This window comes from Nocardioides sp. Z40_12 (assembly GCF_058215795.1).
In genome coordinates this window covers 1-55,098 of the sequence record NZ_JBZAJA010000002.1, presented here as the reverse complement: position 1 = coordinate 55,098, position 55,098 = coordinate 1, and the positions used below count along the sequence as shown (strand labels likewise).

Sequence of the window (55,098 nt, the reverse complement as noted above, 5' to 3'; positions counted from 1 at the left end):
AGCTGTGCCCACTCCTCACCGCTCAGGTCGATCTCGGCGCCGAAGAGCGGCATCTGGGCGGTCCCCAGGTCGAGCCAGGCGGCCACGTCGCGCAGCGACTCGACCAGGCTGAAGACCACGTTCATCACGATGGGCAGGCCGAAGAAGGTCACGATGGCCGCAGGCGTGTTGAGCCAGAGCAGGCCGTACGCCAGCCCCTGGAGGATGGTGACCAGCTGGAGGAGGAGGAACGGCAGGGTGTCGCTCCACCCGAAGTCTTCGAAGCCGGCCTCCGCGCCCCCCAGCAGGGTGGCCAGCGCGGCCAGCACCATGGCCGCGACGAACGCCCCGACGCCGAAGATCATCGCGGCGACCGTCTTGGCGCCGATCACCCGGGACCGCGACGGCTCCAGCGCGAAGGTGACCATCGCGGTGCGCTGGCTCCACTCGCTGGTGACCAGCAGGATGCCCAGCACCGGCAGCAGCAGGCCCTGGGGGGTGGCTGCCGCGGCGACGAAGTTGCCGAAGACCCGGTCGTCGGCGTCGGAAACCAGGAAGACGATCACCATCACGAGCGCCGTGATGGCCACGATCGCCCCGACCAGCCAGAGACCGGCGCGGGTGTCCCAGGACTTGCGCAGCTCGACCTGGACCAGGCGGGTGAAGGGGACCGCGGGGGTCTCGCTGATGTCCAGCGTGCGCGGGTGCAGGTGGTCGGTGGTGCTCATGCGTTCGCTCCTGTGTCGGTTCCGGCGACCTGGTCGCGCTGGGTCTCGCCGGTGAGCTCGAGGAAGATGTCCTCCAGCGAGCCGCCCCCGCGCCGCAGGTCGGTGAGGACCACGCCTGCCTCGAGGGCGATGCGCCCCACGTCGACCGGCTCCGCGTCGACCCGCAGGCCGTCGCCCGCCGGCGAGACCTCGAGGCCCTTGCCGCGCAGCGCGTCGGCGAGCGCTCCGTTGTCGAGCGAGACGACGAGGGTGGCGCTGCCGCGGCCGGCCAGCAGCGAGCTCTTGTCGCCCTGGGCCAGGATCTTGCCGCGGCCGATGAGGACCAGCTCGTCGGCGACCATCTCGACCTCGTTGAGCAGGTGGCTGGAGAGCAGCACGGTGCCCCCACGCTCGGCGTAGCCGCGCAGCAGGTCCCGCATCCAGCGGATGCCCGCCGGGTCGAGGCCGTTCGCGGGCTCGTCGAGGATCAGCACCGAGGGGTCGCCCAGCAGGGCGTGGGCGATGCCCAGGCGCTGCTTCATCCCCAGCGAGTAGTCGCGCAGGCGGCGACCGGACTCGCTGGGCGAGAGCGAGACCATCTTCAGCATCTCCTCGACCCGGGAGTCGGGCAGCCCCATCGTGGTGGCGCCCAGGTGCAGGATCTCCCGCCCGGTGCGGCCGCCGTGCTGGGCGCCGGCGTCCAGCAGGACGCCCACGTGCCGGCCGGGGTTGGGGATGTCGCGGTAGTCGTGCCCGCCGATGCTCACCCGTCCGCTCGTGGCGGAGGTGAGCCCCACCATCACCCGCATCGTGGTGGTCTTGCCGGCGCCGTTGGGCCCCAGGAACCCGGTCACCCGGCCGGGCTCGCAGGTGAAGCTCACGTCGTCGACGGCGAGGAAGTCGCCGTACCTTCTGGTCAGTCCCTGCACTTCGATCATGGTGGACAGCCTGCCCTAGGTGTCCACCGGATTCCCGCTCCGGGGGGGATGGCGCGTCCGGACGGGCCTAGGCCCGAAGCTCGACGACCTGCCCGGGGCGGGCCAGCTCCGAGGGGCCGGTGAAGACCTCCCGGGCCTCCCCCAGCACCACCTGGGGGTCGTGCCACGGCGGGACGTGGGTCAGCAGCAGCCGACCGGCCCCCGCCTTCGCGGCGAGCAGCCCGCAGTCCCGACCGGTCAGGTGCAGGTCGGGCGGGTTGTCGCGCCCCTCCTCGAACGAGGCCTCCGCGAGCAGCAGGTCGGCCCCCTGGGCCGCCCGGGCCAGCGGCTCGCACGGCCCGGTGTCACCGGTGTAGGTGATCGTCGCCCCGTCGCCGCTGACCCGCAGCGCGTAGGCCGTCACCGGGTGGACGACCCGCACCGCCTCGATCTCGAAGGGCCCGAACCGGAACGACTCGTCCCACTCGCGGAAGTCGAACTCCTCGGTCATCCCCGGCTCCAAGGGCAGGTCGTAGGCACGAGCCATCCGGTCGGCCGTGCCCCGGGGGCCCCAGACCGGGATCCGCGGCTGGGCCCCGGCGGGGTGGTACCTGCGCAGCACGTGGTAGCCGCACAGGTCCAGGCAGTGGTCGGCGTGCAGGTGGGTCAGGAGCACCGCGTCGATGGCCAGCGGGTCCGCGTAGCGGTGGAGCGCACCGAGGGCGCCGTTGCCCAGGTCCAGCAGCACCCGCCAGGTCCGTCCGTCGTGCTCGGCCTCCACGAGGTAGCAGCTGGCCGGCGAGTCGGGGCCGGGATAGGAGCCGGAGCACCCCACAACGGTGAGCCTCATGCCATCCCTCCGACGAACTGGTGCGCGGTCCGCAGCTCCGGACCGAGGAAGCGACGTCCGATGCTCTCGAACTCCGAGGTGGCCCCGGTGGTCAGGAAGGTGTACGTCGCCTCCCCACCCTCCCGCATCAGGCCCGCGGTGGCCAGCATCCGGTAGACGTCCTTGGCGCACTCCTCGGCCGAGCTGACCAGGGTGACCTGGCCGCCCATCACGTAGGAGATGACTCCGGTCAGCAGCGGGTAGTGGGTGCACCCCAGGACCAGCGTGTCGACCCCCTCGGAGACCAGCGGGTCGAGGTAGCCGTGGACGACGGAGAGCAGCTCGTCGCCGCCGGTGACCCCCGCCTCCACGAAGTCGACCAGCGCCGGGCAGGCACGGACGTGCAGGTCGATGTGGGGTGCGGCGGCGAAGGCGTCCTCGTAGGCCATGGACTCGGCCGTCGCGCGCGTGCAGATGACCCCGATCCGGCCGGTCCGGCTGGCCGCGACCGCGCGGCGGGTGGCCGGGTAGATCACCTCGACCACCGGGACGTCGTAGCGCTCACGCGCGTCGCGCAGCATCGCGGCGCTGGCCGAGTTGCAGGCGATGACCAGCGCCTTCACCCCGAGCCCCACGAGGTGGTCGAGGCACTCCAGCGCGTACTCGCGCACCTCGCCGATCGGCTTGGCGCCGTAGGGCTGGCGGGCCGTGTCGCCGAAGTAGACGATCGACTCGTGGGGCAGCTGATCGATGACCGAGCGGGCCACGGTCAGGCCGCCGAACCCCGAGTCGAAGATGCCGATCGGGGCGTCGGTCACCCCGGGCGCTGTTGAAGACACAGTCGGCAAGGCTAGATGCTTGAGGTCCCCGGGTCACCCGACCGCGATCCACGTCACCCATCGCCTGGGTCACACTCCGCCCGGGCCGCGTCGCTGCCCGGCTCGTGCGCTCCCACGGGATACCGTCACGAGTGTGACCTCCGCCTCCCGCCGCACGCCCGGGCGCCGCACGGCCGGACGCCGCACGGCCGGACGCCGCACGCCCGGCCGATCCCTCGCGCGGACGGTCCCGCCCGCGTGCCGCCGCGTGCCGGCGCTCGTGGCCGTCGTCGTGGCTACCGTGCTGGCCGGCGCCGGGGCGGTGCCGGCGGCCCCGGTGGTCCCGGCGTCTCCGGCCGTGTCGGCGGTCCCGGCGGTCCCGGGGCTCCCGGGGCTCTCGGGGCTCTCGGGGGGAGCCACCGCACTGGCCCCCTTCCCCGGCACCGAGGCGACGCCGCCGTCGGCGCGCTACGGCGCCGTCGCCTCGGTGCTGGCGGTCTCGGTCGACGGCCTCAACCCCCGCGCCCTGAGCCGTCTCGGGCGCCGCGGCGCCCCGAACCTCCACCGGCTCCTCGACGAGGGCGCCTCCACGCTCAACGCCCGCACCCAGGTGGAGATGACGCTCACCCTGCCCAACCACACCGGCATGGTCACGGGTCGGCGGATCTCCGCCCGCTCCGGCGGGCACGGTGTCACCTGGAACGACGACCGGCGGCACCCCAGGACCGTCCAGCGAGCCGCCGGACGGCGGATCGAGTCCGTCTTCACCGCCGTCTCCGACGCCGGCGGGTCGACCGCGCTCTTCGCCAGCAAGACCAAGTTCTCGCTGTGGAAGCGCTCCTGGTCCGACGACCTCGACCGCGTGGAGATCGAGCTCGACAACGGTGCGCTGGTGAGGTCGTTGCTGGCCGACATCCGCGCCGGGGACCGCGCGTTCCGCTTCCTCCACCTCTCCGCGCCCGACTCGGCCGGCCACCGCCACGGCTTCATGGGGCGCGCCTACCTCGGGGCCGTGCGCAAGGTAGACCGGCTCCTCGGGCGGGTGCTCCGGGCCGTGGACCGGGGCCCGGCCGGGACGGAGGCGGTGCCGACCGCCGTGGTGCTGACCGCCGACCACGGGGGCGATGGCGCGGGTCACTCCCGCCCCGACGACCTCACCAACTACCGGGTGCCCTTCGTGGTCCGGGCCCCCGGCGTGAGCCCGGGCGCCGACCTCTACGAGCTCAACCCCGGCTATGCCGACCCCGGTCGCCGACGGCCCGACTACGCGGCGTCCCGGCCGCCGGTGCGCAACGGGATGCTCGCCAACGTCGCCCTCGGCCTGCTCGGCCTGTCCCCGGTCCCGGGCAGCCAGCTGGGCGTGGACCCACCCCTGCTGCTCACCGGCCCCTGAGTCCGCGCCTGCGACTCGTCGCTCCCCGAGCCGCTACCACTCCGCCGGCGTGGGCCAGGGGTTGAACCGGCACCCGCCGGTCCCCTTCGACTGCTGCATCATCACCGGGGCCGGCCGTCCCGGTGACGAGCAGCCGCGGTGGCCGTGTCCCAGCCAGTGGCCGGTCTCGTGGTTGACCACCATGTGGCGGTAGTCGCGCAGGCTCCGGCGAGCGGCGTTCCAGGCCGGTGAGGCGCCCCGCCACCGCGCCTGGTTGATCACCACGTAGCGACCCGCCCGACAGCTCCACGTGCTGCTGCAGACCGGGGCGAACCTGGGCACCCAGGAGGCCTCGGCGAGCACCAGGCTGAGCTGGCCCCCGCTGGGCACCCGGCGCAGCTCCACCCCGGCGGCGCGCCAGCCCCGCGGGTCGTCGAAGGTCTGCTGGGCCAGCCGCGCGAAGGCGGCCACGTCGGAGACGTCTCCGCGCGTCTCCACCTGGTAGGTGACCACCCGCCGGACCGGCACCCGGTGCCGCACCGGCGCGGTGGGACGGGAGCGGGCGATCCCGACCGGCAGGCCCTTCACCCGGACCCGCACCTCGACGCGGAGGCGCGCCCCCACGTCGGCGGGGCGGATCCGGTAGCGCCGGTCACGGGCTCCGGGGATCGGCACCCCGTCGCGCAGCCAGCGGTACCGGGTGACCTGGCGCCGAGGGGTCCAACGGCCGGGGTGGGCCCGGAGGGTACGGGTCCAGCGGGCCTCCCCCCGCACCTCCGGCGCCCGCGTCGCCTCGGGGGTCGTCGGGGGCTCGGGCACGGGCGTCGGCAAGGGCGTCGGCAAGGGCGTCGGCAGGGGCGTCGGCAGGGGCGTCGGCACCGGCCCGGGAGCCGGCGTCGGGTCCGGCACCGGCTGGGGAACGGCGCCGGCCGGTCCCGCGGCCAGGAACGCGAGCAGGAGGAGCGGTGCGACCAGGGCGGGCAGCAGCGCGCGGCCGGCCGCGGCCGGGCGGGGCGGGAGCCAGGACCACATGGGACCCCACCCTAGAGCCCGGGCTAGGCCCAGAGCTGCCCCTCGAGACGGTCCTCCGCCTCGTCGACCGTGCCCTCGTAGGCACCCGTGGAGAGGTACTTCCATCCCCCGTCGGCGACCACGAAGGCGATGTCGGCGCTCTCCCCGGCCTTGACCGCCTTGGCGGCCTGGCCGAGGGCGGCGTGCAGGATCGCCCCGGTGGAGACGCCGGCGAAGATGCCCTCGAGCTCGAGCAGGTCGCGGACCCGGCGCACCGCGTCGCGCGGACCGACGCTGAACCGGGAGTCGATCAGGGACGCGTCGTAGAGCTCGGGGACGAACCCCTCGTCGAGGTTGCGCAGGCCGTAGACGAGCTCGCCGTAGCGGGGCTCGGCGGCGACGATGCGCACCTCGGGCTTGGCCCGGCGGAAGAACCGGGAGACCCCCATCAGCGTGCCGGTGGTGCCCAGGCCGGCGACGAAGTGGGTGATCTCCGGGAGGTCGGCGAGGAGCTCGGGGCCCGTCCCCTCCTCGTGCGCCAGGGCGTTCCCGGGGTTGCCGTACTGGTAGAGCATGACCCAGTCCGGGTGCTCGGCGGCGAGCCCCTTGGCCACCCGGACCGCCTCGTTGGACCCGCCCGCGGCCGGCGAGGAGACGATCTCGGCCCCCCACATCCGCAGCAGCTGGCGGCGCTCGGAGGAGGTGTTCTCCGGCATCACGCAGACGATCCGGTAGCCCTTGAGCTTGGCGGCCATCGCCAGCGAGATGCCGGTGTTGCCGCTGGTCGGCTCCAGGATCGTGCAGCCGGGGCGCAGCGTGCCGTCGGCCTCGGCGATCTCGATCATCTTCAGCGCCGGACGGTCCTTGATGGAGCCGGTCGGGTTGCGGTCCTCCAGCTTGGCCCACAGCCGCACCTCGGGACTCGGGGAGAGCCGGGGCAGGCCGACCAGGGGCGTGCCACCCACCGAGGCGAGCAAGTTGTCGTGGCGCATGGTCACCAGCCTTTCACGAGGCCTCCGGCAGGCACGAGCGGGCCGCGGGCCGCTCAGCGCAGGAACTGCTCGGGGTCGAAGTCGTCGAGCGAGATGATCCGGACCCGCGGGAGCGGGACGTTGAAGGCCGCCACGTCGTCCTCTAGGTCGTGCAGCTCCAGGCCGAGCGCGTCGAAGCGGGAGCTGGCGTACTCGCGGAGCGCCGCGACCGCGACCCGGCGCCGGCCGCCGAGGAGGGCGGCGAGGTGGTCGGCGAAGTCGGCGTCATGGCTGACCAGCAGGACGTCGTCGTCCCGGTCGACCAGCGCGGCGAGGGTGCGCTGGATACCGATGTCGACGACCTTCTCGTCGGCCCGGCCGGCCAGCGGGATCGGCCGGTAACCCATCGCCAGCAGCGCCTGGACGAAGGTCTGCGGGAACTGCCCGCTGGTGGCGTTGAGGAAGAACAGGCCGACGACCGGCTGGTCCCACAGCTCCTCGGCGTAGTCGGTGACGCGCTCCCAGCGGGGGCGCTCCTCGGGGAGGGGACGCCGGCCCAGCAGCGAGTTGCCGAGGGTGGCGTCGATGTTCTCCCCGTCGACGAGGACGAAGGTGCGCCGACCGGTCACGGCGCGCTCAGCCGCCGGCGACGGCCGGCAGCACGACGACCTGGTCGCCGTCGCTGAGCCCGGCCTCCAGGCCACCGATGAAGCGGACGTCCTCGTCGTTGACGTAGACGTTGACGAAGCGGCGCAGGTCGCCGCCGTCGAGCAGTCGCTCGGCGAGGCCGGGGTACTTGGCCTCGAGGTCGTCGATGAGCGCGGCGAGGGTCGCACCCTCTCCCGTCACGGCCTTCTCGCCGTCGGTGTAGGTGCGCAGGATGGTGGGGATCCGGACCTCGATGGCCATCAGTCGTTGCTCCTCGGTGTGGGTGAGTCCGCGTCGACGAGGACGACCTCTTCCTCGGTCACCTCGCCGTCCACGATTCTGTAGGACCTGAACTCCACGGAGCCGTCGTTATTCCCCCCGGCGCCGTCGAAGCAGTCGCGGGTGCTGACCAGGACGTAGTGGGCGCCCGGCTCGCTGGCCAGGCCGACGTCGGTGCGGCTGGGGTAGGCCTCGGTGGCGGTGTGGGAGTGGTAGACCACGACCGGCTCCTCGTCGTTGTCCCACATCTCCTTGTAGAGCGCGAGCAGCTCGGTGGAGTCGAACTCGTAGAACGTCGGGCTGCTGGCGGCGTTGACCATCTCCACGAGCCGCAGCGGGGTGTCGCTGCCCTCGGGGCCGGCCACGATGCCGCAGGCCTCGTCAGGGTGGTCGCGCTTGGCGTGGGCGACGATGGCGTCGTGGATCGCCCGACTGATGGTCAACACGTCCCGAATCCTAAGACGGCCGTGGTCGGGGCGGGCCGCCGCGTCTCACCGGCAGGCGTGCGGGCCGCGACGAGATCGGCCGTACCACTGCCCAGGACGGGGCCCGACGGGTTAGCGTCTGCGCGTGCCCGCTGAGAAGTCGCGTCGTCGGACCCGACGCCCCACCCTGTCCCCGTTCTCCTCCGCCGTGACGGCGGCGCTCGTCGCGCTCGCGCTGCTGGTGCCCACCACGCTGCTGGGGCAGGCCTCCGCCGCCCCGACACCCGCCGGCCCGTCCCCCGCCCTCGCGGAGCGAGCGGCGGCGCCGGCCGGCGTCGTCGCGGCCCGGCGGGCGCGGATCAAGGTGAAGGCCCCCAGCACGGTCGAGACGGGCGGCCGCTTCGCCGTCCGCGGCCGGGTCAAGGCCGGCTCCGGCAAGCGCGTGGTCACCCTCACCGAGAAGCGGGGCAAGCGCTGGAAGAAGGTCGGCCGCGACCGGAGCAACCGCAAGGGCGTCTTCAAGATCCGGGTCAAGGCCGGGTCGCAGGAGAAGCGCCGCAAGTTCCGCGTCCAGGCACGTGCCGGAAAGCGCGTGGTCGCCACCAGCCGCTTCAAGGTCAAGGTCGAGACCCCGCGGGCGCCCACCGTGGTGGCCGCCACCTGGTCGGCGGTGACGGCACCGCTCGACTCGCCCGTCACCGTGAGCGGCACCGTGAGCGCCGTCGACGCGGCGGGCCGCCCGGCCCACCTGCAGATCGAGCTGCCCACCGGCTGGCGCGACGTGACCAGCGTCCCGGTCAACCCTGACGGCACCTTCGCGCTCACCGTCCCCACCGACTGGCTCAGCTCCCTGCCCATGCGGATCCACGTGCCGGCGAGCGCGGCGAGCGCCGAGGGCGTCTCCGCCTCCTCGCTCCTGACCGTCACCCCGACCTGGGCGCCGCCCGGCTCCCCCACCGACTGGACAGAGCTCGGCCCCAGCAACCCGCTGCGCTACGACCCGTGCCAGGTGATCACCTACCGCACCAACCTGGAGCAGGCGCCCCCCAGCGCCGCCGCCGCGATCCCCGAGGCACTGCGCCGGGTCACCCTGGCGACCGGCCTGCGCTTCCAGGACGTCGGCGCCACGTCCGCGATCTTCGACGGCAAGGGCGCGCACGCGGCCTACCCCGGCGACGCCACGCTCATCATCGGGTTCGGCACCTCCGCCCAGACCAACGCGCCCTTCGGCCCCACCAGCCCCACCATCGGCTGGGGTGGCTCCGCCGACGGTCGCCCCGCCCGCAGCAAGGTGCTCGGCGACGTCTGGCAGATCGTCAAGGGCGGGGCCGTCCTCAAGGCCGACCACCCCTGGGCCGAGGCCGAGCTGCTCGAGACGCTGATCCACGAGGTCGGCCACGCCGTGGGACTGGGCCACGCACTCGCGCCCGAGCAGGTGATGTATCCGGTCTCCGAGGGCAACAACCTGCTCTGGGGCGCCGGTGACCTCACCGGCCTCAGGTCGGCGGGCCTGGCGTCCGGGTGCCTGACCCCGGTCGGCGCCGGCGGTGACGGGCGCACCGACCAGGACCGGTTCCCCGGCGTGGTCGCGCTGCCCTGAGGCACCCCCGGCAGCCGGGGCTCGTCCCCGGCCGGCCGGCTCGGACCCCGGCTCGGATCCTTGACCCTGGTGGCCGCTCTCAGCTGAGAGCGGCCACCAGGGTCTCCTGCAGGTAGCCCACCCACTCGTAGATGTCGTGCGCCTGGGCCCGCGGGTCCTCCTCCGGGAGGGACGCCCAGTACTCCTCGTCGTCCTCCTCGACCTCCAGCCGGGTGGCGAGGGCGAGGCGGATGTCGTTGAGCGCCCGGAGCCAGTCCTGCGCCTCCGCGGGCTCGAGCTCGACGTCGATCATCAGCCCGTCGTCGTCCAGCTCGGGCGGCAGCCCCGCCTCCTCGAGCGCCTCGATGACGACGATCGCCGTCCGCGCCTTGCCGTCGCGCAGGGCTCCCTCGGTGTAGCGGCGGAACTCCGCGGCCGCCTCGTCGTCGTCGCGGTAGGCGGTCGGGAAGAGCCGCAGCAGCACCGGGTCCTCCGGCTCGGCGGTGGGCCCGGAGAAGTCGAGCATCGCCTCCAGGGGGTCCACCTCGCTGGACGGCACCGCGCGCTCGTTGCGCAGCAGCTCGACCACCTGGGAGGCGAGCGAGCGGAGCAGGTCGGCCTCGAACCCGGTGAAGTTGGCGATCGTCCGCCCGCTGCGCCGGTGCCGGGCGAAGCCGGTCACGAGGCCCGCTCCATCGTCGCCCACAGCCCGAACTCGTGCATCGCCTGCACGTCTCGCTCCATCTCCTCGCGGGATCCGGTGCTGACCGCGGAGCGACCCTCCTCGTGGACCTCCATCATCAGCCGCTCGGCCTTCTTCTTGTCGTAGCCGAAGTAGGTGCGGAAGACGTAGGTCACGTAGGACATCAGGTTGACCGGGTCGTTCCACACGATCGTCACCCAGGGCCGGTCCAGGAAGGTCGACTCGTCCGGGTTCAGGTCGGGTTCCACCTCGACGGGGCTCGCAGCAGACACGCCCTCATCGTGGCACAGTGTCCGGCGTGAGCCACCCGACCCCCGCGGACCTCTCCTCCACCGCCCTGCTGACCGACCACTACGAGCTGACCATGCTCCAGGCGGCCCTGGCCTCCGGCACCGCCGAGCGCCGGTCGGTCTTCGAGCTCTTCGGCCGCAGGCTCCCCGAGGGGCGGCGCTACGGGGTCGTCGCGGGCGTGGGCCGGGCCCTCGACCTCATCGAGAGGTTCCGCTTCGACGACACCGTGCTGGGCTACCTCGACGAGAACCGGGTCGTCGACGAGCAGACGCTGGCCTGGCTCGCCGACTTCGAGTTCACCGGCGACGTCTGGGGCTACCAGGAGGGCGAGGTCTACTTCCCCTACTCCCCGCTGGTGGTGGTGGAGTCCAGCTTCGCCGAAGCGGTCGTCCTGGAGACGATGCTCCTCTCGGTCTACAACCACGACTCCGCCATCGCCTCCGCCGCCTCCAGGATGACCTGGGCCGCCCAGGGCCGGCCGTGCATCGAGATGGGCTCGCGGCGCACCCACGAGGAGGCCGCCGTCGCGGCCGCGCGGGCCGCCTACGTGGCGGGCTTCGAGAGCACCTCCAACCTGGCGGCCGGCCAGCGTCACCGGATCCCGACCACCGGCACCTCGGCCCACAGCTTCACCCTCCTGCACGACACCGAGGCGCAGGCGTTCCGCGCCCAGGTGACGTCGCTGGGCGTGGGCACGACCCTGCTGGTCGACACCTACGACATCGCCGAGGCGGTCCGCCTCGGCGTCGAGGTGGCCGGGCCCACGCTGGGCGCCGTCCGCCTCGACTCCGGCGACCTCGGCCTGCTGGCCCACCAGGTCCGCCACCAGCTGGACGCCCTGGGTGCCACCGGGACCCGCATCGTGGTGACCAGCGACCTCGACGAGTTCGCGATCGCCGCGCTCGCCGCCGCACCGGTCGACGGGTACGGCGTCGGCACCCAGCTGGTGACCGGGTCCGGGCACCCGACCAGCGGCTTCGTCTACAAGCTGGTCAGCCGGGCCGACGAGACGGGGGCGATGGTGCCGGTGGCCAAGCGGAGCAAGGACAAGGCCTCGGTCGGCGGCCGGAAGTTCGCGCTGCGTCGCCGCCGTCCCGACGGGACCGCGCAGGCGGAGGTGGTCGGGATCGGCAGCCTCCCCGTCGACGACGGCGACGACCGGGCGCTGCTGGTGCCGCTGGTGCGCGACGGCGAGGTGGTGGGCCGCGAGCCCCTCGCCGCGGCCCGCCGCCGTCACCTGGCCAGTCGCGAGGAGCTGCCGCTGCCCGCCCGCCAGCTGAGCAAGGGCCAGCCGGCGATCGAGACGATCCACCTGGACGCCTGAGGGCTCCCGCTCCCGGCGGTCCGGGCGGGCTAGCCTCGGTCCATGACTCGCGCACTCATCGTCGTGGACGTGCAGAACGACTTCTGCGAGGGCGGCTCGCTGCCGGTGGCCGGCGGTGCCCGGGTGGCCACCGAGATCGCCGCGCTGCTCGCTCGGTGGCAGACGGGGCGCGCCGGGCAGCCGGGGCAGCCCGGCGAGAGGGAGCAGGCGGAGGACTACTCCCACGCGGTGGCCACCAAGGACCACCACATCGATCCGGGCGCGCACTGGTCGGCCGAGCCCGACTTCGTGGACTCCTGGCCCGTGCACTGCGAGGTGGGCACCGACGGCGAGGCCTTCCACCCCAACCTCGACCCGCAGCCCTTCGACGCGGTCTTCCTCAAGGGCGAGCACGCCGCGGCCTACTCGGGCTTCGAGGGGGCGACCGCGCAGGGGGTCGCGCTGGCGCAGTGGCTGCGCGAGCGCGGCGTCGAGGAGGTCGACGTCTGCGGGATCGCCACCGACCACTGCGTGCGGGCCACCGCCCTGGACGCGGTCGCCGAGGGCTTCGCCACCCGGGTGCTCGTCGACCTCTGCGCCGGGGTGGCCCCCGACACCACGCAGGCGGCGCTGACGGCGCTCGAGGCCGCCGGGGTCCGCCTTGCCTGACCTCGAGGTCTCCTGCCACGCGGGGGTGCTGCGGGTGGTGATGGACCGTCCGGAGGTGCGCAACGCGCTGACCGCCGGGATGGTCGAGGACCTGACCGGCCTGCTCGAGGGCCTGCCCGCACGCGACGACGTGCGCGTGGTCTTGCTCGGCGGCCGCGGCGGCGCGTTCAGCTCGGGGGCCGACCTGTCGGACCAGGCCGGCCGGCCCGCTCAGGAGGGCCTCGACGTCAGCGCGATGGACCGGGCCAACCGCCTGGTCCGCGCGGTCGTGCGCGCCGACCAGCCGGTGGTGGCGGCCGTCGACGGGGTGGCCGCCGGGTTCGGCTGCTCCCTCGCGCTCGCCTGCGACCTGGTGGTGGCCAGCCCCCGCGCGTCGTTCCTGCTCGCCTTCGCCCGGGTCGGCCTGATGCCGGACGGCGGCGCCACCGCCTCCGTGGCCGCGGCCGTGGGCCGCGCCCGCGCGATGCGGATGGCGCTGCTGGGCGACGCGCTCTCGGGCCACGAGGCCTACGAGGCCGGGCTGGTCTCCCACCTGGCCGCGGGCGAGGGGAGCGACGGGTTCGAGGCACAGGTGGAGGAGCTGGTCCGGCGGCTGGCGGCCGGACCCCCGCTCGCCCACACCGCCACGAAGAGGGCGGTCAACGCCGCCACCCTCGACCTGCTGGAGCCGGCCCTGGAGACCGAACGGCGCAACCAGTCGCTGCTGCTGCGCACCGCGGACGCCGCGGAGGGCGTGCTGGCCTTCATCGAGCGGCGCCGCCCGCACTTCCGCGGGCGCTGATCAGCGGGTCCGGACCACGCAGGTCTCGGACCACGTCTCGTGGAGGCCGCGTCGGTTGTTGCCCTCCAGCACGCCGTAGCCGGCGATGCACAGCCAGGCGAAGCCGCCCATCGTGTCGAGACCGGGCAGCGCCGCACCCGCGAAGATCACCGAGCCGCACGCGGTGCGCAGCACGAGCTGGGCCCGGGTGAGCCGCGTGTGCTCGAGCCACGGCCGGACGCCGATGCCCATCGCCTGCTGGCCCACGGTCGCGCCCTGCCGGGACAGGAGGGTGAGGTGGTAGACCCAGAAGACCAGCAACGGCATGAGGCCGGTGGCCCACTCCAGCACGGCGCTGGGATCCCCGTCGCCGCGGTGGAGCGCGGCGGAGGTGAGCCCCTCCAGCGGCAGGGCGATCAGGGCGACCAGGACCATGTCGAGGAAGAACGCCGCGATCCTCGGCCCGAACGGGGCCAGCGCCACGCCGTACGGGGTCACCGCCTCCGTCCGGGGACGCTGCGGGACCGGCGGGGCCGGGGGCGGCGGCTCCGGCACCGCCGGCATCACCGGGCTGTGGACCGCGGGTCCCCCGGGCGCGGGCGGCGTGAAGCGGTCGTGCACGTCGTCGGGCATCGAGAGCCGGGTGTGGGCCGTCCACTGCACGCCGTTCCACCACCGCTCGGCTGCCGGGTGCGGCACCTCCGGGTCGGCGTACCAACCCTCCGGGGTCTCGCCGGGGATCATCGGCACCACCTCTGCGCCAGGGTCCGGACGACGGTCACGTTACGGGCGGTTCCGACGCCGAGCCGCTCCATCGCCTTGCTGCCGGCCAGGCGGGACTCGTGGAACCCCTTCTGCAGCAACAGGTGCGCGGCCCGGTCGCCGACCACCAGCAGCTCGCCGTCCACCGATCTTTCCTGCAGGGCGGCCACGGCCTCGGGCGTCGGGGGCTCCTTCAGCAACGTGATGTAGTGGGAGGCGGGCTCGCCCAGCTCCTCCCACAGCTCGTCCGCCCGGGCGGCCACCGCGACCAGCTCGGCGGGCCGCAGGACGATGGTCGGGACCTCGAAGCCCCGGTCCGCGGCGAACGCCGCCTCCAGGTCGCGGGAGACCGCGGCGGCCGAGCGGCGCGGGGAGGTGAGCAGCACGTTCCCGGTGTTGAGGTGGGTCCGCACCCCGGTGGCCCCGGTCGCCTCCACGGCAGCCTGCAGCTCGGCCTTGGGGAACTTCCGCAGCGGCCCGAGGTTGATGGCGCGGAGGAACGCGACGTACGTGCTCACCCAGGCATTCTGGCCGAACCGGCGCCACACCGGGCGCGAGCCGAGGAGACGTGGGACACGTTCGAGGCGATAGCGTGACGGGATGACCCTTCGCGCCCTCGCCTCCAGCGCCGGTCTCGTGGCCGCCGCCCTCGTCCTGAGCAGCTGTGCCACCGACACCGAGACCACCACCACCGAGTCGGGTGTCGAGCTCGTGAAGGACGGCGTCCTCACGATCTGCACCCACCTGCCCTACGAGCCGTTCGAGTTCACCGAGGGCGGCGAGGTCGTCGGCTTCGACGTCGACGTGCTCAAGATCGCCGCCGAGGCCGAGGGCCTGGACACCGACGTCGTCGACATCGGCTGGGAGGCCATCGTCTCGGGCGAGGCCCTCAACACCGGTCAGTGCGACGTGGCGGCCGGCGCCATGTCGATCACCGACGAGCGCGAGGCCGTGATGGACTTCTCCGACTCCTACTTCGAGGCCAAGCAGGCCCTGATGATGAAGACCGGGGCGGGCTACGAGTCGCTCGACGACCTCGCCGGCAAGAAGATCGCGGTCCAGGACGCCACCACCGGCGCCGACTTCGCCCGGGACAACGCCCCGGAGGACGCGGAGATCATCTCCTTCGAGGACTCCGCGCTGATGCAGCAGGCGGTCAAGACCGGCCGCGCCGACGCCGGGGTCAACGACAACGGCCTGCTCAACTACTTCGCCAGCCAGAACCCCGACGTCGAGGTCGGCGCCGAGTTCGAGACCGGGGACGTCTACGGCTTCTCGGTGAAGAAGGACGGCAACGACGAGCTGCTCGAGGTCATCAACGACGCCATCGCCAGCGACGACTACGACACAGCGCACGAGAAGTGGTTCGGCACCTCCGCCGGGTGACGAGCACCCCCCTCCCGAACCGCCGCCAAGGAGGATGACCATGGCGAGTCCCCGTCAGCGCGCTGCCAGATGGCGTGCGGTCCAGTACGCCGTCCTCGTCGTCGCCGTCGTGGTCGTCGCGCTGGTGACCGACTGGACGCAGCTCCAGCGGGCGTTCTTCAGCTGGGAGGTGGTCAAGGACCAGTTCCCGCGGGTGCTGACGATCGCGCTCAAGAACACGATCATCTACACCGCCTGCGGCTTCGCCTTCGGCCTGGCCCTCGGGCTGGTGCTCGCCCTCATGCGGCTCTCCAGCGTGGGGCCCTACCGGTGGCTCGCCACCGGCGTGATCGAGCTCTTCCGCGGACTCCCGGCCCTGGTCGTCTTCATCGCCCTGGGCTACGGCATCCCGCTGGCCTTCCCGGGCTACGCCATCCCCTTCGGCAACCTCGGGACGGTCACCACGGCCCTGGGCCTGGTCGGCGGCGCCTACATGGCAGAGACCATCCGGGCGGGGATCCAGGCCGTCCCGAAGGGACAGATGGAGGCGGCCCGCTCGCTGGGGATGTCGCACTCCCGGGCGATGGTCAGCGTGGTGGTGCCGCAGGCGTTCCGGATCATCCTGCCGCCCCTCACCAACGAGCTGATCCTGCTCACCAAGGACTCCTCGCTCATCTACATCCTGGGGCTGTCGCTGACGAGCTACGAGCTGACCAAGTTCGGTCGCGAGGGGATGAACACCGCCGCGAACCTGACCCCCATCATCGTGATCGGCTTCTGCTACCTGCTGATCACGGTGCCGCTGTCGATCGTCGTACGCCGCCTCGAGAGCCGTGCGGAGAGGGCCCGCTGATGACCACCGACGAGACCACCCCCACCAGCCACGAGGGCGCTGCCGGCCGGGCCGCCGACCGCGGCGCGGCCGCGATCGACGTCCAGGACCTGCACAAGTCCTTCGGGAGCAACGAGGTCCTCAAGGGCATCGACTTCCACGTGGCCCACGGTGAGGTGGTCTGCGTGATCGGGCCGTCAGGGTCGGGCAAGTCGACCCTGCTGCGCTGCGTCAACATGCTGGAGACCCCGACCAGCGGCCGGATCTTCGTCGAGGGCGAGGAGATCACCGACCCCGACGCCGACGTCGACAAGCTCCGCTCGCGGATCGGGATGGTCTTCCAGTCGTTCAACCTGTTCCCGCACATGACGGTGCTGCGCAACCTGACGATCGCCCAGGAGAAGGTCGCGGGCCGCAAGAAGGCGGAGGCGGTCGAGATCGCCCGTGCCAACCTCGCCAAGGTCGGGCTGGCCGACCGGGAGAAGGCCTACCCGGCACACCTCTCGGGCGGGCAGCAGCAGCGGGTGGCGATCGCCCGGGCGCTCTCCATGCAGCCGGACATGATGCTCTTCGACGAGCCGACCTCCGCGCTCGACCCCGAGCTGGTCGGCGACGTCCTGCAGGTCATGAAGGACCTCGCTGCCGAGGGCATGACCATGATGGTGGTCACCCACGAGATGGGGTTCGCCCGCGAGGTGGGCGACAACCTGGTCTTCATGGACGACGGCGTCATCGTGGAGGAGGGCGACCCGGCAGCGGTGCTGGCCGACCCGCACCACGAGCGCACCCGGGCTTTCCTCTCCAAGGTCCTCTGACCACCCTGGCCAGGGCGCTCAGCCGAACCAGTCCAGGGCGGTCCGGGTGACCGCGGCGGTGAGGTCGGTGATCACCGGCGACTCCAGCCGCCAGTGCTGCCAGAAGAGCGGCACGTCCACGTGCCGGCCCGGGGCCAGCTCGACCAGCCGCCCGCCGGCAAGGTCGCGGGCCGCGTGACTCTCCAGGACCATCCCCCACCCCATCCCCCGGCGGACCGCGGACTCGAACTCGTTGACCGAGGGGACGTAGGTCACCGGTGGTGTCAGCCGCCGCCGGGTGAGCCGGCGGAGGAAGTCGTGCTGCAGGGTGTCGGTGCGGTCGAAGGCGATCATCGGCGCCCGCTCCAGCGCCGCCGTGGTCGTGCCGTCGGGCAGGTGGTCGCGCACCCAGCCCGGGGTGGCCGCGGCGAGGTAGCGCATCCTGCCGAGCTGGACCACCCGGCACCCCGGGACGGGCCGGGGGTCGGAGGTGACCGCGGCCATCACGTCGCCGCGCCGCAGCCGCTCGGCGGTGCGGGTCTGGTCCTCGCGGACCAGCTCGAAGGTGACCCGGTGCCGGGACTGCACCTGGACCAGTGCGTCGATCAGCCACGTGTGCAGCGCGTCGGCGTTGACCGCGAGCGGCACCGCGGCGTACGGCGCGTCCTCGTCGTCGTCGACCTCGGTCAGCTCGGCGACCGCCTCCCGCTCGAGCAGCTCGGTCTGTGCGGCCAGCCGGACCAGCACCTGGCCGGCCTCGGTGGTCTCGAGCGGCTTGACCCGGTGCAGCAGCACCCGGCCCACGCGCGCCTCGAGCGCCTTGATCCGTTGACTGACCGCCGACGGGGTGACGTGCAGCTCGCGAGCCGCCGCCTCGAAGGTGCCGAGCCGCACCGCGACTGCCAGAGTGCGAAGTGCGACGGGGTCCAGCTGGGTGAGTTCTTTCACACCAGAGATTCTAATGATTCCCCAGAATAGTTTGCTGGTCTTAATGACGGCGAGTCCCTAGCGTTCTCTGCTGTGTGGAACGTCGTCCTCGCCGGTCTCGTCACCGGCCTCGCCCTCATCGTCGCCATCGGCGCCCAGAACGCCTTCGTCCTCCGCCAGGGGATCCGGGGCGAACACGTGCTCCCGATCGTGGTCACCTGCCTGGTCTCCGACGTCGTCGCGATGACCGCCGGCGTCGCCGGGCTGGGCGTCGTGCTCGAGCGGTGGCCGGGCGTGCTGCCGCTCGCCCAGGTGCTCGGCGGCGTCTACCTGATCGGCTTCGGCCTGCACGCCGCGATGCGCGCCTGGCGGCCCAAGGGCCTGGACTCCGAGACCGGCTCCACGATGACCTGGCAGCGGGCGGTGCTCACCACGCTGGCGCTGACCTGGCTCAACCCGCACTTCTACCTCGACGCCGTGCTGATGCTCGGCACCGTGGCCAACAGCTTCGGCGCCGACCGCTGGTGGTTCCTGCTCGGCACCGTGCTCGCGAGCACCACCTGGTTCTTCGCGCTCGGCTACGGCGCCCGCCTGCTCCGCGGCCTCTTCGCCCGCCCCTCGGCCTGGCGGGTCCTGGACTCCGCGATCGCCGTGGTGATGGGGGCGCTCGGCGTGGGACTCATCCTGCACTGACCCACCGCACCCCCGCCTCACGCCGGCCTCGCACCCGCCTCGCACCCGCCTCGCACCGGCGTACGTCATCACCAGCGGTCGCTGACGCGACCGTCCGCGATGACGTCTTCCCGAGCCGCCCGCGGACGTCATCACCAGCGGTGGCGCCCGCCACCAGCTGTGATGACGTCCGGGGCGAGCCGCCGGGGCCGGCAGGGGGTCAGGCCGGTGGGGCGGGCCTCAGAGGTTGCCGCGGGCGTCCTGCTCGCGCTCGATCGCCTCGAAGAGCGCCTTGAAGTTGCCCTTGCCGAAGCCGAGCGACCCGTGGCGCTCGATGAACTCGTAGAAGACCGTCGGGCGGTCGCCGACCGGCTTGGTGAAGATCTGCAGCAGGTAGCCGTCCTCGTCGCGGTCGACCAGGATGCCGCGTCGCTTCAGCTCCTCGATCGGCACCCGCACCTCGCCGATGCGGGCCCGGAGCTCGGGGTCGTCGTAGTAGGAGTCGGGCGTGGTCAGGAACTCGACGCCGTTGTCGCGCAGCAGGTCGACGGTGCGCAGGATGTCCCCGGTCGCCAGCGCGATGTGCTGGCAGCCCGCGCCGTCGTAGAACTCCAGGTACTCGTCGATCTGCGACTTCTTCTTCGCGACCGCCGGCTCGTTGAGCGGGAACTTCACCCGGTGGTTGCCGCTCGCCACCACCTTCGACATCAGCGCGGAGTAGTCGGTGGCGATGTCGTCGCCGATGAACTCGGCCATGTTGGTGAAGCCCAGCACCTTGTTGTAGAACGCCACCCACTCGTCCATCCGGCCGAGCTCGACGTTGCCGACGCAGTGGTCGACGGCCTGGAAGAGCCGGCGCGGGTGCCCCTCCCGGCGTACGACGGTCGACGACCTGGCCACGTAGCCCGGCAGGTAGGGCCCCCGGTAGCGGCTCCGGTCGACCAGGGTATGGCGGGTCTCGCCGTACGTCGCGACGGCCGCCGTCCGCACCGTGCCGTGCTCGTCGGAGACGTCGTGCGGCTCCACCAGGATCCTCGCCCCCGCCGCCCGGGCGTGCGCGATGCACTTGTCGACGTCGGGGACCTCGAGCGCGAGGTCGACCACGCCGTCGCCGTGCCGGCGGTGGTGGTCGAGCAAGGGGCTGTCGGGCGTCACCCCGCCGGTCAGCACGAAGCGGGCCGAGCCCGACCGCAGCACGTAGGACTTGGCGTCCCGGCGCCCGGTCTCGGGTCCCTGGTAGGCCTCGAGCTCCATGCCGAAGGCCAGCTGGTAGAAGCCGGCCGCCTGGGTGGCGTTGCCGACCACGAAGACGATCGCATCCATCGCGGTGACCGGGAACGGGTCGCTGGAGGCGTCGTACTCCACCAGCCCGACGAGCTCGCGCAGCTGCTCCAGGGTCAGGTCGGCGCGCAGCTCCTCGGCGGTCAGGGCGGCGCCGGTGGAGGGGCGGCCGGCAGCGGGCACGTCGGCGGAGATCTGTGTCATGGGTCACAGAGTGTCCATGCCGGACAGCATGTGCAATCGTGGCCCGACACACCGGACAACCTGTACACCCGGGAGCCGCTGCATGGACCACTTGGACGTCACGCTGCTCGACCTCTTCTGCCACGAGCCGCGGATCGGCGTCCTGGAGGCCTCCCGGCGGCTCGGGGTCGCCCGGGGCACCGTCCAGGCCCGGCTCGACCGGCTGGCCGCCTCGGGGGTGATCGTCGACTGGGCGCCGCAGCTCTCCCCCGAGGCGCTGGGCTACCCGGTGACGGCGTTCCTGACCCTGGAGATCCGGCAGGGATCCGGGCACGACGCGGTCGCCCGCCACCTGGCCGCGGTCCCGGAGGTGCTCGAGGTGCACACCATCACCGGCGCCGGAGACATGTGGGCCCGGGTCGTCGCCCGCTCCAACGCCGACCTGCAACGGGTGATCGACCTGGTGCTCGACGACCCCGCCATCGTGCGCAGCTCGACCGTCATCGCGCTGGCCGAGCAGGTGGCCCACCGGGTGCTCCCCCTGGCCCACGACGCCGTCAGCGCAGGCGCCGAGCCACCTCGTCGGCGGCGGCCACCACCCGCGGAGCCACGACCGACTCGTCGACCGGCTGCCCCAGGGTGACGATGCCCACCGAGGCATCGAGGCCCTGGACGCCGCGCACCGGCGCGGAGAGGCCGTGCGCGCCGGACTGGAGCTCACCCTGGGTCGCCACGTAGCCGGCCTGGGACGACGTCCGCGCCATCAGGATGGCCTTGCCCGCGGCACCCTGGCTGAGCGGGTGCCGGGCGCCGACGCGGTAGGCGACGTGGAAGTCGGTCCAGGACGGCTCGACCACGGCCAGCGCCAGCGCCTCGTCGCCGTCGGCCACGGTGAGGTGGGCGGTGCACCCCACGGTCTCGGCCAGCTGGCGCAGCACCGGGACGGCGAGGTCGCGCACCACCGGCTGGACCGCCGATGCGAGGTGGAGCACCCCCAGGCCCACCTGGAGCCGCCCCTGGGGGCCCCGCCGGACCAGGCCGTGCTGCTCGAGGGTGGAGACGAGCCGGTAGACGACCGTGCGGTTGACCCCGAGCCGGGTGCCGAGCTCGGTGACGGTGAGCCCGTCGGGCTCCCCCGCCAGCGTGACGAGCACCCGGATCCCCCTGTCGAGGGTCTGCGAGGTCTCGGCCGCCATGCTTGGCAGTGTAGGGGCTCAGGAGCTCTTGCGGACCGCCCAGTCGCGGAGGGCGTCGATGCGCGCGTGCAGCTGCTCGGCGGTCGCCACGGCGGCCGCCGGACCGCCGCACTGCTTGCGCAGCGCCGCGTGGGTGACGCCGTGCGGCTGGCCCGTGCGGTGGAACCACGCGGCGACCAGGCCGTTGAGCTCGCGGCGCAGCACGCCCAGCTGCTCGTGGGTCGAGAGGGCGGCGACCGGGTCGTCGGCCGCGGCCGGACCGCGGCCCGGCGCGGCCGCCTTCTGCCGCGCCGCCCGCTCGCTCTGCCGCGAGTGCAGGAGCTCGCGCACCTGGTCGGGCTCCAGCAGCCCGGGGATGCCGAGGAAGTCCATCTCCTCCTCGGAGCCCACGTGCACCTCGCCGGAGTGGCCGAACTCGCCGCCGTCGTAGAGCACCCGGTCGAAGGAGGCGGTGGAGGCCATCGCCTCGAAGGAGCCCTCCAGCTCGTCGGAGGCACCCTCGCCCTGCTGGGCCTGGGCGAGCAGGGCGTCCTCGGCGGCGAAGATGTCGCCCTCGTCGGTGACCTTGCGCCCCAGCACGTGGTCGCGCTCGACCTCCATCTCGGAGGCGAAGCCCAGCAGGTTGGGGACCGACGGCAGGAAGACCGAGGCCGTCTCGCCCCGCCTGCGGGCCCGCACGAAACGGCCCACCGCCTGGGCGAAGAAGAGAGGCGTGGAGGTGCGGGTGGCCCAGACGCCGACCGCGAGCCGCGGCACGTCGACCCCCTCCGAGACCATCCGGACCGCGACCATCCACCGGTCCTCGGACTCGGTGAACTTGGCGATCTTCTTCGACGAGGCCTTCTCGTCCGAGAGCACCACCGTGGGCCCCTCCCCCGTGATGCCGCGCAGGATCTTGGCGTAGGCGCGCGCCGAGTCCTGGTCCGAGGCGATCACCAGGCCGCCGGCGTCGGGCATGTGGCGGCGTACCTCCGAGAGGCGCTTGTCGGCCGCGGCCAGCACCGACGGCATCCACGAGCCCGTCGGGTCCAGCGCGGTGCGCAGCGCCTGGGCGTGCATGTCCTTGGTCAGCGGCTCGCCGAGCCGCGCGGTGATCTCGTCGCCCATCCGGGTGCGCCACTGCATCTCGCCGGAGTAGGCCATGAAGAGCACCGGACGCACCACGTGGTCGGCCAGGGCCTGGGCGTAGCCGTAGGTGTAGTCGGCCACCGAGCGCGGGATCCCGTCGGGACCCGGCGCGTAGGTGACGAACGGGATCGGGTTGACGTCGGAGCGGAACGGCGTACCGGTGAGCGCGAGCCGGCGGGTCGCCGGCTCGAACGCCTCGCGCACCCCCTCGCCCCAGGCCAGGGCGTCACCGGCGTGGTGCACCTCGTCGAGGATCACCAGGGTCTTGGTCCGCTCGGTGCGGATCCGCATCGCCAGGGGGTTGACCGCGACGCCGGCGTAGGTGACCGCGATGCCGAGGTAGTCCTTCGACGTCTTCCCCTTGCCCGCGGCGTACGTCGGGTCGATCGGGATCCCGGCGCGCTCGGCGGCCTCGGCCCACTGCACCTTGAGGTGCTCGGTGGGCGCCACGATGGTCACCCGCTCGACGATCCGGCGCCCCAGGAGCTCAGCGGCGACCGTGAGCGCGAAGGTCGTCTTGCCGGCCCCCGGCGTCGCCACGGCCAGGAAGTCGCGCGGCTGCTCGTCGAAGTACTTCGCCATCGCCGCCGACTGCCACGCGCGCAGCGAGGGCGCGGTTCCCCACGCGGCGCGCTCGGGCCAGGCCGGGGAGAGCGCGGGAGTGACGGGGGCCAGGTCTGCCCGGTCGCTCACGCGTCGTTGCCCCCGGCACCGGAGTCTCCGCCCGGCTTTCCGCCACCGGGCTTGAGGGACTCCCAGATCTCCTTGCACTCCGGGCAGACCGGGTACTTCTCGGGGGCGCGGCTGGGCACCCAGACCTTGCCGCACAGGGCGATCACCGGGGTGCCCATCACCATCGCCTCGGTGAGCTTGTCCTTGGGCACGTAGTGCGAGAACCGCTCGTGGTCCCCGTCATCGGTGGGGACGGTGCGGGTGTCCTCGATCGTCGAGGCTCCGGGCGAGAATCCGATCTGGGTCATGGTGCAGCCAGTCTAGGTCAGTTCAGCCCAGGATCGGCAGGGCGCGTGGAGTGCCACGCCGCCTCTCCTGGCTGACGGCGCAGGACCTCGCGCCACAACCCGGAGGGGTCGCGCCGGAAGACGTCGCCGGCCACGCTCGGCACCACGTACCAGTCGCCGCGCTCGACCTCACCCTCGAGCTGCTCGGCTCCCCAGCCGGCATACCCGGCGAAGACCCGCAGCCCGGCCAGGCTGCCCGCCACGAGCTCGACGGGGGCGTCGAGGTCGACCATCCCGACCACCCCGGCCTCGGTGCTCCAGATCGGGCGGAAGCCCACCGGCTCCTCCTGGCCCGCCGTGATCAGCGCCACCGCCAGCGCCCCCTCCACGCCCACCGGGCCACCGTGGAAGAGCACCTCCGGCTCGCCGACCACGTCGCCCCACGGCTCGAGCACCTCGGCGACCAGCACCGGCGAGGGCCGGTTGAGCACCACGCCGAGCGCCCCGGAGTCGTCGACGTCGAGGAGCAGCACCACGGTGTCGGCGAAGTTGGGGTCGGTCATCCCGGGGGTCGCCACCAGCAGGCAGCCCGCTCGTAGCGTCGTGCCCTGCTCCGCGTCCCGTCCGGTTCCCGAGTCCATGGATCCATCATCGGGCAGGCGGGAGATGTAAGACAGCCCCGACCCGGCGCACAGGGAGGGAGGGAGTGCGGTCTTCCTGGGAGGGAGGGAACCGCGTCGCGCAGCAGGTCGGGGCTGTCTGGCTCATGGGGAGGGACCTAAGTCCTGAGCACGTCTAGAACGTTACGTGACCATACCGACGGTATGCAAGCGTGCCACGGGTGACTCTGCGCACACCCGCCGCCACGCGACCCAGCGCCTCTAGACTGCCCGGATGACCGAGCTCAAGGCGCCCCGCGGCGGGACACGGCAGGACTACTCGTCCTCGACCCGTCGCGACCTCCTCGAGGCAGCCGAGCGGCTGTTCACCGAGCAGGGGTACGCCGCCACCTCGCTCGACTCGATCGTGGCCGGGGCGCACGTCACCAAGGGTGCGCTCTACCACCACTTCAGCAGCAAGCAGGGGGTCTTCGAGGCCGTCTTCGAGCAGATCGACCACCGCTCCGCCGGGGCGATCGAGGAGACCCTCTCGGCGCACGACGACCCGTGGCGGCAGGCGACGAGCGGTCTGAGCGCGTTCCTGGAGGTGGTCCGCGAGCCCGGCTACCGCCGGATCGTGGCCCAGGACGGTCCCGCGGTGCTGGGGCACGCACCGTTCCGCGCCGAGGAGTCCCGGCCCACCTTCGCGCTGGTCCACCGCGTCCTGGCAGGCATCCTCGTCTCCGGCGGCTGGGAGGTCGACCACGAGGTGGTCCTCACCTTCAGCCGGGTCTTCTACGGGGCCCTCAACACCGCCGGTACGGCGGTGGCCGCCAGCCGCGACCCCGACGCCGAGTGCGCTCGCGTCGAGCAGGTGATCGGGCTGATGCTGGCCGGGATCCGCCAGCTGGTCGACTCCGGCGCCAGCCTGGAGGAGGTCACCGCGCGGGCACTCCCCCCCGAGGCCCGCTGAGCGCGGCCGCCTGTCGGGCGGCTACTTCGCGACGGTCACCGAGCCGGTGTCCTGGGGGACCAGCTCGACCCAGGTGCGCCCGGCGGGCACGGCCAGCTCCTCGCCGTTCTTGGTCTCGAGCCGCAGCTGCCCGCGCAGGCCGCTCTTCGACCAGGTGGCCTTGACCGCCCGGCCGCCGTGGAAGAGCTGCGCCGGGCCGGAGCCCTCGAAGATGGTCTCGGGCACGAAGCTGCCGGCGGGGTCGCGGTAGCCGGCGTCGCCGACCCGGACCCGCAGCACCAGCACGGTGTCGGCGAGGAACTCGTCGCCCTGGCCCATGAAGCTGTTGACGTTGCGGTACTTGCCCTCGGCGAACTGCCAGCTGGTGGTGTGCCGGCCGAAGCCGGCCGAGAGCGTGGAGACCTTCTGTCCCTTGGGCAGGTCGGCGGCGTCGCCGAAGGTGAAGTAGTCGGCCGGCCGGGTCGCCTTCTGCTTCGCGGTCTCCGCGACCTCGCGCGGCCGGGCCATCAGGTTGTAGGGGGCGTAGCGGCTCGACTCGCGGAAGAAGCCCCGGGCCCCCTCCTCGAAGTAGGTGATCCCCGCGCCGTGGATCCGGTCCTTGGTGATCTGGGCCGCGCCGCTGGTGATGACGTCGGCGTCCACCGGCGTGACGATGCCGATGTCGCTGGCCCGCATCGAGCGGACCGGGCCGACCACCTCGGGCAGCCGGCTGTAGAAGAAGGCCGCGAGCCGGGTGGTGCCGCCCTCGACCAGCTCCTCGACCACCATGTCGGCCGCCCCCAGGCCCAGCTGCGGCGCCGCGCTCGCGGTGTTGTCGATCTTGGTCACCATCACCGGGTGGCTCAGGTCGGCCGACTTCCCCGCGGGCAGCTCCAGGCCGGTGAGCGGCCAGGTCTGCGGCGCGGCGGGCGCCTCGGCCGTCTCGCTCGGCCCCGGGTCCTGCGAGGCGCTCTGGGAGGTTCCGTCGTCGCCGCCGCTGCACCCCGCGAGGAGCAGGGCGGAGGTCAGGACGGCGGCGGTGAGAGCGACGGGACGGCGCACGGGTACTCCGATCAGATCAGGAAAGACAAGTGTGCGGGTGCATCTTCCCTCGGCGCAGGAGGCGCGCGGAGGGAAGGGCACCCGCACACAGGGTGGCGCCGGGTCAGCGCACGGTGCCGGCGAACCAGCTCGAGGTCCACGGGCGGGCGACCGCGACCGGACGGCCGGGACGCGAGGCGTGCACCATCAGCGGGGCGCCGTCGGCGGCGCGGCCGGCGAAGATGCCGACGTGGTAGACGCCACCGCCGTTGGCGAAGAACATCAGGTCGCCGGGGCGCATGGCCTCCTTGGAGATCCGTCGGGTGTGCGCGGCCTGCGCCGACGACGTCCGGGGCATCCCGGTCAGGCCGGCCCGGTGGTAGGCGTACTGCACGAGTCCGGAGCAGTCGAAGGCGTTGGGGCCGGTGGCGCCGTAGGCGTAGGCGTCCCCGCGCTGCGCCATCGCGATCGCCTTGGCCGTGCCGATCCGGCCGACCGTGGAGCTGCGGGCCTTGCGGGCCCGGATCGCGGCCTTGCGGGCCCGCTGCCGGGCCTCGCGCCGGGCCTCGCGCCGGGCCTTGCGCCGGGCCTTCTGCCGGGCCTTGCGCTTGGCCTTCTGCTTCGCCTTCTTCTCGGCCTTCTTGGCCTTCCGCTCGGCGGCCTCGTCGGCAGCCTGCTGGGCGGCGGGGTCGACGACCGGGACGTCGGCGACCGGCATCACGGTGCCGGCGGTGGTGGCCGTGGTCGTGCCGGCGGTCGTGCCGGCGGTGGTGCCGGCCGGGGCCGCGTGGGCCGGAGTGGCGGCGGGAGCGGCGATTCCGAGACCGCCGAGCAGGCCCAGGGTGAGGGTGGTGACGATGGTGCGGCGCGCGCCGGGGCGCACACCAGCGATGCGAGAAGTCGCAGGCATGGAGATGTGTTCCTTTCCCACGCCTGTGAGGTGAGCTGTCGGGTTGGAGCTGGAAAGTGCTCTGCCACCTGGACGGTGACTTCACCCCGAGCCGCGTGATGCGGCGAAGAACCTGTGGGTCCCCCACTCCTGCCCGTGTTTCATGTGGTGCGGTGCCTCCGACCGGACGGGCAGGACTCGGCGTACCCGGTGGTGGCTGTTGACTTGTTCGTCGAGTGCTCTCGACCCCCGCAGGTTAGGCACATGACCACTGGTCAACACAAGACGGGGAGACCCGCCCACGCTCAGCGCGTGAGGCAGATCTCCCCGTGGGAAGTCGGTGTGTGACTCAGCTGACGAGCTTGGCGCCTCCGTCGACGACGAGCGTCTGACCGGTGATGTAGGACGCCTCGTCGCTGCACAGGAACGCCGCCGCGGCCGCGATGTCCTCCGGGAAGCCGACCCGGCGGACCGGGTTGTTCTTCGCGTTGAGCTCGCGGAACTCCTCCACGCCCAGGCCCAGCCGGGCGGCGGTGGCGTCGGTCATCTCGGTGGCGATGAAGCCGGGCGCGATGGCGTTGGCGTTGATGCCGAAGGGGCCCAGCTCGATGCCCAGGGTCCGGGTGAAGCCCTGGACCCCCATCTTGGCGGCGGAGTAGTTCGCCTGGCCGCGGTTGCCGTAGGCGGAGACGCTGGAGAGGTTCAGGATCTTGCCGTACTTCTGCTCCACGAAGTGCTTCTGAGCGGCCTTGGTCATCAGGAACGCGCCCTTGAGGTGCACGTTCATGACCAGGTCCCAGTCCTGCTCGGTCATCTTGAAGAGCAGGTTGTCGCGGGTGATGCCCGCGTTGTTGACGAGGATGTGGATCCCGCCGAGCTCGGTGACCACCCGCTCGACCGCGGCGTCGACGGAGGCGGCGTCGCTGACGTCGCAGCCGATCCCGGTCGCCGTCGCCTGCCCGACGGTCTCCAGCCGGCCGGCCGCCTCGGCCGCGGCGGACTCGTCGAGGTCGATGATGGCGACGCTCGCACCCTCGGCGGCGAAGCGCTGGGCGGTGCCGAACCCGATGCCTCGGGCGGCTCCGGTGATGACTGCGACGCGACCGTCGAATCGACCCATGACAGGTGTCCTCCTCTGGGTGTGCGAGGCCGGTCCCCGCTCCGGGGCGACACTCTAGGCGCAGCCGACGCCCGTCGCGCCGGGCGGGCCGCCCAGTCCTCGCCGTCGCCTCGCCGTCGCCGCGCCGTCGCCTCGCCATCGCCCGACCCGGTCCGGGGCGCGTTCTTCCGGCTCGAGCAGGTACGACGGGCGAGCGGGGTGCGGGTGGGTCAGAGCACCGCGCGGAGCCGGGCGCCGTACTCGCCGCGCTCGACCTCGTCGGCGTACGTCGTGCGGGGCCAGAAGAAGCCGCGGAGCCCGTCGCCCTTGGTGCGGGGCACGACGTGCAGGTGCAGGTGCGCCACCGACTGGCTGACCACGTTGTTGAGCGCCACGAACGACCCCTGGGCGCCGAGCCCCTCGACCACGGCGGTGGCCAGCCGCTGGGCCTGGGCCAGGAAGCCGTCGCGCAGGTCCGCCGGGAGGTCGGGCAGGGTCACCACGTGGGAGCGGGGCACCAGCAGGGTGTGCCCCTTGAAGACGGGCCGCACGTCGAGGAAACCGACGAAGTCGTCGGTCTCCAGCACCACCTCGGCGCCCTCCTGACCTGCGGCGATGGCGCAGAAGAGGCAGCCGGCGGAGGGATCGCGCGGGCTCACTCGCACACCCCGTCGCAGGCCTCGCCACGCAGCAGCCGGGCGAGCCGTCGCGGCGCGCCCGCGACGACGTCGAAGTGGTGGTTGTCGTTGCGCCCGTAGGTCCACCGGAACCCGTGGCGACGCATCAGGGCGACCACGGCGTGGTCCGGGCCGCGCCACGCGTATCGGGGGTGGCTCCGCGACTGCCACCAGGGGCTGGGCACCAGACCGTGCCGGCTGCGGTACGGGTTCTCCCAGGGGTTGATGTCCACCGAGCGGCCCCAGGCGTGCGGCGAGCGGACCGCCGGGTTGCCCACCACCTGACGGCAGTTGAACGCCGAGCTGTTGCCGGCCGCCATCGAGGCGTAGTCGTCGGCGCCGCGCAGCCGCGCCGACCAGCCGAACCGGTCGACGCGGTACAGGGAGCGGATCGGGAACCGCCGGTCGTGGAGCTCGGTGAAGGCACCGACCACGTTCCCGGTCACGGCGGCGGCGACCACCAGCTCGCCGCGCCGCCGGTAGCCGTCGAAGTCGTAGTAGTTGACCTGCACCAGCCGCAGGTCGCTGCGGCCCACGGGGCAGCCGGGGCGCCACGAGCGACCGCGCATCCGGCCCCACACGGCGTCGGGGATCTCCAGGACCACGGCGTCGGCCCCGGTGCCCACGGCCCGCTGCTGCGGCGGCAGGGTGATCCGCGGGCGGGGGGCGCCCGACGGCAGCCGCACCTTCACCCCGGGCGGGACGTTGCGCACCGTGTGCTCCCGGCTGCGGCCACCCGTCACCCAGGGCAGGTCGGCGGCGACGAGCCGGTAGCGGAAGGTGGCGCGCGGGGTCAGCGTCACTTCGACCGTGCCGTCGACCCCGGTGGACGACAGCTCCTGGGTGCGCCACGGGCGAGGCGACCTCTGGCCGGCCCTCACCCTCTCCCCCGGGCGCCGCACGAGCTTGCGCTGCAGCTCCACGGGCCCGGCCACCGGCTCGCCGGCGCGGGTCGTCCACGAGGCGGTCAGGGTGAGGCTGCGCTCGTCGACGACGCGTCCGGGGCCGGTGAGCCGCAGACGCCCCTCCCGCGTGGCCAGGGCCAGCTGGTGGGGGGCCGTGGCGGCCGGCACCCAGACCCCGTCGGCGATCCGCTCGACGACCACGCCGAGACCGGGCAGCGGCCCCGAGGGCGCCCCCAGCGCCGGCGGCGACAGGGTCACGCAGAGGACGATCCCGAGAAGAAGCACCAGCAGCCGACGCACGCCCCCGACTCTCGCACGCGCCGCCCGACGGGTCGGCACGGACACCCCGCCGCGACCACGCCGGAAGCGACCCACGACGTGACACCATGCCCTCCACCCGGCGGCACGGGACTGCCGCCCGAGCGAGCGAGAGGCCTCATGGACCAGGAAGCCCCCACCGTCGGACCCGGCCCCGCCCCGGCGCCCGACCACGCCCCGGCCGCGCCGCCGCTGGCCGACTGCGAGCACTGGTTCCTGCGCCACGGGCTCCCCTACTTCGTCGACGACGTCCGAGCCCGCGTCGAGCGCGGCCTGCGCCGCCCGAGGTTGGTGACGGTGGCGACGCTGGCGCTGGTGCTGTCGGCGGCGGTCTTCGCCGTCGCGGTCGCCGCGTCGGACAGGTACGTCGCCGGGGCGGCCGCGCTGACCACGGCCGGCGTGGTGGTCGCGGGCTACTCCCTGGCCACGCTCCGCGTCTGGCTGTGGCTGCGCTGGGCGGCCGGCAAGACCTTCTCCTCGCTCGGGCTGATGGTGCCGCTCGTCGCCCGGGCCCTGCCGATGCTGATGCTCTTCATCACCTTCCTCTTCATCAACGCCGAGGTCTGGCAGGTCGCGGCCCGCCTCTCCGGCGGCGTGATGTGGGCCGCGGTCCTGGGCTTCGCGGCTGCCGCGGTGGGCTTCCTGCTCTTCAAGCTGCCCGAGGAGGTCGACCAGCTCACCGCGCACCTCGACCGGGGGTCGATCCGCCAGGCCTGCGCGGGGACGCCGTTCGCCCGGTGGGCCGAGCGCGAGGGGGTGGTCGCGGTGCCGCCCCCGAGCCGGCTCGAGCGGGCCAACCTGGTCCTGGTGCTGCTCGCCTCCCAGGCGGTCCAGGTGCTGCTGCTCAGCGTCGCGGTCTTCGTCTTCTTCCTCGGCTTCGGCCTGGTGGCGATCCCCGACGAGGTGGTGACCAGCTGGGTCGGCGTCGCCCCGACGGCAGCCGTCGCGTCGCTGTCGTGGGAGCTGATCCGGGTCTCGGTGTTCCTGGCCGCCTTCTCCGGGCTCTACTTCGCCGTGTACGCCGTCACCGACGAGACCTACCGCCGCCAGTTCTTCACAGGCATCACCGACGACCTGGAGAAGGCCGTCGCGACGCGCTGCGCCTACCGGGTCGCCCGCGACGGCTGAGGCCCGGCGCCCCGCCGCGACCATCCCGTCTGACCCGCCTGCCGCCTCGGCCCGGGTGTGTCGCTCGTCGCACCTCGCGGCCCTTGCACACCGGCGGTGCGGCACGAACGATGGCCCGATGCTCCTCGACGTGCTCCCTGCCGACCCCGCGACCCTGACCTCGCGGCTGCTCACCGCGGACGACTGGCCCCTGCTGCGCGAGATCCGGCTGCAGGCGCTGGCCGACTCCCCGGACTCGTTCCAGGCGAGCCTGGAGGAGTCGGAGCAGTTCCCGGAGTCGGTCTGGCGCGACCTCGCGGCCGGCGCGGGCCCGACGCTGCTCATCCTCGATCGGGGGCGCCCGGTGGCCATGGGCGGCGCACTGGCCTATCCGCAGTCGCGGACGGCGTGGCTGTGGGGCATCTGGACGGCCCCGCAGGGCCGCGGCCGGGGCCTGAGCCGCCGGATCGTCGGCGAGCTGGTGGCGTGGTGCCACCAGCGCTCCCTGGAGGTCCGTCTCCACGTCACGCAGGGCAACCGGGCGGCCCGGGCGGTCTACGAGTCCCAGGGCTTCCAGGTCACCGGTGATCTCACGCCGCTGCGCGAGGGCTCACCCCTCCAGATGGACACGATGGTGCTGCCGGCCGCGACGTGAGCCGGCCCCCGAGATGACAGCGAGCCCGGCCCCCGCGACGGCGGGGGCCGGGCTCGTCGTTCAGACGCCTCAGCGAAGGTCGAAGCGGTCCGCGTCCATCACCTTGGTCCACGCGGCGGCGAAGTCCTGGACGAACTTCTCCCGCGCGTCGTCGCTGGCGTAGACCTCGGCCATCGCCCGCAGCTGCGAGTTGGAGCCGAAGATCAGGTCGACCGCGGTGGCGGTCCACTTGACCTCGCCGGTGGCGGCGTCGCGGATCTCGAAGACGCCCTCCTCGTTCTCCGACGCCTTCCACTCCGTGCCCGGAGCGAGGAGGTTGACGAAGAAGTCGTTGGTCAGGACGCCCGGCTGCTCGGTGAGCACGCCGTGCGCCGTGCCGCCGTAGTTGTTGCCCAGGGCGCGGAGGCCGCCGACGAGCACGGTCATCTCCGGAGCGCTCAGGCTCAGGTTGTAGGCCTTGTCGACCAGCAGGGTCTCCGGCTGCAGCTTGACGCCCGGGCGGACGTAGTTGCGGAAGCCGTCGGCCCGGGGCTCGAGCCACTTGAAGGAGTCGACGTCGGTCTGCTCCTGCGTGGCGTCGGTGCGTCCCGGGTGGAACGGCACCGTCACCTCGACACCGGCGTCCTTCGCCGCCTTCTCCACCGCTGCCGTGCCGGCGAGCACGATCAGGTCGGCCAGCGAGACCTGGGCGCCGCCGGCCTCGTTGAACTCGCGCTGGATGCCCTCCAGGCGCTCGAGCACCGGAGCGATCCGCTCGGGCTGGTTGACCTCCCAGCTGCGCTGCGGCTCCAGCCGGATGCGGGCGCCGTTGGCGCCGCCCCGGTGGTCGGTACGCCGGTAGGTCGACGCCGAGGCCCAGGCGGTGGAGATCAGCTCGGAGACCGAGAGGCCCGAGTCGAGGACCTTGGCCTTGAGCGTCGCCACGTCGGCGTCGCCGATCAGCTCGCCCTCGACGGCCGGCACCGGGTCCTGCCAGATCTGCGGCTCCGGGACCCACGGGCCCAGGTAGCGGGAGACCGGACCCATGTCGCGGTGGAGCAGCTTGTACCAGGCCTTGGCGAAGGCGAGACGGAACGCCTCCGGGTCCTCCTTGAAGCGGCGCGAGATCTTGTCGTACTCGGGGTCGAAGCGCAGCGCGAGGTCGGAGGTGAGCATCCGGGGCTCACGGCGGGGGTCACCCTCGTGGGCGCCGGGCACCAGGTCGTTGCCGGCGCCGTTCTTGGGCCGCCACTGCTTGGCACCGGCCGGCGACTCGAAGAGCTCCCAGTCGTAGGCGTAGAGGATGTGGAAGAACTCGTTGTCCCACCGGGTCGGGTGGTAGGTCCAGGTGACCTCCAGGCCCGAGGTGATGGTGTCGCCGCCCTTGCCGGAGCCGTAGGCGCTCTTCCAGCCCAGGCCCTGCTCCTCGAGCGGTGCGGCCTCGGGCTCCGGGCCGACCAGCTCGGCGTCACCGGCGCCGTGGGTCTTGCCGAAGGTGTGGCCACCGGCGATCAGGGCGACGGTCTCCTCGTCGTTCATCCCCATCCGGGCGAACGTGACGCGGATGTCCTTGGCCGAGGCGATCGGGTCGGGGTTGCCGTTGGGGCCCTCGGGGTTGACGTAGATCAGGCCCATCTGGACCGCCGCGAGGGCGTCGTCGAGCTCGCGGTCATCCGCGTAGCGCTCGTCGCCCAGCCAGGCGTCCTCGGGACCCCAGAAGATCTCCTCGGGCTCCCAGATGTCCTGACGGCCGAAGCCGAAGCCGAAGGTCTCGAAGCCCATGTCCTCCAGGGCCACGTTGCCGGCCAGGACGATGAGGTCGGCCCACGAGATCTTCTGGCCGTACTTCTTCTTCACCGGCCACAGCAGGCGGCGGGCCTTGTCGAGGTTGACGTTGTCGGGCCAGCTGTTGAGGGGGGCGAAGCGCTGACCGCCGTCGCCGCCACCGCCGCGGCCGTCGTGCACCCGGTAGGTGCCGGCCGAGTGCCAGCTCATCCGGATGAAGAGGCCGCCGTAGTGACCGAAGTCGGCGGGCCACCAGTCCTGGGAGGTGTGCATGACCTCGACGATGTCGCGCTTGAGCGCCTCGAGGTCGAGCTCCGCGAACTTCTTCTCGTAGCTGAAGTCCGGGTCCAGCGGGTTGATGTTCTCGGAGTTGGTGTGCAGGACCGAGAGGTCGAGCTGGTTGGGCCACCAGTCCTTGTTGGTGCGGGGGCGCCCGCCCGTCTTGGGCTCGGGCGAGTGGATCCCCGGGTTCTCGCTCTCGCTGCCGTGCGCGGCCGCGGAGTCGTGCATGACCGGGCAGCCACCCTCGGCCTTGCGGTCGACCCCCTGGGGGCTCTGCGGCGTGCTCTTGTCCTGGTCGTCGGTCATGTGTTTCCTTCCGGCTGGATGTGCCCGGGGCTGGTGATGCCCCGGGCTCTCGTGGCGAGTTCGTGCGGGTGGTGCGGGTCGGTACGGGTCGGTGCGGTCATTGCGGGGTGGAGACGGTCGCGCAGTCGGGGCAGGTGCCCCAGTAGACGACCTCCGCCTCGTCGACCGTGAAGCCATGGTCGTCGGAGGCGGTGAGGCACGGCGCGTGGCCGACGGCGCAGTCGACGTCGGCGATGGCGCCGCACGAGCGACAGACCACGTGGTGGTGGTTGTCGCCGATTCGGGCCTCGTAGCGTGCCGTGGCCCCGGCGGGCTGGATCTTGCGGACGAGCCCGGCCTCGGTGAGGGCGCGAAGCACGTCGTAGACCGCCTGGTGCGAGACCGCTCCGAGGTCGGAGCGGACCCGCTCGATCACGGCGTCGGTGTCGAGGTGGGGCTCCGCGTGGACGGCGGCCAGGGCCGCCACCCGCGGTCGGGTGACGCGTAGGGACGCGCCGCGCAGCACGGAGGAGAAGTCCGTGGTCATGGTCGTCAGCATGCAACGTTTTCTGGAACGAGTCAAGATTGCGCGGCCTGGCCGGCGAATCCGGCCGGATCACTCGGAGGGCTTCTCCTCCCAGGACACGGCGACCTTCTCGAACCCCTTGTGGCGCTGCATCCGGGCGTAGCCGGCATACGCCCGACGGTCGGCCTCGGTGAGCTCGACGTTGTCGGTGAAGGGGGTCAGCAGCGCCCGCGGCCAGAGCCGGCGGGCCAGCACGACGTTGATCTCCATCGCCAGCACGGCCATCACCGCGCCGAGCCACAAGAAGCCCATCAGCCCGAGGACGAGCCCGAAGGTCTTCGTCATCGAGCTCGCGTCGACCAGCACGTGCTCGACGTACCTGGCTCCCAGGAACTGGAGCCCCTGCCACATGACGGCCAGCGAGAACCCGCCTGGGGCGGAGCGCCTGAAGGAGTGGTGGCCGGTCGCCGCGAAACGGAAGAGCAGGGTCAGGAAGGTGCCGACCACCGCCACGGAGACGACCGGGAGGAACGGCTTGATGCCCCCCGCCACCGCGTCGCCGAAGAGGTCGGTGGTGCTGACGACCGTGGAGAGGACCGACACGGTGGCCAGCGAGAGCCCGGCGGTGACCAGCAGCACCAGCGTCTTGACCCGGGCGTAGACCGGGTTGGGGCGGCTGTTGCGCGGCACCGACCAGGCGACGTGCTGGGTGTTCTGCAGCGCCTGCCCCAGGCCCTGGCAGCCGTAGAGGGCGGCGAGCCCGCCGACGGCGACACCCGAGACGGAGCCCTGCAGCCCCTCCGGACGGCCGAGCTCGTCGCCGATGATCGGGAACTGGGCCAGTGCGGAGTCGAGGATCGCCTCCTGCCACTGGGGGTGCCCCTGGAGCACCAGGCCCAGGATCGAGGAGCCCAGCAGCATCAGCGGGAAGATCGCGACGAAGGCGTAGTAGGTCAGCGCGGACGCGAGGTAGGGGCCCTGGTCGTCGAAGTACTTGTAGACGACGGCGAGCGGGAAGCCGACGACGCCGTGCCGCCGTTGGAATCCGTCCACCGCTGAGACCGCGTCCACGCTCGGAGGCTACCGGGCTCCAGGCTGGATCCCCGGTCGCCGCGGGCAGAACGACCCCCTGGATCGCCGCCGGGGTCGGGGCCTCCCCCGTCCTCGCCCCGCCTTCCGGTGCTCCAGTCCGCGGACCGATCTCTGCGACCGGCTGCGCGTCGTGCCGCTGTGGTAGACACGGGCGGGCGGGGGCCGGGGAGCCCGCCGTCGCCACTCGAGCCGACTCGGAGCACGAAGTTGAAGAAGCTGACCGCCACCCTGACCAGCCTCGCGGTCGCCGCGGGCCTCGCCGCCACCGCTGTCCCGGCGCAGGCCGCACCCGTCGGCGTGGCCGCAGACCCGCCCCAGGTCTTCCAGCTGAGCAAGCGGGGCCTGGAGACGAACTTCCCCGCCTTCACGTCCTACTTCGTCCCCGTCGCGGCCACCGGGGCCTCCGCCACCCCCACCTCGATCGACGCGGCGGGGGTCGCGACCCCGGGACCGGTGCTCGCCTTCTCCGGCGACCGCAGCCTCGTCGCCGAGGGCGGCACCATCCACCAGGGCGGGGTGGCGTACACCGCCGGGAGTCCCGCGGGCGAGGCGGTCGCGCAGGGCGTCCGCGCCTGGGTCCTGCCCGGGTTCGCGGGGGTCGCTCGTCCTGCGCCGGGGGTCGCCGGCGAGCTGGTGGAGTCCGCGCACCCGATCCGGCTCTACGAGAAGCAGGCAGCGGAGATCACGGCCGACCCTGACATCTCAGGGACCGTGGCCATCACCGCGCGCACCGAGACCACGCCCGAGAAGTACGCGTTCGTCATCACCGACGTCGACACCGTCGAGGGCCAGCAGCTGGTGACGGTCACTGAGTACGACCTCACCGTCACCTCCCCGGGGGTCGACGACCCCAGCGCGCGCCGCGGCACCCTCGACAGGGTCGCGATCTCCGAGACGGTCCCCGTCGGTCAGCCCGCCGCCAAGAGGGTCTACACCTACACCTACGGCCCCAACAACGCCGTCGCGGTCGACCCTGCCGGCTACGTCCCGGGAGAGACCTACGACCAGGTCACCGCCACCACCGTCGCCAACGCCGGCTTCAAGCGGACCGTGAAGAAGATCCGGGCCCAGGTGGCCAAGAAGGCGAAGAAGAAGGGTGCGAAGAAGGCCCGCAAGGTGCTCGCCAAGAAGGTCTCGAGGTGGGTCTCGACCGACAACAGCACCGGTCTGAGGTCCTCGAAGGTGAAGAAGGGCAAGGCCACCCTGCGGGTGGCCAACCCCTTCACGGGCACCCAGCAGGTCGCCACCCTCAAGATCCGGGGCAAGTTGGTCAAGGCGTCGAAGATCCGCACCCGCAAGAAGTAGCGCCGGGGGCCCGCGGGATCGGCCGGGGGCTCAGGCGCTCATCAACAGCTCGGGGCGGCGTCCCCGGCCGGAGACGAGCAGCGTGAGCAGGATGCCGGCCAGCGCGTAGGCCGCCAGCACCAGCAACGGCCGGGCCAGGTCGTCGGAGTCGAAGTAGACGATCTGGCGCACCCCGTCGACACCGGCCCCGGTCGGGATCCAGTCGCCGACGACCCGCCAGAAGGTGGGCATCACCCCGGCCTGGAACGCCCCGCCCGCGCTGGGGTTGCCGATGATCACGATCAGCAGCAGCGTCACCCCGATCCCGATCACCCCCAACAGCGCCTCGAGCCCGATCGCCAGGGCGGCGATCGAGAAGGAGACCGCGGAGCCGAGCAGGCCGAGCTGCCAGAAGTGCCCGCTCTGGGCGTCGAGCATCGGGCCGACGATGGTGGCGCCCCCGAACCCCGAGGCCAGTGCATAGGGGACCAGCGCGGCCAGCCGGAGCGCCGCGATGCGGACCGACTGGGGTCGGTCACCGCGCGCGAGGGCCACCACGGTCGGGAACAGGTAGGCGCCGACCGCCCAGCCGACGACGAGGTAGAAGCCGGTGAGCCCGCGGGCGTCGCCCTTCTCCAGCGGGACGAGGTCCTCCTTCTCCACCGTCCGCTGCTGCTCGGCGACGACCTTGGTGAGCACCGCGCTGGCCGCCTCCTCCTCGGAGACGCCGCCTCCCGAGGCGATGAGCAGCAGGTCGCTGCTCTGCTCGGGGCGCAGCACCAGCGCCGCCACCTGGTCCCCGTTGCGGACGTCGTCACGGGCCTCGTCCTCCGAGCCGGCCAGGGTGGCGTCGAGCGGGTCGCCGGAGAGCTTGTTGAGCTGGGCGACGAGCTCCTGCCCCTGGGCCTGGGCCGCCTCCGGCGCGACCACCTGCACCTTGAGTTCGTGCGGCTTCGGGTCGTGGAAGGCACCGACATAGCTGTAGATGAAGGCGAACTGGAGGAAGAGCACACCGAGGACCCAGGCGACCGCCCGGATCATGGAGCTCTTCGGGTCGATCGCCAGGGCGGGCGTGTCCCCACCACGCGGGCCACCCGCGCCCACGTGGCTCCCGGATCGTCGGGGCGTCTCCTGCGGGGTCCGTTCGGCTGTCATGGTCTCTCCTCCGGGCATTGCGCCGGTTCCACGCGAACGTGGCGCGGACGCCGTACGGCGCAGCAGCTGCCCGTGGGCCCGAGCCCTCTCGCTGCTCACTGTAGGGCGGTTCGGGCCTCCCGGCACCGGGCACTTCGGCCCGGCCGAACAGCCCCCCTGGGTCCCGAGACCGGGCCCCACCAGGAGCGGCCGTTCAGCGCCTGTTGCGGGGGTGCTGGCGAGCCACCCGCTCGTTGCCGTGCCGGTAGTTCCCGGTCCACCGAGCCATGGCCAGCTGGGGATCGCCCTCGACCTCGGCGAGGAACTCCGCGGCGCGGCCGCCTCGCAGCTTCGCCGCCACCCGGCCGTGGTGCGTGATGACCACGCTGCCGTCGGCGCGGCTGACGTACTCGAATCCCTCCGGAGAACCACCCACGTGCTGGATGGTAGTCCTTCGCCGGGCCATCGCTCACCGACGCAAAGGGATCGGTGAGCCTGCGAAGATCTCCGCTGATTTCTGCGAAGACCCCCTGGTTGGTTGGTGAGGGCTTCCCTGAAATGCAGTTCCAGGCGGGAATCTGGGCCCTGCCGCCCACGGGGGCTGCGCGTTGCACGCGCAGGACCAGAAGTTTGCACACCCTCCGCACACGCCCTGTCCCGTCAAGCGCCTACAGCTTGGTCCCGTGCCCTCAGGGCTTGAGCGCCTCGCTGAGTGCGGCGAGCGTCTCCTCGACGATGCGATAGAACGCCCACCGTCCGCGCTGCTCGCGGATGACAAGTCCGGCGTCGACGAGCTGCTTCATGTGATGAGAGACCGTCGGCTGCGACAGGCCCACCGGGTCGGTGAGGTCGCAGATGCAGGCCTCGCGGTCCGGCTGGACGGCGATGAGAGAGAGAAGCCGCACCCGGGTGGGGTCACCGAGAGCCTTGAACAGGCGCGCCAGCCGCTGTGCCTCGTCGATGTCGAGCACGCCGCCGGTGACCGGCGAGCAGCACGCCGTCGCAGCGTCGTTCGCGTCCAGGACCGGCAGGGCCGTGCGGGTGGTCATGGGTTCCAGTGTGCCAGACGTATTGACAACCGTCGATAGATCGAAGAACCTCGATACATCGACATCCGTCGATGCGTCACTGAAGGAGCACGTCCCATGACCACGAACACCCCCGCGCCGACCCCGGACGACGTACGCGAAGAGGTCCGCAACCGGTACGCCCGGGCCGCGACCGCGGTCGTCGGCGGCGCCAGCAACACCGAGGTCAACGACGCACTGCAGATCGTCGACGACGACTGCGGCACCTCCTCGTCCTCTTCCTGCTGCGGGGGCACCACCGGGACGGCCGACGACGTCTTCGGCGCGGCGCTCTACGCCAGCGTCGACCAGAACGCGCTCCCCACGGAAGCGGTCGCGGCCAGCCTCGGCTGCGGCAACCCGACCGCGGTCGCCGATCTGCGTCCCGGCCAGCGGGTCCTCGACCTCGGCTCCGGCGGCGGCATCGACGTGCTCCTCTCCGCTCGCCGCGTCGGCGAGACCGGGTTCGCCTACGGCGTCGACATGACCGATGAGATGCTCGACCTAGCGCGCGCCAACGCCGCCAAGGCCGGCGCGACCAACGTCGAGTTCCTCAAGGGCACCATCGAGGACGTCCCACTGCCCGACGCCTCCATCGACGTGGTCATCTCCAACTGCGTCATCAACCTCTCCGTCGACAAGCCCAAGGTCATCGCCGAGATGTTCCGCGTCCTCACCCCGGGCGGACGGATCGGAGTCTCCGACGTCGTCGCCGAGGACCACCTCACGCCGCAGGATCGCGCCGAGCGTGGCTCCTACGTCGGCTGCATCGCCGGCGCACTCTCCCGCAGCGAGTACCTCGACGGCCTCGCCGCCGCCGGGTTCACCGACGCAGAGGTCGAGTTCACCCACGAGGCCGTCCCCGGCATGCACGGCGCGATCATCCGCGCCACCAAGCCGACCCAGACCGCCACGTGACCGAGACGACGGACGCGCCGTAGCCCGGCAACGCGCTATCCCGACCGCGTCCGCATGCGGCGACGAGTCGCGTTGACCGGTGGACCATCCCCAATCACCCGCCCGATGACACGCTGCACCAGCACGTGCTTCCTGAGAGCGCAGGGGCGATCAAGCACGTCGAGCGCCACACGCACCGCAGCCTGGGGGGCAGAACCAACGACGAAGGGCCCTGACCGTGTGGTCAGGGCCCTTCGTCGTCAGAGGCTGTGAGGGACCCTCAACCGCCATCCCATTTCAGGGGGCAATTTCAGGCGATTTCAAGAAGGCCCTCCTGGTGAGGGCTTTCCCGAAAGGCCGTTTCACGCGGGGATTCTGGTTCGACCTTTGCCCAAGGGCCGTCAGCTGCACGCACCAGATCAGAAGTTTGCACACGCTCCGTTCGAGCCCGGTCTCAAGAGCCCCCCGCTCCTCCATCACGCGCCCCAAGGGCTCGAGCGCCCCACTGGGCGCGGCGAGCGCCTGCGGACCCTAGGACGCCTCCTGGCGCTGCGTGCGGGCGCACTGCGGCTGAGTGCAGGGCGGACGGGGCTTGGTACGGCGGCCGGCGCCGTGGGACTCCCAGACCGAGTCCATGTCCTGAGAGCTGACGGCTTCCCGCATGCGCGTGAGTGCGTTGTCCGAATAGCGCGGATGCTTCTGCGAACCGAACTCGAAGACGTGTACGCACTGGGAATCGTCGTCGATCCCAAGATGGTCGCGGAGCGCCGCCGCTCTTGGGGCGGAGATTCGCAACTTCTCCGCGAGATCGCGCGCGGACCAGTGGTATTTTTTCTGCAGATCCACTTCGCGAACTGCAGCGGCATCCGTCTCGTCTTCGCCTTCACCCTCGCGCACGAGCCTGACCGGCAGCGCATCAGCGTGTTTGACGATCTTGACCTTGACCGTGAGGCCCTCGCCGCTGATGTCAGCACCGAGGGGGGCAAGCTTGGGGAACACCTGCTGCCGGGACTTTCCGGCCTTGATGCCGTTCTCTACACGGTCCACATCTGAATCGCTGACCTTTGTGTCCTCAGCGACGTGAGCCTCGAGTGCGAGAAGAGTGCGGATCTTGGCCCTGGCCTCCCCGCGTGCGCGGCGCCCCGGCTTGAGCAGCTCAGCGATGTTGGCGTACTCACTGTCCACGAGAGTAAGCAGATCTTGGGGGGCTTCTGTCGAGACTGGAAGTACCCGGTTGGGCAGGTGGTCGGCCAACCGTTGCTTGAACGCGCGATAGAGGAGCTCATCGAAGAGTGTGACGGCGGCGCGAGCATGGAGATAGAGCAAGCCTTCCGAGACGTCGTTGAACCAGTGCTGCTCGTCGTCCCGCAGGGCGTCGACGGCCCGCAGGGTGCCGGCCTCGTCCTCCGTCACCTTCAGACCAGCAAGTTGACGAGCGTGGTTGATCGCTGCCTCGAAGCTGATGCTGCGGCCGGTCTTCTTGTCGAAGACCTTGGCTCCGCGTTGGTACAGGGCTGCCTTGAGGAGCATCTCGAAGGAATGCTGAAGGTGCAGGAGCACGACAGTCGCCCGCCCGTCATCGTGTGGGCTGTTGAACGCGGTCATCGCCGTTCGCATGGACGACAACGCCTTACCGTGCAACGTCCTGGCTGTGACCCTCATGGCCAGGACCCTAGTGTTCGAAGCGTCACGAGGTGGCGGACTCGTCGATCGCAGCCTCGTAAAACGCATCCGCAAGTGCGACGACGACGCCGTTGATGCCAGGCCCGTCGCTGAAGAAGTAGTCGGCCATGGTGTTGTGCGCACCTTGGTTATCGATGACCGCCTCGGTGACCGCGGACTGGAAGTCCTGCGACTCCAGGAACTGCTTCTTGGAGTTCACCTGGGTCTGCTTCACGAGGTCGGGGTAGCCCAGTAGCCGCTGGACGAGGCCGTTGACGAACTCTCGGACCTGGGACTCGGTGAAGGCTTCGGCTCCGAAGAGGTCGTTCATCTTGTCGATGACGACCTGGAGGGCGACGTACTTCGGTTCCTTCTTGGTCCCAGTCCCGGCAGCGCTGTGCCCTTGAGCTGTCCGTCCCCGGTGAGGGAGATGTCGACCTGGGTGCTCTTGGTGTGCTTGACCCCGACCAGGACGACGTCGGAGAGGTCGACCTCCGCGAACACGGTGGACTCCCCGATGACCCGCTCCAGCAGCCGTAGGTAGATGGACAGCATCTCCAGGTAGGGGTCGCCGCAGTCGACGATCTGGCTCATGAAGTCGTAGAGCCGCACGTAGGTGGAGACGTCCTTGCGGAACAGGTCGAGCTCGTTGAGAGTGACCTTGTCGTCCTCCTCCAGCGCCCGGGCGTAACGGCGTGCGAAGTCGTGCTGGGCCGGGCTGATCGCGGCCGAGAGCGCGTTGTTGCCCTTGCGGGTGACCCACAGCTCGGCGACCTTGCGGACGTCCTCCTCGGTGTAGGTACCGGCCTGAGCGAGCTTCGTCGCCAGGTGCACCACGACGTAGGGGTCGGTCTCGGTCTCGAGGGTGGCATTCTTGAAGTAGGGCTCGAAGGCTGCCTTGATGTCCTCGGGCCTGTTGACGAAGTCGATGACGAACGTCTTGCGCTTCTGCTCCCCCGTCGCGGTGCGGTGGGTGCGGTTGAGCCGCGACAGCGTCTGCACCGCGGTGACACCCGAGAGCTTCTTGTCGACGTACATCGCGGACAGCAGGGGCTGGTCGAAGCCGGTCTGGAACTTGTTGGCGACCAGCATGATCTTGTAGGTCTCGCCCTTGAACGCGGCCGCCAGGTCGGCGCCGGCACCGGGGTTCATGTTGGCTTCGGTGAACTCGTCGTCCTTGTCAGGTGCCGGTCCCCAGTCGGCGGCCCACACCTCGTCCTCGTCCATCCGCACCGCACCGCACCAGAGAACGCGACCAAGGTCCGGTAGTTGTAGGAGGCGTCCTCGGCGGCCCGTTTGGCGATGTAGGCGTCGATGGCCTTCTTGTACTTCACCGCAGCCTTGCGGGAGTCGGTCACGACCATGGCCTTCGCCTTGCCCTCCAACAAGTGAGCGACATTGGCGTGGAAGTGCTCGACGATGATCCGCACCTTCTGGCTGATGTTGGTCGGGTGCAGCCGCACCCACCGCATCAGGCCCTTGCGCGCCGCACTCTCTTCCACTTCGCCCTCGCTGGTGGCGTTACCGGCGATCTTGAGGGCGGTCTCGTAGGCCTGGTAGCCCTTGAGGACGTCGAGGATGTAGCCCTCCTCGATCGCCTGCTTCATCGAGTACGGGTGGAACTCGCGCGGCTTGCCGTCGGGACCCTTGCGGCCGAACAGCTCGAGGGTCTTGTTCTTCGGGGTGGCGGTGAAGGCGAGGTAGGAGATGTTGGGCGACTCGGCCCGTTCGGTCATCTCCGACGACGACCTGCCTGAAGCCGCGTAGCCAAGCTGGCTACCTGCGACCCCTTGCGTCCTCGATCCCAGCCACAACCAGTAGCAGTGGTGCCACGGCACCCGCGGACGACAAGCCCAGGACTTGTTCGACGCCAACGCCCCTTGGAGGGCAGATGAGTACAAACGATCACGAGCAGCTCGGCAGTGTCACCGCACTGTCCACGCTTCAGCGCCGCTACCGACTCGAGGGCCTCCTCGAGCGCCGGTACGACACAGCGATCACCGCCATCGAGCGACTCAGCCACAACATGGCCGCTGCCGACGAGACGTTCGACCGACTGCTCGCGCTTGAGAACCTCATCGAGTACGAATTCCCCGACACCTTCGCCGAGGCCTGGCCACGCTGGGTCGCCGACGACGCCGCACGACTCCACGGACCTCACGTCCTAGTCACCGGCTGCTCCATCTGCGGGGAGCTCGCCACCGCGAAGGGCATCAACCTCGAAAGCCCTGAAGCGGCATAACACCCACTTGGTGGGCGGGACCCTGTCCCGCCCACCAAGGCCGCTTCAGCCGCGAGAGAAAGGTTCCACACCCCCTGGGCCGCGAGACCGGCACCGTGAGCGCCCATGACGACCACTCATCGGCCCGCCGGCAACTGCCGAGGGCCGACCCGAACACGCGACTGTCCACGCGTTGCGGTGCATCGGCGGCGACCAGAATCGCGCGCGCTCGCCCTTCCGCCTCATGAGACGGATGCAGCGGTCAGGCCGCCCCGGGGCCCAAGGCCGTCGCCTTGATCCCTCGAAGGATGTCGATGATGACGTCGACATCTCCATTAGGAAAGAGGTAATCAGGACCGGTGGGCGCGTGATCGATGTACGGCGACTCGTAGAGACGCGCAGGCTCCATCAGACCGTTCGCGGTGAGCTCGTCGACGATCAAGGTCACGAAGCGGACCTGAACGACGTTGAACCGGCTCTCGTCCAGGTAGGCCGCGAACGCTTGAGCGGCTGCGGCACGGTCGAGACCGACGAGGGACCTGATGAAGGGTCCGAGGTCCCCCGCCCGTTCGGTCACCCAATCGATGCTGACCTGCTGGTCGTTTCCGGAGGCCACGAGCATGTCGGACAGGGCGGCGAGGTCGTCCTCCGTGAGCGGCCTGTTGCGGCGCAGCCTCTGGAGAGCAACGTGATCCTCGTGCTCTCGCAGGTAGGCCTGGGCTTTGGCTCGGAACCGTTCCCAGTTCATGCCGCTCGTCACCTGGGGCAGCTCGATGGGGGTCGCATCCTCGAGGGTGTCGATGATGTTGGTGTACACGGGGTTCTGTGCGGTCTTCTCCACGAACCTGACCAATCCCCGCAGACGCAGCCGCATCACCTCAAGCATGGGCAACGTGACGTCGACCCACCACTCGTCGCCAGCGACCTCTTCCAGCAGCTGGAGCTGCTCGGCCACCGAGGGAATGGTCTTCTTCGGCAGCAGGGACGCGGCGATTGCCTGCACCGTTTCGCGAACCCGTTCCGCAGTGATCGCGTCGCCCTCGAGTTGCGCCAGCTGGCGGCGCAGCACGAGCAGGTCGAACCGCTTGGCCTGCTCGTCAGGGTCGCGGACGGTGGACGGCAGACCCGAGAGGTGATCGAAGACCTCCTGGGCGTCGTCCTGGGTCAGCTGGTTCCACCGGTCGCGGTCGGACCAGGTCTCGACCTGGCGGCGATGGGCGCGGACAAGGAAGTTGTCGAGGTTCATCCCGGCCACGATCTCGTGCAGCCAACCGACGGCGGACTCCCGCAGCTCGGGCTCCGCGCCGGCGGCGTCCAGGGCGGTCACCAAGCCGAGTCGAGACTCGAAGAGCCGCTGGCTCAGAGATTTCTGCAGGGACCCTTCACTGCCGGGTAGGTCTTGGCTGAAGAACTCCAGGTTTCCGCAGAAGTCGAAGACGAAGAAGTCCTGTTTGTCCGCTCCAGGCCCGAAGATGTCGGGGCACAGGCGGGTGCCGCGGCCGATCATCTGCCAGAACTTCGACTTGGACCGCACCATCTTGAAGAACACGAGGTTCAGCACCTCGGGGACGTCAATACCGGTGTCGAGCATGTCGACGCTGATCGCGATGTGGGGCGCCTTCTCAGGTTGGGAGAAGTCGTCGATGAGGCTTTGAGCGTACGGCGCGGCGTGGGTGATGACGCGCGCAAACTTGCCGCCGTACTCGGGGTAGGCGACGTTGAAGCGCTGCTCGATGAACTCGGCGTGCCGCTGATTCTTCGCGAACACGATGGTCTTGCCCAGCCGGTCTCCCCCGGCGACCTTGTGCCCCTCAGTCATCAACGTGGCGAGGACCTTGTCGACGGTGTCCTCGTTGAACAGGAACCGGTTGAGCTCCTCGGACTCGATGGCATCCGGCGGGCCGCCGTCGCCCCAGTCAAGGGCGTCCCACTCGTCCTTCTCCTGCTCACTCAGGTCGGCATAGGTGATGCCCTGACGCAGGAACTTCGTGCCGACCGACACGCCGAACGGCGGGACCAGGTAGTTGTCCTTGACGGCCTGCTCGAGGTCGTAGGCGTCGGTGGGGACGCCGTCCTCGAGATGGAACAGGCGATAGGTGTTGTGGTCGACCTCCTCCTTAGGGGTGGCGGTCAGGCCCACGAGGTGGGCGTCGAACCAATCGAAGATCGCCTTGTACTTCTGGTAGATCGACCGGTGGGCCTCATCGACCACGATGAGATCGAAGTAGCCCGGACCGAACCGTCGACTGCCGTTCTCGACGTGGTTGATGAGGTTCAGCATCGTCGGGTAGGTGGACACGTAGACGCGACCATCGGTGGCCTTCTCGGTCACCAGATTGACGGTGGTGGCTCCGGGAAGGTGGGTCTTGAAGGCGTTGACTGCCTGGTTGACCAGGGCGGTGCGGTCGGCAAGGAACAGCACCCGCTTGACCCAGTTGGCCTTCATCAACTGGTCGGCGAGCGCGATGACGGTCCGGGTCTTGCCCGATCCTGTCGCCATCACCAGAAGCGCCTCGCGCTGCTTGGCATCGAACTCCGCACCCACGGCCTTGATGGCGCGGGTCTGGTAGTACCGCTCCACGATCGAGGAGTCCACTGCGGCACCGGCGAGCGGGAGCCGTGTCTGGCGACGTTGGACCAGCAGCTCCAACTCGTCGCGGGTGTAGAACCCCTGCAGTTCTCGGGGCGGATAGCCGGCGGCGTCGTCCCAGATCCAGTGCGAGTAGCCGTTGCTGTACAAGATCACCGGCCGGCGCCCGTACTGCTGTTCCAGGCAGTCGGCGTACAGCTTGGCCTGCTGCTGCCCCACCTGGGCACTCTTTGTGGTGCGCTTGGCCTCGACGACCGCCAGGGGTAGACCGTCGGCCCCCCACAGCACGTAGTCGACGAAGCCCTTGCCCTGGTTGTTGGGCATTCCCGTGACTGGGTACTCGCGATCGCGCTCCTGGTCGAGCGGCCACCCTGCTTCGGCGAGCAGGACGTCGATGATCAGCCGTCGGGTTTCGGCCTCGGTGTAGTCGTGGTCGTCAGCCTGCTTGTGGCTGGCGGCTTGGGCGGCCTTGATCTGCGCCTGGAGCTCGGCGATCTGGGCCTCGTGCTGCTCCGCCAGCGCGTCATTGTCGGCGCGGGCCTTCGCGATCGCCTCGTCCTGGGCCTTGAGCTTCGCCGCGAGCCCTTGGAGCTCGGCGACGCTGAGCGGCGCCTGCTTGGGGGCGAGGGCTGGGTTGAACTGCGCCTGCGTGGGCACCTGGTCTCGTGCCGTGGAGTGGTGGAAGCCTGCCCACACCATCACGTGGAAGAGCTGACGAAGGGCGTCGAGCGCCACCCCGGGGGCGATCGGCTGGTGCTGGTGAACGGCGGTGTTGCCCAGCTTGCGGAGCAGGTTGAGCTTGGCGACCATGCCGCCGCCTGCCCGCTGCTTGAATCCCGCGTCGTTGATGCGAGCGGCCAGGTCGTCGACGTAGGGCAGCGACAGGTCCCATACGTCGTAGAGGTAGTCGACCAGTCCCTCGACCGATCGCCGTGCGTAGAAGCAGGCCGAACGGGGGTCGTTGGACAGGTATGACTCCGCCTTCACGCAGTCGTCGTAGACGGAGGGGATGCCCGTCTTGACGAAGTCGAAGTTGGAGGTCACGCGCCCATCCTGTCCGAGTTCCTACGCGTTTGCCGGTGTCTTACTCGTAGTAGCCGATCGTGCCGCCCCCCGGCGAGGTGATCGTCGACCTGACGATCCTCGGACGAGCGTCCGTGCCTGCGACCGTGCCGACGACCACGGCGTCGTACTCCTCACCGAACGCGCTCTCCACGTCGGCCGTCACTTCGATGTAGTAGGAGCCATCGCTGTTCTTCACCACGTCCAGGAGGCCCATGAGGTCGTTGACGTCACCTCCGTAGCTGAACCTCGCCTCCCACGCCTTGGCCAGGAAGTCGATTGCCGTGCGCTCCTGAAGCGCGGCCGGCTTCGGCTTCGGCTTGGGCTTCGGTTCGGCGGCCTGGGTCTCGCTACTCGACGCGTCGGGCTGTTCCGGCTCGTCCGACTTGGCGGCAGCACCAGGCTCCGCCTTCCACCGCTCGATCTCGCTGGTGGCGTAGGGGCGCCAAATGACCTCGTACGCGTCGTCGCTCGCCTTGCCGGTGTCGTAGTCGAATCCACCCGTATAGCTGGCGACCCAACCCTTCACTTCCATCTTCGGGATGGTCTTGATGGTGTAGTCGTCGCCGCGTTCGGCGTTGAACTGCAGGCTCGTGGACAGAGCCTCTGCCTTGGCGATGTCTTCGTGGGTCACCACTTCCGCGAGGAAGTCAGCCGTGCCCTCTTCGTGCGCGATGTCGGCGAAGATCAGCTTGACCTGCTCCTGGTAGCCGTCGCTGGAGAAGTCGAGGGAGGGCTTCGTAAGCACCCAGTACTGGTTCAGGTTGCCCGCCGCCGGGACCTTGTCGGTGATGACGACTTCGTACTTCGGCCCCTGGTAGGAGTAGGGCTCAGCCTCAGGCGTCTCCGACGACTCAACAGCCTCGGAGTCTTCGATGGGCTCGTCGGCGGGCTCAGCAGTCGACTCTTCAGAGGGCTCGGGGCTCTCTGAAGGCTTCTCCGTTTCGACGGCCGTCGGCTTGTCGGCCTTGGGTGCATCGTCATCTCCGCCGACCGCCGCGGCGACGGTTCCCCCGATGATCAGGACGGCCAGGACGCCGCCGACCCCTGTCAGGACTGTCTTCTGGGTCTTCGGCTCGAGGCCGCGGAAGGCTGCGAAGCCCTGTGACAGGTAGGCACCGATGCCCTTCGGCTTCACCTTGCGGAAGTTCATCTCAGTACGCAGAGTCCCCTGCGTCTGGTCGACGAACTCCCAGCCTTGGTTCTGCCACTTCGTCCTAGTGGCACCTTCTCGGCCGCGCAGCGCCTTGACGGTCATGAACAAATACTGGACGTCGTCCCCGTGGGGACTCTTGCCGCGGGTGGGTTCGGAATCACCGCTCGCTCGTGTCAGGTCCTCGTTCACTCTTGAACCGTAGTGGTGGCGCTGCGCGTTGGAAGGCGTTATCCCGTTCCCGCAGGGTCAGTCGTTCTCCGCCAACCCGAATTCCTCGGCCAAGAGATCCAACGTGTATTCCTGTCGCAGCTTGCAGGCACTGTGCTGACTGGCAAACATGCCTGGCTTGCGGAACGCCTCTCGGGCTGGCCGCGCCTCGATCCAACGCACCGGCACCACCCACTCGGCCGTCTCGTCGGTCTCCCGTTCACCTTCTGGCACATGCCGGTACGGCGCGCTCAGCGTCTGCGCCGCCAGAGGCGACCACGTGTCGTCCCTCAGAATCTTTGCGTCGTCGAACCGGGCAGCAGGTGCGAGCGTCTCCCCCACAGCCACATACCCCTTGCCAGGCAGGTAGACGTTGACCCGTGCGCCGGCAGGCAATCCTCGGAGCGTTTGGGAGTACCAAGGACCGCCACCTGCCGAGATGAACCCCAGACGGAGTCCGTCCTCCCATGAACGGCTGTCACCTTCGCCGAAGCTCACGTACCAGTCACGACCATTCCACTCCGCACGCTTCGACTTCTTGCCGGGCGTCTTGGTGGCGGTCTCCTCCTGGGATGCGTGCCAGGACCGCGCGAGGTACGTGCGGTCGTCATCCTCGAGGTAGGAGAAGAAGACGGCGTTGATCGGCACGCCGAAGTCCCGCAGGTAGTCGACGATCCGTTCTGAGCTGTTGTCGAGGTTGGTGGCCACCACGGTGAGGCTGGGCTCAGCGTTGATCTCATCCGGTGGGGCTTGTCCGAAGACCGCCTCGAAGGCCGCCTCGAACGGCTGGGCCAGGTGCGCCTCGGCCTGCTCGATCACGTCATCGTGGGTGAGGGTCCTCACCCACGAGCCATAGTCGAGCACCTGCGCGATCACGTCACGCGGGGTCTTGTCCTTCTTGAGCTCGAGGACATGGAGGTTGCCCTCCGTATCGATGGCGAGCAGGTCGATGTACTTGTTGTACGGCGTGCGCACCTGACGACCGATCACCAGCAGGCGGTCGCCCAGCATCGAGGGATCCTTCTCGAGGAAGTCCTCCAACGTCTTCTCGTCCGGCAGGACGGCGCTCGTGAGCGGCTTCGGGTTGGCGCCGTCGATGCGCCACATCTTCATCTCGACGGGCATCTCACAGCTCTCCCCGGAAAGCCTGCGCCTGGAGCGCGGCAAACAGGCGATCAGAAGCGTCAACAGCTGACTCCATTACCGCGCGCTGAGCTACAACGTGCTCACTTCGAGACCCGAACTCAGCGATCTCGTCCCCCGTCGCTATCGGAATCCGCGCACTCAGAAGCACGTCAGTGTCCAACTTCTTTGTGCCGTGAGCGGAAGTGGCTACTCGAGCGAGCAACCACTGTTCAGCTGCCCGAACACCGGCAGCAAGGAAGTCCACGCTCACCGCGCTCTTAGGGAGCAGCCCTTTCAAGTCTTGGTTGATCGTGGCGGGAACTCTCAGAACTGAGATGGGAACTGTGTGGGCGAGGATCATCCCGCGAACTCCGACCACAACCGTGTCGACAGGCAGTAGACGGAGGGAAGATCGAACTGGAACTGACTCGTGGATGTGATCCTGTGAGTCATACAGATCGGGGGATTTCAAGTCCTTCATCGAGAACCAGGGAAGATGCCCCTGCCAGTTGCTTGCCTTCGATTTTGACGGAGTTGAGCCACTGTAGGGAACGACAAGGTCGCCCAGTTTGGTCGATGTCCGGTCCAATGAACCAAACATGTCGCGGAAGATGGCCATGGTCAGCGAGTCAATGTGGGCGAGAACCTGGCGGCGCTTGGCGCGGAGGACGTCGGCGCGGTCCAGGATCGCCGCGATGCGGCGCTGCTCGGCGAGGTCAGGCTTGGGCACACTGACCTCCTTGAGGAATTTATAGTGGCGCGAATATCCAGCACTCGGGATGTTCCTTGACCGGAGGTAGTGGTAGACGAACTTCGGGTCAAAGCCGTCGCGAGGCCGAAGCACCTTGACACCGTCGGCACCCATGACGAACGGGAAGTCCACGTACTTCAAGGCCCGCGTGTGATCTCCGAAGACGATCAGTGGTCCGGGTGTCCGAACCGCAGCGGCCAAGTCGTTGGTGTAGCCCGCTATCAGCGACTTCCCTTGGTCAACGACAGCCAGTTCGCCGACCGGCAGGAACTCTGATTGCGGAACCTTCCGATTCCCTGCTGAGACATCCTCAATCGCGCTCAAGAACGGGACGCTTGAGTGACTCACGACAACATTGCTTTCAGGTCAGCCAGGCCCGTTTCGATCTCTCTGTTGAGCGCCTCGATGTCCGCGATGATCTGCAGTGGCGGGCGGTGCTCGATTTCGTCTTCAACGACTTCCTTGTATCGGTAGAGGGACAGGTCGTAGCCCTGAGCCAGAATCTCGCCCTTGGGGACGAGGAACGACTGGTCGGTGCGACTCCTGTCGCTCTCGGCGTCCAAGCGCGTCCAACGGTCGAGCACGTCGGGGAGATCGTTGACGTCGATCGGGTTTCGCCGGTCGTCGAGGGAAAACCCGTCGGCCTGGACGTCGTAGAACCACACGTCCTCCGTGCCACCGGAGTTGGTCTTGGTAAAGAACAGGATGGCCGTGGACACTCCGGCGTAGGGACGGAACACCCCAGACGGCAGTTTGACGACGGCATCGAGCTTCTGGTCCTCGACGAGGGTGCGGCGCAGTTCCTTGTGGGCGTTCGATGAGTCGAAAAGCACGCCATCCGGGACAATGACAGCGGCACGGCCGCCAGGCTTGAGCAACCGCAGAAAGAGGGCCAGGAAAAGCAACTCCGTCTTCTTCGTCTTCGCAACGCGCTGGAGATCCTTGGCCGTGGACTCGTAGTCCAGTGAGCCTGCGAAGGGCGGGTTCGCGAGGACCAGCGTGTACTTCTCGGCGTCCTCAGAGGCGCCCTCGGAGAGAGAATCGCGATAGCGGATGTCAGGCGACTCGATGCCATGCAGGAGCATGTTCATCGAGCCGATCCGCAGCATGACGTTGTCGAAGTCGTAGCCGTGGAACATCGAGTGGTGAAAGTGGTGTCGCTGGCCCGCGTCGGTCAGGGTGCCGGGATGCTCGCGGCGCACGTACTCCGACGCAGCGACCAGGAACCCTGCCGTGCCACATGCCGGATCGCAGATCTCGTCGGCCGGCCCCGGGGCGGTCATCGCCACCATCAGCTCGATGATGTGCCGAGGGGTCCGGAACTGACCGTTCGTACCGGCGCTCGCGATCTTGCTCAGCATGTACTCGTACAGGTCGCCGTTGGTGTCCCGGTCGTCCATCGGGATGTGATCGAGCGCGTCCACGACCTTCGACAACAGTGCCGGGGTCGGGATGGTGAACCGGGCATCTTTCATGTGGTCGGAGTAGGTCGAGCCGTCGCCGCCGACCTGTGCGCCGTACTGCTGCAGGAACGGAAACACCTCGGTGGCGACGGTCTTGTACATGATGTCGGGATCGGCGTTCTTGAAGCGACTCCACCGCAGGTGGTCCTGGCCGGGTAGGAACTTCGCGTCCTCGATGACTCCTCCGGTGACCCGGGCCTTCTTCTCCGCGAGCGTCTGCAGGTCGTCGAGACGCCGAAGGAACAGCAGGTAGGTGATCTGCTCGATCACCTCCAGCGGGTTGCTGATGCCGCCGGACCAGAAGTCGTTCCAGATGCGGTCGATCCTGCTCTTGAGTTCTCCGGTGATCACAGCCGCACTCTAGGCGGCTGCGCCGACGCCTGCAGACAGCGCACCAGAGCCGCCCCGACGGGTGTCGGAGCGGCTCTCGTTCAAGAGGGCTGGCTCCCAGCGGTGTGACTCGCCGGGACCGGCAATTCTGCGAAGATCTCCGCGTAATTCTGCGAAGACCCCCTGGTGGAGCTGCGGGGAATCGAACCCCGGTCCTCGAGCGTCGATCCAGGTCTTCTCCGGGTGCAGTCCGTGTTGTCGCTTTTCTCGGCCCCGACGCTCGCACGGACACGTCGTCGACAGGCTCAGTCAGGAAAAAGTCCCGCTCACCCCTCCTGACAGGAGATGAGCAGCTAGTCCTCTAGATGAGGCCTGGGTCCGGGACGAGGACGGATGCCCGGTCAGACCCTTCGATCACTGCTCAGGCAGCGAGAGCGAAGTCGTTGCGATTAGAGTCGGCAACTGTGTTTTCCAGCGATCGTTTACGAGATGACGCTGGCTTCTCGACCCGCTTCCCCTGGAACTAACGTCCCAAGTCGAAACCGATCAGCCCCTCTTGAGTTGTACTGGTGGCAACGATAACGCAGCGCGGTCGATTCCCCCACCCGGTCAGGGCGCGACGCCCGCCCCGTGACCGTGCAGCACCCGTACGAACTCCTCGGCGTACGCCCGCTCACGCAGGTCCTTGACGGTGTTGCGGCTCATCCGGTTGATGTGCTCGGTGCTGACGTTGCAGCGCAGGTCCCCCATCGGTCCGACCAGCCGTACGTCGGCGCCGTCGAGCTCGAAGAAGCCGCGACGCCGCGTTGCCAGCTGGTGGCACGGGACGGACCAGGCCGGCACCGTCGCGGCGTCGGGGGTGAAGGAGAGCACGCCCGCCTCGAGGCGGAAGGTCCCGAACGTCCGGCCGCGCAGGCCCATGCCCCGGCTGCCCAGGACCACCCCGTTCCACACCCCCACCGGCGACATCGGGTGCCCGGCACCGGGAGGCGCGGAGAACGCCGGTCCCGCCGGCGCCGCCCAGCCCTGGCGCTGAGGACGCCGCCGGAAGGCGAAGACCAGGATCCCCACGATGAAGAGCGTCACCGCGAGCCAGGCGGTCATGATCATCAACGGCAGCATCGTCATCACGGGAGGCACTGTAAGTACTCCACAGGACCAGGGAAAGTCTTGTGCGTCTATTCGAACATGCGTACGATGAAGGTAATACGTCAGGTCGCTGGCGTTGGCCGGAGCGGAGAGGGTCTCCGGCCCTGCACGACCCCACGATGATGCGCGATCCGACCGTGAGCCGACCGGTCACCGTTGCTGTCCGGGGAATCACTCGTCGATTCCTGCCCGGAGGCCCTCGTGGACACCCCACCGCTCCAGACCGGTAGCCACCCGGTGCTGGTCTGCGCCGAGCGCCTGGGCGCCGCCCTCGACGAGGTGGTCCACCTCGACCCGGTCTTCATGGAGCTCGCTGCCAAGCGGGAGGCGCTGCTGGCCCTCGACCGCGTGGCCTCGCGCCTGGCCGCGCTCCGGCTGCGCCTGATCGCGGGCGCCGGCGACGTCGCCGATGCCGAAGGACACCGCGACGTCGCCTCCTGGCTGAGTGCCCACACCCGGGGCCACCGGGGCACGGCACGCCGCGAGCAGCGCCTCGCCCACGCCTGCGACACCCGCTGGCAGCGGGTGGGTGCGGCCCTGAGCGCCGGCCTGGTCAACGTGGAGCAGGCCCAGGTGATCGCCCGAGCCCTCGACGACCTCGCCCGCAGCCTGCACGACCTCACCGGAGACGACACCGTCACCCCACCGATGACGCCGGCCCAGGTCACCGACCTGCTGAACCAGGCCGAGGCCCACCTCCTGGCCCGGGCGGCCGAGTTCGGTCCCCGCGAGCTGGCCCGGCTCGGCGAGCGGATCCTGGAGGTCCTGCTTCCCCACGTCGCCGAAGCGGCCGAGGCCGACCGCCTCGCCCACCAGGACCGCCACGCCCGCCGCGTCACCAGCCTGAGCAGCCAGCGCCTCGGTGACGGCACCACCCTGATCAAGGCCCGGGTCCCCGACGCCGTCGCGACCCGCCTGCTCACCACCCTGGAGGCCTTCACCAACCCCCGCAAGCAGCACCACCGCGCACCGGACGGGCCTCACCGGGCCACCGACGCCACCGGGCAGGACCTGCCCTATCCCGTCCGCCTCGGGCAGGCGTTCTGCGCGCTCCTCGAGGGCCTCGACCCGACCCGGCTGCCCCTGCACGGCGGCACCGCCACCAGCCTGGTCATCACCCTCGACCTCGCCACCCTCACCCAGGGCCTCGGCCACGGCACCCTGCCGACCGGAGAGGCCCTCAGCCCTGGCCAGATCCGCCGCCTGGCCTGCACCGCCGACCTCATCCCGGCCGTCCTCGGCACCGATTCCCATCCCCTCGACCTCGGCTTCACCGCCCGCCTCTTCTCACCCGCCCAACGCCGCGCCCTCGCCCTCCGCGACACCCACTGCCGCGCTCAGGGCTGCGAGATCCCCGCCACCTGGTGCGAAGTGGTCTTGCCCGGGTTTCACGGACAGTTACTTGATGATGCTGCGTAGGAACGGGGTGGGACGTAGCCCAGGGATGAG

The 55,098-nt window shown here is 70.5% G+C and carries 57 protein-coding genes, 1 other RNA gene and 1 riboswitch (1 of these 59 only partly in view); of the genes, 17 read left to right on the top strand and 41 right to left on the bottom strand.

Annotation, left to right across the window (positions count from 1 at the left end):
- The 4 genes from AC4BG9_RS03405 to murI all read right to left on the bottom strand — a co-directional run.
- On the bottom strand, positions 1-707 hold the 5' portion of the coding sequence (locus tag AC4BG9_RS03405; RefSeq protein WP_490569679.1) for an ABC transporter permease. 79 nt of this gene lie to the left of the window's left edge; the window shows 707 of its 786 coding nt (coding positions 1-707); its start codon is at positions 705-707; its stop codon lies off the left edge, out of view.
- Entirely contained in the window at positions 704-1,624 is a 921-nt protein-coding gene (locus AC4BG9_RS03400) for an ABC transporter ATP-binding protein (RefSeq protein ID WP_490569678.1), read from the bottom strand. Before AC4BG9_RS03400 ends, AC4BG9_RS03405 begins: the two co-directional genes overlap by 4 nt.
- A 67-nt stretch (positions 1,625-1,691) precedes the next feature.
- Positions 1,692-2,453 carry an MBL fold metallo-hydrolase gene (locus AC4BG9_RS03395; protein ID WP_490569677.1) on the bottom strand — a complete coding sequence of 254 codons (762 nt, stop codon included), beginning with the start codon at positions 2,451-2,453 and terminating at the stop codon, positions 1,692-1,694.
- Positions 2,450-3,280 carry a glutamate racemase gene (murI, locus tag AC4BG9_RS03390; RefSeq protein WP_490569676.1) on the bottom strand — a complete coding sequence of 277 codons (831 nt, stop codon included), beginning with the start codon at positions 3,278-3,280 and terminating at the stop codon, positions 2,450-2,452. The genes AC4BG9_RS03395 and murI overlap by 4 nt, the downstream gene beginning before the upstream one ends.
- 124 nt (positions 3,281-3,404) lie before the next feature.
- Between murI and AC4BG9_RS03385 the strand changes: the two genes are divergently transcribed.
- On the top strand, positions 3,405-4,643 hold the full coding sequence (locus AC4BG9_RS03385) for an alkaline phosphatase family protein (RefSeq protein ID WP_490569675.1): 1,239 nt from the start codon (positions 3,405-3,407) through the stop codon (positions 4,641-4,643).
- A 33-nt stretch (positions 4,644-4,676) separates the two neighbouring features.
- Here the strand turns inward: AC4BG9_RS03385 and AC4BG9_RS03380 are convergent, their stop codons facing one another.
- The 5 genes from AC4BG9_RS03380 to AC4BG9_RS03360 are packed head-to-tail and all read right to left on the bottom strand — an operon-like array spanning position 4,677 to position 7,977.
- Entirely contained in the window at positions 4,677-5,654 is a 978-nt protein-coding gene (locus AC4BG9_RS03380) for a DUF3152 domain-containing protein (protein WP_490569674.1), read from the bottom strand.
- Between the two features lie 23 nt (positions 5,655-5,677).
- On the bottom strand, positions 5,678-6,625 hold the full coding sequence (locus AC4BG9_RS03375) for a PLP-dependent cysteine synthase family protein (RefSeq protein WP_490569673.1): 948 nt from the start codon (positions 6,623-6,625) through the stop codon (positions 5,678-5,680).
- A 53-nt stretch (positions 6,626-6,678) separates the two neighbouring features.
- Positions 6,679-7,233, bottom strand: coding sequence for an NYN domain-containing protein (locus tag AC4BG9_RS03370; RefSeq protein WP_490569672.1), 555 nt, complete (start codon positions 7,231-7,233; stop codon positions 6,679-6,681).
- A 7-nt stretch (positions 7,234-7,240) separates the two neighbouring features.
- Positions 7,241-7,513 (bottom strand): MoaD/ThiS family protein, encoded by a 273-nt coding sequence (locus AC4BG9_RS03365; protein ID WP_490569671.1) that lies wholly within the window; start codon positions 7,511-7,513, stop codon positions 7,241-7,243.
- The gene (locus AC4BG9_RS03360; RefSeq protein WP_490569670.1) at positions 7,513-7,977 is read right to left on the bottom strand and encodes a M67 family metallopeptidase; all 465 of its coding nucleotides are present in this window, start codon (positions 7,975-7,977) and stop codon (positions 7,513-7,515) included. Before AC4BG9_RS03360 ends, AC4BG9_RS03365 begins: the two co-directional genes overlap by 1 nt.
- Positions 7,978-8,101: 124 nt before the next feature.
- Here AC4BG9_RS03360 and AC4BG9_RS03355 point away from each other — a divergent pair, with 124 nt between their 5' ends.
- Positions 8,102-9,556, top strand: a complete 1,455-nt coding sequence (locus tag AC4BG9_RS03355; RefSeq protein WP_490569669.1) for a matrixin family metalloprotease — start codon at positions 8,102-8,104, stop codon at positions 9,554-9,556.
- Between the two features lie 79 nt (positions 9,557-9,635).
- Here the strand turns inward: AC4BG9_RS03355 and AC4BG9_RS03350 are convergent, their stop codons facing one another.
- Positions 9,636-10,217: a DUF2017 domain-containing protein gene (locus AC4BG9_RS03350; protein WP_490569668.1), complete on the bottom strand. Its 582-nt coding sequence runs from the start codon at positions 10,215-10,217 to the stop codon at positions 9,636-9,638.
- Entirely contained in the window at positions 10,214-10,510 is a 297-nt protein-coding gene (clpS, locus tag AC4BG9_RS03345) for an ATP-dependent Clp protease adapter ClpS (RefSeq protein WP_490569667.1), read from the bottom strand. The genes AC4BG9_RS03350 and clpS overlap by 4 nt, the downstream gene beginning before the upstream one ends.
- Positions 10,511-10,536: 26 nt before the next feature.
- Between clpS and AC4BG9_RS03340 the strand changes: the two genes are divergently transcribed.
- The 3 genes from AC4BG9_RS03340 to AC4BG9_RS03330 are packed head-to-tail and all read left to right on the top strand — an operon-like array spanning position 10,537 to position 13,282.
- Complete coding sequence (locus AC4BG9_RS03340; RefSeq protein ID WP_490569666.1) at positions 10,537-11,853, top strand: nicotinate phosphoribosyltransferase; 1,317 nt, start codon at positions 10,537-10,539, stop codon at positions 11,851-11,853.
- Between the two features lie 42 nt (positions 11,854-11,895).
- Complete coding sequence (locus AC4BG9_RS03335) at positions 11,896-12,501, top strand: isochorismatase family protein (protein ID WP_490569665.1); 606 nt, start codon at positions 11,896-11,898, stop codon at positions 12,499-12,501.
- Positions 12,494-13,282: an enoyl-CoA hydratase-related protein gene (locus AC4BG9_RS03330; protein WP_490569664.1), complete on the top strand. Its 789-nt coding sequence runs from the start codon at positions 12,494-12,496 to the stop codon at positions 13,280-13,282. Before AC4BG9_RS03335 ends, AC4BG9_RS03330 begins: the two co-directional genes overlap by 8 nt.
- Here the strand turns inward: AC4BG9_RS03330 and AC4BG9_RS03325 are convergent, their stop codons facing one another.
- On the bottom strand, positions 13,283-14,005 hold the full coding sequence (locus tag AC4BG9_RS03325; RefSeq protein ID WP_490569663.1) for an RDD family protein: 723 nt from the start codon (positions 14,003-14,005) through the stop codon (positions 13,283-13,285). It abuts the gene before it with no gap.
- On the bottom strand, positions 14,002-14,541 hold the full coding sequence (locus AC4BG9_RS03320) for a DUF1697 domain-containing protein (protein WP_490569662.1): 540 nt from the start codon (positions 14,539-14,541) through the stop codon (positions 14,002-14,004). The genes AC4BG9_RS03325 and AC4BG9_RS03320 overlap by 4 nt, the downstream gene beginning before the upstream one ends.
- 82 nt (positions 14,542-14,623) lie before the next feature.
- On the opposite strand from AC4BG9_RS03320, the gene AC4BG9_RS03315 reads away from it, so the two are divergent.
- Genes AC4BG9_RS03315 through AC4BG9_RS03305 form a run of 3 tightly spaced genes read left to right on the top strand, consistent with a single transcriptional unit; the run spans position 14,624 to position 17,035 of the window.
- On the top strand, positions 14,624-15,409 hold the full coding sequence (locus AC4BG9_RS03315) for a transporter substrate-binding domain-containing protein (RefSeq protein WP_490569661.1): 786 nt from the start codon (positions 14,624-14,626) through the stop codon (positions 15,407-15,409).
- Between the two features lie 40 nt (positions 15,410-15,449).
- Positions 15,450-16,241 carry an amino acid ABC transporter permease gene (locus tag AC4BG9_RS03310; RefSeq protein ID WP_490569660.1) on the top strand — a complete coding sequence of 264 codons (792 nt, stop codon included), beginning with the start codon at positions 15,450-15,452 and terminating at the stop codon, positions 16,239-16,241.
- Positions 16,241-17,035 carry an amino acid ABC transporter ATP-binding protein gene (locus tag AC4BG9_RS03305; RefSeq protein WP_490569659.1) on the top strand — a complete coding sequence of 265 codons (795 nt, stop codon included), beginning with the start codon at positions 16,241-16,243 and terminating at the stop codon, positions 17,033-17,035. The genes AC4BG9_RS03310 and AC4BG9_RS03305 overlap by 1 nt, the downstream gene beginning before the upstream one ends.
- 18 nt (positions 17,036-17,053) lie before the next feature.
- Here AC4BG9_RS03305 and AC4BG9_RS03300 read toward each other — a convergent pair whose 3' ends face one another.
- A complete protein-coding gene (locus tag AC4BG9_RS03300; protein WP_490569658.1) occupies positions 17,054-17,962 on the bottom strand; it encodes a LysR family transcriptional regulator ArgP in 909 nt (302 codons plus the stop codon).
- Between the two features lie 72 nt (positions 17,963-18,034).
- Between AC4BG9_RS03300 and AC4BG9_RS03295 the strand changes: the two genes are divergently transcribed.
- The gene (locus tag AC4BG9_RS03295) at positions 18,035-18,634 is read left to right on the top strand and encodes a LysE/ArgO family amino acid transporter (protein ID WP_490569657.1); all 600 of its coding nucleotides are present in this window, start codon (positions 18,035-18,037) and stop codon (positions 18,632-18,634) included.
- A gap of 219 nt (positions 18,635-18,853) precedes the next feature.
- Here AC4BG9_RS03295 and hppD read toward each other — a convergent pair whose 3' ends face one another.
- Complete coding sequence (hppD, locus tag AC4BG9_RS03290) at positions 18,854-20,098, bottom strand: 4-hydroxyphenylpyruvate dioxygenase (protein ID WP_490569656.1); 1,245 nt, start codon at positions 20,096-20,098, stop codon at positions 18,854-18,856.
- Between the two features lie 82 nt (positions 20,099-20,180).
- On the opposite strand from hppD, the gene AC4BG9_RS03285 reads away from it, so the two are divergent.
- On the top strand, positions 20,181-20,720 hold the full coding sequence (locus AC4BG9_RS03285) for an Lrp/AsnC family transcriptional regulator (RefSeq protein ID WP_490569655.1): 540 nt from the start codon (positions 20,181-20,183) through the stop codon (positions 20,718-20,720).
- Here the strand turns inward: AC4BG9_RS03285 and AC4BG9_RS03280 are convergent.
- Genes AC4BG9_RS03280 through AC4BG9_RS03265 form a run of 4 tightly spaced genes read right to left on the bottom strand, consistent with a single transcriptional unit; the run spans position 20,635 to position 24,001 of the window.
- Positions 20,635-21,273: an IclR family transcriptional regulator gene (locus AC4BG9_RS03280; protein WP_490569654.1), complete on the bottom strand. Its 639-nt coding sequence runs from the start codon at positions 21,271-21,273 to the stop codon at positions 20,635-20,637. The two genes, AC4BG9_RS03285 and AC4BG9_RS03280, sit on opposite strands and share 86 nt — an antisense overlap.
- Positions 21,274-21,291: 18 nt before the next feature.
- Entirely contained in the window at positions 21,292-23,094 is a 1,803-nt protein-coding gene (locus tag AC4BG9_RS03275) for a DEAD/DEAH box helicase (RefSeq protein WP_490569653.1), read from the bottom strand.
- On the bottom strand, positions 23,091-23,381 hold the full coding sequence (locus AC4BG9_RS03270) for a DUF3039 domain-containing protein (RefSeq protein ID WP_490569652.1): 291 nt from the start codon (positions 23,379-23,381) through the stop codon (positions 23,091-23,093). The genes AC4BG9_RS03275 and AC4BG9_RS03270 overlap by 4 nt, the downstream gene beginning before the upstream one ends.
- Before the next feature lie 17 nt (positions 23,382-23,398).
- On the bottom strand, positions 23,399-24,001 hold the full coding sequence (locus AC4BG9_RS03265; RefSeq protein ID WP_490569651.1) for a YqgE/AlgH family protein: 603 nt from the start codon (positions 23,999-24,001) through the stop codon (positions 23,399-23,401).
- Positions 24,002-24,254: 253 nt separating this feature from the next.
- Here AC4BG9_RS03265 and AC4BG9_RS03260 point away from each other — a divergent pair, with 253 nt between their 5' ends.
- Positions 24,255-24,932 (top strand): TetR/AcrR family transcriptional regulator, encoded by a 678-nt coding sequence (locus AC4BG9_RS03260; RefSeq protein WP_490569650.1) that lies wholly within the window; start codon positions 24,255-24,257, stop codon positions 24,930-24,932.
- A 21-nt stretch (positions 24,933-24,953) separates the two neighbouring features.
- Here AC4BG9_RS03260 and AC4BG9_RS03255 read toward each other — a convergent pair whose 3' ends face one another.
- The 5 genes from AC4BG9_RS03255 to AC4BG9_RS03235 all read right to left on the bottom strand — a co-directional run bounded on the left by AC4BG9_RS03255 (position 24,954) and on the right by AC4BG9_RS03235 (position 29,822).
- On the bottom strand, positions 24,954-25,973 hold the full coding sequence (locus tag AC4BG9_RS03255) for a DUF3048 domain-containing protein (protein WP_490569649.1): 1,020 nt from the start codon (positions 25,971-25,973) through the stop codon (positions 24,954-24,956).
- Between the two features lie 103 nt (positions 25,974-26,076).
- On the bottom strand, positions 26,077-26,862 hold the full coding sequence (locus AC4BG9_RS03250; protein WP_490569648.1) for a C40 family peptidase: 786 nt from the start codon (positions 26,860-26,862) through the stop codon (positions 26,077-26,079).
- 5 nt (positions 26,863-26,867) lie between these two features.
- Positions 26,868-27,027: riboswitch (cyclic di-AMP (ydaO/yuaA leader) on the bottom strand.
- A gap of 163 nt (positions 27,028-27,190) precedes the next feature.
- On the bottom strand, positions 27,191-27,961 hold the full coding sequence (locus AC4BG9_RS03245) for an SDR family NAD(P)-dependent oxidoreductase (protein ID WP_490569647.1): 771 nt from the start codon (positions 27,959-27,961) through the stop codon (positions 27,191-27,193).
- A 209-nt stretch (positions 27,962-28,170) separates the two neighbouring features.
- Positions 28,171-28,599, bottom strand: coding sequence for an HIT family protein (locus AC4BG9_RS03240; RefSeq protein ID WP_490569646.1), 429 nt, complete (start codon positions 28,597-28,599; stop codon positions 28,171-28,173).
- Positions 28,596-29,822, bottom strand: a complete 1,227-nt coding sequence (locus tag AC4BG9_RS03235; RefSeq protein ID WP_490569645.1) for a M15 family metallopeptidase — start codon at positions 29,820-29,822, stop codon at positions 28,596-28,598. Before AC4BG9_RS03235 ends, AC4BG9_RS03240 begins: the two co-directional genes overlap by 4 nt.
- A gap of 138 nt (positions 29,823-29,960) precedes the next feature.
- Here AC4BG9_RS03235 and AC4BG9_RS03230 point away from each other — a divergent pair, with 138 nt between their 5' ends.
- The gene (locus AC4BG9_RS03230; protein WP_490569644.1) at positions 29,961-30,968 is read left to right on the top strand and encodes a hypothetical protein; all 1,008 of its coding nucleotides are present in this window, start codon (positions 29,961-29,963) and stop codon (positions 30,966-30,968) included.
- A gap of 118 nt (positions 30,969-31,086) precedes the next feature.
- Positions 31,087-31,602 carry a GNAT family N-acetyltransferase gene (locus tag AC4BG9_RS03225; RefSeq protein WP_490569643.1) on the top strand — a complete coding sequence of 172 codons (516 nt, stop codon included), beginning with the start codon at positions 31,087-31,089 and terminating at the stop codon, positions 31,600-31,602.
- A 69-nt stretch (positions 31,603-31,671) separates the two neighbouring features.
- Here AC4BG9_RS03225 and katG read toward each other — a convergent pair whose 3' ends face one another.
- The 3 genes from katG to AC4BG9_RS03210 form a co-directional block, all read right to left on the bottom strand.
- Positions 31,672-33,954: a catalase/peroxidase HPI gene (katG, locus tag AC4BG9_RS03220; protein WP_490569642.1), complete on the bottom strand. Its 2,283-nt coding sequence runs from the start codon at positions 33,952-33,954 to the stop codon at positions 31,672-31,674.
- A gap of 97 nt (positions 33,955-34,051) precedes the next feature.
- Positions 34,052-34,480, bottom strand: a complete 429-nt coding sequence (locus AC4BG9_RS03215; protein WP_490569641.1) for a Fur family transcriptional regulator — start codon at positions 34,478-34,480, stop codon at positions 34,052-34,054.
- A 69-nt stretch (positions 34,481-34,549) separates the two neighbouring features.
- Positions 34,550-35,530, bottom strand: a complete 981-nt coding sequence (locus AC4BG9_RS03210; RefSeq protein ID WP_490569640.1) for a YihY/virulence factor BrkB family protein — start codon at positions 35,528-35,530, stop codon at positions 34,550-34,552.
- 228 nt (positions 35,531-35,758) lie between these two features.
- On the opposite strand from AC4BG9_RS03210, the gene AC4BG9_RS03205 reads away from it, so the two are divergent.
- Positions 35,759-36,856 (top strand): hypothetical protein, encoded by a 1,098-nt coding sequence (locus tag AC4BG9_RS03205; protein WP_490569639.1) that lies wholly within the window; start codon positions 35,759-35,761, stop codon positions 36,854-36,856.
- Positions 36,857-36,886: 30 nt separating this feature from the next.
- On the opposite strand, the gene AC4BG9_RS03200 is transcribed toward AC4BG9_RS03205, so the two are convergent.
- The 3 genes from AC4BG9_RS03200 to AC4BG9_RS03190 all read right to left on the bottom strand — a co-directional run bounded on the left by AC4BG9_RS03200 (position 36,887) and on the right by AC4BG9_RS03190 (position 39,018).
- Entirely contained in the window at positions 36,887-37,990 is a 1,104-nt protein-coding gene (locus AC4BG9_RS03200) for an ABC transporter permease (RefSeq protein ID WP_490569638.1), read from the bottom strand.
- Positions 37,991-38,183: 193 nt separating this feature from the next.
- Positions 38,184-38,405 (bottom strand): hypothetical protein, encoded by a 222-nt coding sequence (locus AC4BG9_RS03195; protein WP_490569637.1) that lies wholly within the window; start codon positions 38,403-38,405, stop codon positions 38,184-38,186.
- 253 nt (positions 38,406-38,658) lie between these two features.
- Positions 38,659-39,018 carry an ArsR/SmtB family transcription factor gene (locus AC4BG9_RS03190; RefSeq protein WP_490569636.1) on the bottom strand — a complete coding sequence of 120 codons (360 nt, stop codon included), beginning with the start codon at positions 39,016-39,018 and terminating at the stop codon, positions 38,659-38,661.
- Between the two features lie 96 nt (positions 39,019-39,114).
- Here AC4BG9_RS03190 and arsM point away from each other — a divergent pair, with 96 nt between their 5' ends.
- On the top strand, positions 39,115-39,954 hold the full coding sequence (arsM, locus tag AC4BG9_RS03185) for an arsenite methyltransferase (RefSeq protein WP_490569635.1): 840 nt from the start codon (positions 39,115-39,117) through the stop codon (positions 39,952-39,954).
- A gap of 510 nt (positions 39,955-40,464) precedes the next feature.
- Here the strand turns inward: arsM and AC4BG9_RS03180 are convergent.
- The 4 genes from AC4BG9_RS03180 to AC4BG9_RS03165 are packed head-to-tail and all read right to left on the bottom strand — an operon-like array spanning position 40,465 to position 43,331.
- Positions 40,465-41,595: a DUF3644 domain-containing protein gene (locus AC4BG9_RS03180; protein ID WP_490569634.1), complete on the bottom strand. Its 1,131-nt coding sequence runs from the start codon at positions 41,593-41,595 to the stop codon at positions 40,465-40,467.
- Positions 41,596-41,620: 25 nt separating this feature from the next.
- Positions 41,621-41,926, bottom strand: coding sequence for a hypothetical protein (locus tag AC4BG9_RS03175; protein WP_490569633.1), 306 nt, complete (start codon positions 41,924-41,926; stop codon positions 41,621-41,623).
- Positions 41,923-42,822, bottom strand: a complete 900-nt coding sequence (locus tag AC4BG9_RS03170; RefSeq protein WP_490569632.1) for a type I restriction enzyme subunit R domain-containing protein — start codon at positions 42,820-42,822, stop codon at positions 41,923-41,925. The genes AC4BG9_RS03175 and AC4BG9_RS03170 overlap by 4 nt, the downstream gene beginning before the upstream one ends.
- Positions 42,744-43,331, bottom strand: a complete 588-nt coding sequence (locus AC4BG9_RS03165) for a hypothetical protein (protein ID WP_490569631.1) — start codon at positions 43,329-43,331, stop codon at positions 42,744-42,746. Before AC4BG9_RS03165 ends, AC4BG9_RS03170 begins: the two co-directional genes overlap by 79 nt.
- Before the next feature lie 155 nt (positions 43,332-43,486).
- Between AC4BG9_RS03165 and AC4BG9_RS03160 the strand changes: the two genes are divergently transcribed.
- Positions 43,487-43,837 (top strand): hypothetical protein, encoded by a 351-nt coding sequence (locus AC4BG9_RS03160; protein ID WP_490569630.1) that lies wholly within the window; start codon positions 43,487-43,489, stop codon positions 43,835-43,837.
- Between the two features lie 241 nt (positions 43,838-44,078).
- Here AC4BG9_RS03160 and AC4BG9_RS03155 read toward each other — a convergent pair whose 3' ends face one another.
- The 7 genes from AC4BG9_RS03155 to AC4BG9_RS03125 form a co-directional block, all read right to left on the bottom strand.
- The gene (locus AC4BG9_RS03155) at positions 44,079-47,450 is read right to left on the bottom strand and encodes a DEAD/DEAH box helicase family protein (RefSeq protein WP_490569629.1); all 3,372 of its coding nucleotides are present in this window, start codon (positions 47,448-47,450) and stop codon (positions 44,079-44,081) included.
- A gap of 40 nt (positions 47,451-47,490) precedes the next feature.
- A complete protein-coding gene (locus tag AC4BG9_RS03150) occupies positions 47,491-48,813 on the bottom strand; it encodes a YPYG domain-containing protein (RefSeq protein ID WP_490569628.1) in 1,323 nt (440 codons plus the stop codon).
- 57 nt (positions 48,814-48,870) lie between these two features.
- A complete protein-coding gene (locus AC4BG9_RS03145) occupies positions 48,871-49,956 on the bottom strand; it encodes a DUF8606 domain-containing protein (RefSeq protein ID WP_490569627.1) in 1,086 nt (361 codons plus the stop codon).
- Position 49,957: 1 nt separating this feature from the next.
- Positions 49,958-51,031 (bottom strand): restriction endonuclease subunit S, encoded by a 1,074-nt coding sequence (locus AC4BG9_RS03140; protein WP_490569626.1) that lies wholly within the window; start codon positions 51,029-51,031, stop codon positions 49,958-49,960.
- A gap of 20 nt (positions 51,032-51,051) precedes the next feature.
- A complete protein-coding gene (locus tag AC4BG9_RS03135) occupies positions 51,052-52,521 on the bottom strand; it encodes a class I SAM-dependent DNA methyltransferase (protein WP_490569625.1) in 1,470 nt (489 codons plus the stop codon).
- A gap of 163 nt (positions 52,522-52,684) precedes the next feature.
- Positions 52,685-53,054: a transfer-messenger RNA gene (ssrA, locus tag AC4BG9_RS03130) on the bottom strand.
- 55 nt (positions 53,055-53,109) lie between these two features.
- Positions 53,110-53,631 carry a hypothetical protein gene (locus tag AC4BG9_RS03125; RefSeq protein WP_490569624.1) on the bottom strand — a complete coding sequence of 174 codons (522 nt, stop codon included), beginning with the start codon at positions 53,629-53,631 and terminating at the stop codon, positions 53,110-53,112.
- Between the two features lie 219 nt (positions 53,632-53,850).
- Between AC4BG9_RS03125 and AC4BG9_RS03120 the strand changes: the two genes are divergently transcribed.
- A complete protein-coding gene (locus tag AC4BG9_RS03120; RefSeq protein ID WP_490569623.1) occupies positions 53,851-55,068 on the top strand; it encodes a DUF222 domain-containing protein in 1,218 nt (405 codons plus the stop codon).
- Positions 55,069-55,098 lie beyond the last annotated feature (30 nt).

Coding starts and splice junctions, on each gene's coding strand:
- AC4BG9_RS03175 (WP_490569633.1), bottom strand. CDS start 41,926: ATGAACGACCTCTTCGGAGCCGAAGCCTTCACCGAGTCCCAGGTCCGA.
- AC4BG9_RS03245 (WP_490569647.1), bottom strand. CDS start 27,961: ATGGGTCGATTCGACGGTCGCGTCGCAGTCATCACCGGAGCCGCCCGA.
- AC4BG9_RS03165 (WP_490569631.1), bottom strand. CDS start 43,331: ATGACCGAACGGGCCGAGTCGCCCAACATCTCCTACCTCGCCTTCACC.
- AC4BG9_RS03145 (WP_490569627.1), bottom strand. CDS start 49,956: ATGCCCGTCGAGATGAAGATGTGGCGCATCGACGGCGCCAACCCGAAG.
- AC4BG9_RS03380 (WP_490569674.1), bottom strand. CDS start 5,654: ATGTGGTCCTGGCTCCCGCCCCGCCCGGCCGCGGCCGGCCGCGCGCTG.
- AC4BG9_RS03335 (WP_490569665.1), top strand. CDS start 11,896: ATGACTCGCGCACTCATCGTCGTGGACGTGCAGAACGACTTCTGCGAG.
- AC4BG9_RS03315 (WP_490569661.1), top strand. CDS start 14,624: ATGACCCTTCGCGCCCTCGCCTCCAGCGCCGGTCTCGTGGCCGCCGCC.
- AC4BG9_RS03365 (WP_490569671.1), bottom strand. CDS start 7,513: ATGGCCATCGAGGTCCGGATCCCCACCATCCTGCGCACCTACACCGAC.
- AC4BG9_RS03310 (WP_490569660.1), top strand. CDS start 15,450: ATGGCGAGTCCCCGTCAGCGCGCTGCCAGATGGCGTGCGGTCCAGTAC.
- arsM (WP_490569635.1), top strand. CDS start 39,115: ATGACCACGAACACCCCCGCGCCGACCCCGGACGACGTACGCGAAGAG.
- AC4BG9_RS03225 (WP_490569643.1), top strand. CDS start 31,087: ATGCTCCTCGACGTGCTCCCTGCCGACCCCGCGACCCTGACCTCGCGG.
- AC4BG9_RS03400 (WP_490569678.1), bottom strand. CDS start 1,624: ATGATCGAAGTGCAGGGACTGACCAGAAGGTACGGCGACTTCCTCGCC.
- AC4BG9_RS03215 (WP_490569641.1), bottom strand. CDS start 34,480: ATGACCACGGACTTCTCCTCCGTGCTGCGCGGCGCGTCCCTACGCGTC.
- AC4BG9_RS03200 (WP_490569638.1), bottom strand. CDS start 37,990: ATGACAGCCGAACGGACCCCGCAGGAGACGCCCCGACGATCCGGGAGC.
- AC4BG9_RS03180 (WP_490569634.1), bottom strand. CDS start 41,595: ATGAGGGTCACAGCCAGGACGTTGCACGGTAAGGCGTTGTCGTCCATG.
- AC4BG9_RS03190 (WP_490569636.1), bottom strand. CDS start 39,018: ATGACCACCCGCACGGCCCTGCCGGTCCTGGACGCGAACGACGCTGCG.
- AC4BG9_RS03265 (WP_490569651.1), bottom strand. CDS start 24,001: ATGGACTCGGGAACCGGACGGGACGCGGAGCAGGGCACGACGCTACGA.
- AC4BG9_RS03325 (WP_490569663.1), bottom strand. CDS start 14,005: ATGATCCCCGGCGAGACCCCGGAGGGTTGGTACGCCGACCCGGAGGTG.
- AC4BG9_RS03375 (WP_490569673.1), bottom strand. CDS start 6,625: ATGCGCCACGACAACTTGCTCGCCTCGGTGGGTGGCACGCCCCTGGTC.
- AC4BG9_RS03170 (WP_490569632.1), bottom strand. CDS start 42,822: ATGGACGAGGACGAGGTGTGGGCCGCCGACTGGGGACCGGCACCTGAC.
- AC4BG9_RS03230 (WP_490569644.1), top strand. CDS start 29,961: ATGGACCAGGAAGCCCCCACCGTCGGACCCGGCCCCGCCCCGGCGCCC.
- AC4BG9_RS03305 (WP_490569659.1), top strand. CDS start 16,241: ATGACCACCGACGAGACCACCCCCACCAGCCACGAGGGCGCTGCCGGC.
- AC4BG9_RS03250 (WP_490569648.1), bottom strand. CDS start 26,862: ATGCCTGCGACTTCTCGCATCGCTGGTGTGCGCCCCGGCGCGCGCCGC.
- AC4BG9_RS03160 (WP_490569630.1), top strand. CDS start 43,487: ATGAGTACAAACGATCACGAGCAGCTCGGCAGTGTCACCGCACTGTCC.
- AC4BG9_RS03260 (WP_490569650.1), top strand. CDS start 24,255: ATGACCGAGCTCAAGGCGCCCCGCGGCGGGACACGGCAGGACTACTCG.
- AC4BG9_RS03270 (WP_490569652.1), bottom strand. CDS start 23,381: ATGACCCAGATCGGATTCTCGCCCGGAGCCTCGACGATCGAGGACACC.
- AC4BG9_RS03280 (WP_490569654.1), bottom strand. CDS start 21,273: ATGGCGGCCGAGACCTCGCAGACCCTCGACAGGGGGATCCGGGTGCTC.
- AC4BG9_RS03395 (WP_490569677.1), bottom strand. CDS start 2,453: ATGAGGCTCACCGTTGTGGGGTGCTCCGGCTCCTATCCCGGCCCCGAC.
- hppD (WP_490569656.1), bottom strand. CDS start 20,098: ATGACACAGATCTCCGCCGACGTGCCCGCTGCCGGCCGCCCCTCCACC.
- AC4BG9_RS03285 (WP_490569655.1), top strand. CDS start 20,181: ATGGACCACTTGGACGTCACGCTGCTCGACCTCTTCTGCCACGAGCCG.
- katG (WP_490569642.1), bottom strand. CDS start 33,954: ATGACCGACGACCAGGACAAGAGCACGCCGCAGAGCCCCCAGGGGGTC.